Source organism: Amycolatopsis sp. M39 (genome assembly GCF_001651785.1).
GTDB classification, from domain to species: domain Bacteria; phylum Actinomycetota; class Actinomycetes; order Mycobacteriales; family Pseudonocardiaceae; genus Amycolatopsis; species Amycolatopsis rubida.
This window is the reverse complement of sequence record NZ_LWSF01000023.1, coordinates 26,843-83,796: the sequence shown is the minus strand read 5'-3', so window position 1 is coordinate 83,796 and position 56,954 is coordinate 26,843. Positions and strand designations below refer to the sequence as shown.

The 56,954-nt window shown below is 69.1% G+C and carries 56 protein-coding genes and 1 pseudogene (1 of these 57 cut by a window edge); 12 read left to right on the top strand and 45 right to left on the bottom strand.

Translation table 11 applies throughout. The features are described 5' to 3' along the window. Positions 1-897 carry the 3' end of a 2-oxoacid:acceptor oxidoreductase subunit alpha gene (locus tag A4R44_RS34620; protein WP_067590212.1) on the top strand. 1,032 nt of this gene lie to the left of the window's left edge, so 897 of the gene's 1,929 nt are visible here — the last part of the coding sequence; the start codon falls outside the window, past its left edge; the stop codon is at positions 895-897. Beyond that, the gene (locus A4R44_RS34615; RefSeq protein WP_067590209.1) at positions 894-1,958 is read left to right on the top strand and encodes a 2-oxoacid:ferredoxin oxidoreductase subunit beta; all 1,065 of its coding nucleotides are present in this window, start codon (positions 894-896) and stop codon (positions 1,956-1,958) included. The genes A4R44_RS34620 and A4R44_RS34615 overlap by 4 nt, the downstream gene beginning before the upstream one ends. A 347-nt stretch (positions 1,959-2,305) precedes the next feature. Here A4R44_RS34615 and A4R44_RS34610 read toward each other — a convergent pair whose 3' ends face one another. Both A4R44_RS34610 and A4R44_RS34605 read right to left on the bottom strand, forming a co-directional pair. Continuing rightward, positions 2,306-3,772, bottom strand: coding sequence for a hypothetical protein (locus tag A4R44_RS34610; RefSeq protein ID WP_067590207.1), 1,467 nt, complete (start codon positions 3,770-3,772; stop codon positions 2,306-2,308). A 12-nt stretch (positions 3,773-3,784) separates the two neighbouring features. Next, a pseudogene (locus tag A4R44_RS34605) lies at positions 3,785-4,832 on the bottom strand (polyprenyl synthetase family protein). 259 nt (positions 4,833-5,091) lie between these two features. On the opposite strand from A4R44_RS34605, the gene A4R44_RS34600 reads away from it, so the two are divergent. After that, positions 5,092-5,742, top strand: a complete 651-nt coding sequence (locus tag A4R44_RS34600; RefSeq protein ID WP_067590204.1) for a hypothetical protein — start codon at positions 5,092-5,094, stop codon at positions 5,740-5,742. Between the two features lie 454 nt (positions 5,743-6,196). On the opposite strand, the gene nuoN is transcribed toward A4R44_RS34600, so the two are convergent. The 17 genes from nuoN to A4R44_RS34515 form a co-directional block, all read right to left on the bottom strand. Next, positions 6,197-7,768, bottom strand: a complete 1,572-nt coding sequence (gene nuoN, locus A4R44_RS34595) for an NADH-quinone oxidoreductase subunit NuoN (protein ID WP_202507003.1) — start codon at positions 7,766-7,768, stop codon at positions 6,197-6,199. Between the two features lie 12 nt (positions 7,769-7,780). Then, positions 7,781-9,373: a NuoM family protein gene (locus tag A4R44_RS34590; protein WP_067590198.1), complete on the bottom strand. Its 1,593-nt coding sequence runs from the start codon at positions 9,371-9,373 to the stop codon at positions 7,781-7,783. Between the two features lies 1 nt (position 9,374). Further along, the gene (gene nuoL / locus A4R44_RS34585; RefSeq protein WP_067590195.1) at positions 9,375-11,282 is read right to left on the bottom strand and encodes an NADH-quinone oxidoreductase subunit L; all 1,908 of its coding nucleotides are present in this window, start codon (positions 11,280-11,282) and stop codon (positions 9,375-9,377) included. 12 nt (positions 11,283-11,294) lie between these two features. After that, positions 11,295-11,594, bottom strand: coding sequence for an NADH-quinone oxidoreductase subunit NuoK (gene nuoK, locus A4R44_RS34580; RefSeq protein ID WP_033291119.1), 300 nt, complete (start codon positions 11,592-11,594; stop codon positions 11,295-11,297). After that, a complete protein-coding gene (locus A4R44_RS34575) occupies positions 11,591-12,469 on the bottom strand; it encodes an NADH-quinone oxidoreductase subunit J (RefSeq protein WP_067590192.1) in 879 nt (292 codons plus the stop codon). The genes nuoK and A4R44_RS34575 overlap by 4 nt, the downstream gene beginning before the upstream one ends. Further along, the gene (gene nuoI / locus A4R44_RS34570) at positions 12,466-13,011 is read right to left on the bottom strand and encodes an NADH-quinone oxidoreductase subunit NuoI (protein ID WP_067590189.1); all 546 of its coding nucleotides are present in this window, start codon (positions 13,009-13,011) and stop codon (positions 12,466-12,468) included. The genes A4R44_RS34575 and nuoI overlap by 4 nt, the downstream gene beginning before the upstream one ends. Then, positions 12,998-14,344: an NADH-quinone oxidoreductase subunit NuoH gene (gene nuoH / locus A4R44_RS34565; RefSeq protein WP_067590187.1), complete on the bottom strand. Its 1,347-nt coding sequence runs from the start codon at positions 14,342-14,344 to the stop codon at positions 12,998-13,000. Before nuoH ends, nuoI begins: the two co-directional genes overlap by 14 nt. Then, positions 14,341-16,803: an NADH-quinone oxidoreductase subunit G gene (locus tag A4R44_RS34560; protein WP_067590184.1), complete on the bottom strand. Its 2,463-nt coding sequence runs from the start codon at positions 16,801-16,803 to the stop codon at positions 14,341-14,343. Before A4R44_RS34560 ends, nuoH begins: the two co-directional genes overlap by 4 nt. After that, positions 16,800-18,080, bottom strand: coding sequence for an NADH-quinone oxidoreductase subunit NuoF (nuoF, locus tag A4R44_RS34555; RefSeq protein WP_067590181.1), 1,281 nt, complete (start codon positions 18,078-18,080; stop codon positions 16,800-16,802). The genes A4R44_RS34560 and nuoF overlap by 4 nt, the downstream gene beginning before the upstream one ends. Next, a complete protein-coding gene (gene nuoE, locus A4R44_RS34550; protein ID WP_067590178.1) occupies positions 18,080-18,943 on the bottom strand; it encodes an NADH-quinone oxidoreductase subunit NuoE in 864 nt (287 codons plus the stop codon). Before nuoE ends, nuoF begins: the two co-directional genes overlap by 1 nt. After that, the gene (locus tag A4R44_RS34545; RefSeq protein WP_095213804.1) at positions 18,940-20,271 is read right to left on the bottom strand and encodes an NADH-quinone oxidoreductase subunit D; all 1,332 of its coding nucleotides are present in this window, start codon (positions 20,269-20,271) and stop codon (positions 18,940-18,942) included. Before A4R44_RS34545 ends, nuoE begins: the two co-directional genes overlap by 4 nt. Positions 20,272-20,335: 64 nt before the next feature. Next, positions 20,336-21,097: an NADH-quinone oxidoreductase subunit C gene (locus A4R44_RS34540; RefSeq protein WP_067590172.1), complete on the bottom strand. Its 762-nt coding sequence runs from the start codon at positions 21,095-21,097 to the stop codon at positions 20,336-20,338. Positions 21,098-21,103: 6 nt separating this feature from the next. Next, positions 21,104-21,652 carry an NADH-quinone oxidoreductase subunit B family protein gene (locus tag A4R44_RS34535; protein WP_009072052.1) on the bottom strand — a complete coding sequence of 183 codons (549 nt, stop codon included), beginning with the start codon at positions 21,650-21,652 and terminating at the stop codon, positions 21,104-21,106. A gap of 3 nt (positions 21,653-21,655) precedes the next feature. Beyond that, the gene (locus A4R44_RS34530; protein WP_037818926.1) at positions 21,656-22,066 is read right to left on the bottom strand and encodes an NADH-quinone oxidoreductase subunit A; all 411 of its coding nucleotides are present in this window, start codon (positions 22,064-22,066) and stop codon (positions 21,656-21,658) included. A gap of 574 nt (positions 22,067-22,640) precedes the next feature. Further along, on the bottom strand, positions 22,641-23,933 hold the full coding sequence (locus tag A4R44_RS34525; RefSeq protein WP_067590170.1) for a geranylgeranyl reductase family protein: 1,293 nt from the start codon (positions 23,931-23,933) through the stop codon (positions 22,641-22,643). A 65-nt stretch (positions 23,934-23,998) separates the two neighbouring features. Continuing rightward, the gene (locus A4R44_RS34520) at positions 23,999-24,688 is read right to left on the bottom strand and encodes a demethylmenaquinone methyltransferase (RefSeq protein ID WP_067590167.1); all 690 of its coding nucleotides are present in this window, start codon (positions 24,686-24,688) and stop codon (positions 23,999-24,001) included. Between the two features lie 10 nt (positions 24,689-24,698). After that, complete coding sequence (locus A4R44_RS34515; RefSeq protein WP_067590164.1) at positions 24,699-25,355, bottom strand: DUF4386 domain-containing protein; 657 nt, start codon at positions 25,353-25,355, stop codon at positions 24,699-24,701. A gap of 81 nt (positions 25,356-25,436) precedes the next feature. On the opposite strand from A4R44_RS34515, the gene A4R44_RS34510 reads away from it, so the two are divergent. Next, positions 25,437-25,895, top strand: coding sequence for a MarR family winged helix-turn-helix transcriptional regulator (locus A4R44_RS34510; RefSeq protein WP_067590161.1), 459 nt, complete (start codon positions 25,437-25,439; stop codon positions 25,893-25,895). Between the two features lie 11 nt (positions 25,896-25,906). On the opposite strand, the gene A4R44_RS34505 is transcribed toward A4R44_RS34510, so the two are convergent. Both A4R44_RS34505 and A4R44_RS34500 read right to left on the bottom strand, forming a co-directional pair. Further along, entirely contained in the window at positions 25,907-27,010 is a 1,104-nt protein-coding gene (locus A4R44_RS34505; RefSeq protein ID WP_067590158.1) for a glycosyltransferase, read from the bottom strand. 3 nt (positions 27,011-27,013) lie between these two features. Beyond that, positions 27,014-28,132, bottom strand: a complete 1,119-nt coding sequence (locus A4R44_RS34500; protein WP_198545548.1) for a glycosyltransferase family 1 protein — start codon at positions 28,130-28,132, stop codon at positions 27,014-27,016. Positions 28,133-28,308: 176 nt separating this feature from the next. On the opposite strand from A4R44_RS34500, the gene A4R44_RS34495 reads away from it, so the two are divergent. Next, on the top strand, positions 28,309-29,142 hold the full coding sequence (locus A4R44_RS34495) for an inositol monophosphatase (RefSeq protein WP_067590151.1): 834 nt from the start codon (positions 28,309-28,311) through the stop codon (positions 29,140-29,142). 42 nt (positions 29,143-29,184) lie between these two features. Here the strand turns inward: A4R44_RS34495 and A4R44_RS34490 are convergent, their stop codons facing one another. The 5 genes from A4R44_RS34490 to menD all read right to left on the bottom strand — a co-directional run bounded on the left by A4R44_RS34490 (position 29,185) and on the right by menD (position 34,042). Continuing rightward, complete coding sequence (locus A4R44_RS34490) at positions 29,185-29,646, bottom strand: DUF3592 domain-containing protein (RefSeq protein WP_067590148.1); 462 nt, start codon at positions 29,644-29,646, stop codon at positions 29,185-29,187. 9 nt (positions 29,647-29,655) lie between these two features. Beyond that, a complete protein-coding gene (locus A4R44_RS34485) occupies positions 29,656-30,324 on the bottom strand; it encodes a hypothetical protein (protein WP_095213802.1) in 669 nt (222 codons plus the stop codon). Positions 30,325-30,382: 58 nt separating this feature from the next. Beyond that, positions 30,383-31,897 (bottom strand): M1 family metallopeptidase, encoded by a 1,515-nt coding sequence (locus A4R44_RS34480; RefSeq protein WP_067590145.1) that lies wholly within the window; start codon positions 31,895-31,897, stop codon positions 30,383-30,385. 91 nt (positions 31,898-31,988) lie between these two features. After that, entirely contained in the window at positions 31,989-32,333 is a 345-nt protein-coding gene (locus A4R44_RS34475; protein ID WP_067590142.1) for a hypothetical protein, read from the bottom strand. 32 nt (positions 32,334-32,365) lie between these two features. Then, positions 32,366-34,042, bottom strand: a complete 1,677-nt coding sequence (gene menD, locus A4R44_RS34470; RefSeq protein WP_067590139.1) for a 2-succinyl-5-enolpyruvyl-6-hydroxy-3-cyclohexene-1-carboxylic-acid synthase — start codon at positions 34,040-34,042, stop codon at positions 32,366-32,368. Between the two features lie 84 nt (positions 34,043-34,126). Here menD and A4R44_RS34465 point away from each other — a divergent pair, with 84 nt between their 5' ends. From A4R44_RS34465 to A4R44_RS34455, 3 genes are all read left to right on the top strand, one after another. Continuing rightward, positions 34,127-35,050: a 1,4-dihydroxy-2-naphthoyl-CoA synthase gene (locus A4R44_RS34465; protein WP_067590134.1), complete on the top strand. Its 924-nt coding sequence runs from the start codon at positions 34,127-34,129 to the stop codon at positions 35,048-35,050. Between the two features lie 34 nt (positions 35,051-35,084). Next, on the top strand, positions 35,085-36,224 hold the full coding sequence (gene menE / locus A4R44_RS34460) for an o-succinylbenzoate--CoA ligase (RefSeq protein ID WP_095213801.1): 1,140 nt from the start codon (positions 35,085-35,087) through the stop codon (positions 36,222-36,224). 150 nt (positions 36,225-36,374) lie between these two features. Beyond that, entirely contained in the window at positions 36,375-37,244 is an 870-nt protein-coding gene (locus A4R44_RS34455) for a 1,4-dihydroxy-2-naphthoate polyprenyltransferase (protein WP_067590132.1), read from the top strand. Here the strand turns inward: A4R44_RS34455 and A4R44_RS34450 are convergent. Further along, positions 37,241-38,680: an aldehyde dehydrogenase family protein gene (locus tag A4R44_RS34450; protein ID WP_067590129.1), complete on the bottom strand. Its 1,440-nt coding sequence runs from the start codon at positions 38,678-38,680 to the stop codon at positions 37,241-37,243. The genes A4R44_RS34455 and A4R44_RS34450 overlap by 4 nt on opposite strands. A 104-nt stretch (positions 38,681-38,784) precedes the next feature. On the opposite strand from A4R44_RS34450, the gene A4R44_RS34445 reads away from it, so the two are divergent. After that, entirely contained in the window at positions 38,785-39,432 is a 648-nt protein-coding gene (locus tag A4R44_RS34445) for a TetR family transcriptional regulator (protein WP_067590124.1), read from the top strand. Here the strand turns inward: A4R44_RS34445 and A4R44_RS34440 are convergent. Genes A4R44_RS34440 through A4R44_RS34430 form a run of 3 tightly spaced genes read right to left on the bottom strand, consistent with a single transcriptional unit; the run spans position 39,410 to position 41,258 of the window. Beyond that, positions 39,410-40,486 carry a PLP-dependent cysteine synthase family protein gene (locus tag A4R44_RS34440; protein ID WP_067590121.1) on the bottom strand — a complete coding sequence of 359 codons (1,077 nt, stop codon included), beginning with the start codon at positions 40,484-40,486 and terminating at the stop codon, positions 39,410-39,412. The genes A4R44_RS34445 and A4R44_RS34440 overlap by 23 nt on opposite strands. Next, complete coding sequence (locus A4R44_RS34435) at positions 40,483-40,773, bottom strand: DUF4229 domain-containing protein (protein WP_067590118.1); 291 nt, start codon at positions 40,771-40,773, stop codon at positions 40,483-40,485. Before A4R44_RS34435 ends, A4R44_RS34440 begins: the two co-directional genes overlap by 4 nt. An 11-nt stretch (positions 40,774-40,784) precedes the next feature. Then, a complete protein-coding gene (locus A4R44_RS34430; RefSeq protein WP_009072012.1) occupies positions 40,785-41,258 on the bottom strand; it encodes an Lrp/AsnC family transcriptional regulator in 474 nt (157 codons plus the stop codon). A gap of 362 nt (positions 41,259-41,620) precedes the next feature. Between A4R44_RS34430 and A4R44_RS34425 the strand changes: the two genes are divergently transcribed. Further along, complete coding sequence (locus A4R44_RS34425; RefSeq protein WP_009072010.1) at positions 41,621-41,833, top strand: BldC family transcriptional regulator; 213 nt, start codon at positions 41,621-41,623, stop codon at positions 41,831-41,833. Between the two features lie 276 nt (positions 41,834-42,109). Further along, positions 42,110-42,295 carry a hypothetical protein gene (locus A4R44_RS34420; RefSeq protein WP_067590115.1) on the top strand — a complete coding sequence of 62 codons (186 nt, stop codon included), beginning with the start codon at positions 42,110-42,112 and terminating at the stop codon, positions 42,293-42,295. Between the two features lie 118 nt (positions 42,296-42,413). On the opposite strand, the gene A4R44_RS34415 is transcribed toward A4R44_RS34420, so the two are convergent. The 7 genes from A4R44_RS34415 to hemL all read right to left on the bottom strand — a co-directional run bounded on the left by A4R44_RS34415 (position 42,414) and on the right by hemL (position 49,923). Then, entirely contained in the window at positions 42,414-43,718 is a 1,305-nt protein-coding gene (locus A4R44_RS34415) for a MinD/ParA family protein (protein WP_067590113.1), read from the bottom strand. Positions 43,719-43,804: 86 nt separating this feature from the next. After that, positions 43,805-44,797, bottom strand: a complete 993-nt coding sequence (gene ccsB / locus A4R44_RS34410) for a c-type cytochrome biogenesis protein CcsB (protein ID WP_067590110.1) — start codon at positions 44,795-44,797, stop codon at positions 43,805-43,807. A 3-nt stretch (positions 44,798-44,800) separates the two neighbouring features. After that, positions 44,801-46,387: a cytochrome c biogenesis protein ResB gene (locus A4R44_RS34405; RefSeq protein ID WP_067590107.1), complete on the bottom strand. Its 1,587-nt coding sequence runs from the start codon at positions 46,385-46,387 to the stop codon at positions 44,801-44,803. Continuing rightward, entirely contained in the window at positions 46,384-47,157 is a 774-nt protein-coding gene (locus A4R44_RS34400; protein ID WP_067590104.1) for a cytochrome c biogenesis CcdA family protein, read from the bottom strand. Before A4R44_RS34400 ends, A4R44_RS34405 begins: the two co-directional genes overlap by 4 nt. 260 nt (positions 47,158-47,417) lie before the next feature. Further along, a complete protein-coding gene (locus tag A4R44_RS34395; protein ID WP_067590101.1) occupies positions 47,418-47,999 on the bottom strand; it encodes a TlpA disulfide reductase family protein in 582 nt (193 codons plus the stop codon). Beyond that, the gene (locus tag A4R44_RS34390; RefSeq protein ID WP_067590098.1) at positions 47,996-48,622 is read right to left on the bottom strand and encodes a histidine phosphatase family protein; all 627 of its coding nucleotides are present in this window, start codon (positions 48,620-48,622) and stop codon (positions 47,996-47,998) included. Before A4R44_RS34390 ends, A4R44_RS34395 begins: the two co-directional genes overlap by 4 nt. Beyond that, positions 48,619-49,923 (bottom strand): glutamate-1-semialdehyde 2,1-aminomutase, encoded by a 1,305-nt coding sequence (gene hemL / locus A4R44_RS34385; protein ID WP_067590095.1) that lies wholly within the window; start codon positions 49,921-49,923, stop codon positions 48,619-48,621. The genes A4R44_RS34390 and hemL overlap by 4 nt, the downstream gene beginning before the upstream one ends. Before the next feature lie 185 nt (positions 49,924-50,108). Between hemL and A4R44_RS34380 the strand changes: the two genes are divergently transcribed. Then, positions 50,109-50,594 (top strand): TspO/MBR family protein, encoded by a 486-nt coding sequence (locus tag A4R44_RS34380; RefSeq protein WP_095213800.1) that lies wholly within the window; start codon positions 50,109-50,111, stop codon positions 50,592-50,594. Here the strand turns inward: A4R44_RS34380 and A4R44_RS34375 are convergent. The 8 genes from A4R44_RS34375 to hemB all read right to left on the bottom strand — a co-directional run bounded on the left by A4R44_RS34375 (position 50,591) and on the right by hemB (position 56,787). After that, on the bottom strand, positions 50,591-51,142 hold the full coding sequence (locus tag A4R44_RS34375) for a DUF5666 domain-containing protein (protein WP_067590092.1): 552 nt from the start codon (positions 51,140-51,142) through the stop codon (positions 50,591-50,593). The two genes, A4R44_RS34380 and A4R44_RS34375, sit on opposite strands and share 4 nt — an antisense overlap. A gap of 7 nt (positions 51,143-51,149) precedes the next feature. After that, on the bottom strand, positions 51,150-52,352 hold the full coding sequence (locus A4R44_RS34370) for an ABC transporter permease (RefSeq protein ID WP_067590089.1): 1,203 nt from the start codon (positions 52,350-52,352) through the stop codon (positions 51,150-51,152). Continuing rightward, positions 52,349-53,047, bottom strand: a complete 699-nt coding sequence (locus A4R44_RS34365) for an ABC transporter ATP-binding protein (protein WP_067590086.1) — start codon at positions 53,045-53,047, stop codon at positions 52,349-52,351. Before A4R44_RS34365 ends, A4R44_RS34370 begins: the two co-directional genes overlap by 4 nt. Then, a complete protein-coding gene (locus A4R44_RS34360; RefSeq protein WP_067590083.1) occupies positions 53,044-54,285 on the bottom strand; it encodes an efflux RND transporter periplasmic adaptor subunit in 1,242 nt (413 codons plus the stop codon). The genes A4R44_RS34365 and A4R44_RS34360 overlap by 4 nt, the downstream gene beginning before the upstream one ends. 64 nt (positions 54,286-54,349) lie before the next feature. Next, the gene (locus A4R44_RS34355; RefSeq protein ID WP_067590316.1) at positions 54,350-54,688 is read right to left on the bottom strand and encodes a hypothetical protein; all 339 of its coding nucleotides are present in this window, start codon (positions 54,686-54,688) and stop codon (positions 54,350-54,352) included. A 49-nt stretch (positions 54,689-54,737) separates the two neighbouring features. Then, positions 54,738-55,223 carry a hypothetical protein gene (locus A4R44_RS34350; protein WP_067590080.1) on the bottom strand — a complete coding sequence of 162 codons (486 nt, stop codon included), beginning with the start codon at positions 55,221-55,223 and terminating at the stop codon, positions 54,738-54,740. Next, the gene (locus tag A4R44_RS34345) at positions 55,223-55,795 is read right to left on the bottom strand and encodes a hypothetical protein (RefSeq protein ID WP_093571936.1); all 573 of its coding nucleotides are present in this window, start codon (positions 55,793-55,795) and stop codon (positions 55,223-55,225) included. Before A4R44_RS34345 ends, A4R44_RS34350 begins: the two co-directional genes overlap by 1 nt. A 20-nt stretch (positions 55,796-55,815) precedes the next feature. After that, complete coding sequence (gene hemB, locus A4R44_RS34340) at positions 55,816-56,787, bottom strand: porphobilinogen synthase (RefSeq protein ID WP_093572688.1); 972 nt, start codon at positions 56,785-56,787, stop codon at positions 55,816-55,818. Positions 56,788-56,954: the final 167 nt, after the last annotated feature.

The following is a 56,954-nucleotide window of genomic DNA, read 5'->3' as shown; positions in this document are numbered from 1 at the left end:
CTCGGCGTGATGACCGAACTGCCGCTGGTGATCATCGACGTGCAGCGCGGCGGGCCGTCCACCGGCCTTCCGACCAAGACCGAGCAGGCCGACCTGCTGCAGGCGATGTTCGGCCGCAACGGCGAATCGCCGGTGCCGATCATCGCGCCGCTCTCGCCCGCCGACTGTTTCGACGCGGCGATCGAGGCCACCCGGATCGCGCTGAGGTACCGCACGCCGGTGCTGCTGCTGTCCGACGGCGCGATCGCCAACGGTTCCGAACCGTGGCTGGTCCCGAATGTCGCGGACTTGCCGGATCTGCGCGTGGAATTCGCGTCGGAACCCAACTCCGACAACGGATCCGGCGAGTTCTGGCCGTATGTGCGCGACCCGGAGACGCTCGCGCGGGCGTGGGCCATCCCCGGCACTCCCGGGCTGCAGCACCGCATCGGCGGGCTGGAGAAGGCCGACGGCACCGGGCACATCTCCTACGACCCGGACAACCACGACAAGATGGTGCGGCTGCGCCAGGCGAAGATCGACGGCATCGACGTGCCGGACCTGGAGGTCGACGACCCGTCCGGCGAGGCACGCGTGCTGGCGCTGGGCTGGGGTTCGTCCTACGGCCCGATCGGCGCGGCCTGCCGCCGGGTGCGCAAGCTCGGAATGCCGATCGCGCAGGCGCATCTGCGGCATCTCAACCCGTTGCCGCACAACCTCGGCGAGGTGCTCGCCCGCTACGACCGGGTCGTGGTCCCGGAGATGAACCTGGGCCAGCTCGCGCTGCTGCTGCGGGCGAAGTTCCTGGTGGACGTGCACTCCTACACGAAGGTCGCCGGCCTGCCGTTCAAGGCCGAGGAACTGCAGAACGTGTTCGCCGACATCATCGCCAACCTCGTTCCGGAGGGCGTCAAGTGACCGCCATCGATCTCGGGCTGCCGCAGTTGGGCGGCATCGACCTGGTGCCGACCACCGACGAACCGCAGAAGGCCAAGGACTACAAGTCCGACCAGGAAGTGCGCTGGTGTCCCGGCTGCGGCGACTACGTGGTGCTCAACGCCGTGCAGTCGTTCCTGCCGACACTCGGGCTCAAGCGCGAGAACATCGTCTTCATCTCGGGCATCGGCTGCTCGTCGCGGTTCCCGTACTACCTCAACACCTACGGCATGCACTCGATCCACGGCCGCGCGCCGTCGATCGCCACCGGTCTCGCCACCACGCGCCCGGACCTGTCGGTGTGGGTCGTCACCGGAGACGGCGACGCGCTGTCCATCGGCGGCAACCACCTGATCCATGCGTTGCGGCGCAACGTGAACATCAAGATCCTGCTGTTCAACAACCGGGTCTACGGGCTGACCAAGGGCCAGTACTCGCCGACGTCCGGCCAGGGCATGGTCACCAAGTCGACGCCGATGGGTTCGCTGGACACGCCGTTCAACCCGCTGTCGCTGGCGATTGGCGCGGAGGCGTCGTTCGTGGGCCGCGCGATGGACTCCGACCGCAAGGGCCTCACCGAAGTCCTTGAAGCGGCGGCGAAACACCGCGGTTCGGCGCTGGTGGAGATCTACCAGAACTGCCCGATCTTCAACGACGGCGCGTTCGATGTGTTGAAGGACAAGGACGAAGCCGCCTCCCGGTTAATCCCGCTCCGCGCGGGCGAGCCGATCCGCTTCGGCCCGGAGGGCGAGTTCGGCGTCCGCCGCGGCGACTGGGGCGGCCTGGACGTCGGCAAGGTCGCCGAGATCGGCGAGGAAAACCTCGTGGTGCACGATCCGTCGATCGCGGACACGTCCTACGCCTTCGCGCTTTCCCGCCTCGGCGACCAGAACCTGAGCCACGTCCCGACGGGCATCCTGCGCCAGGTCGAACGCCCCACCTACGACGACGCCGCGCGGGCCCAGGTCGAGCAGGCGCGCGAGGCACGAAAGCCGGACCTGCAAGGATTGTTGCGAGGCAAGGACACCTGGACTGTCGCTTAGTCCACATAAGACAGCGGCCGCCATTTCCCGAACCGGGGGTGGCGGCCGCTGTCTTATGTGGACACTGCTGCCAGCAGCCCGCGAACAGTCACCTTGGCGGTGCGGCGCACTACGCCGGTGAAGTCGGCGCGCATCACGGCGGCGGCTGCTACGGGCCTCGCTGGGGATTGACCAGCCCCGCCAAAGCTGCCGCGCCCAGGCCGGGACAAAGCAGTGGCGGCCCGGCTGTGGGCCGAGGCCGAACGGCTCACCGGCATCTCGGTCAAGGACCTTGGGACGGCCAGCTGATTCCAGCTACGACAAAGGCCGCCGTCCCAGCGGGGCAGCGGCCTCGGTCTCAAGTGGACTCAGTGCAGCGGACGGAACCCGACTCGCTCGGCATCGGCGGCACTGCGGAACCAGACCTCAGCCACCATCTTCGGGAACTGCGGCGAATCCTCCCCGCAATACCGCAACGCCGTCACGCTCGCCTTCACCGTGAAACCCTCCGCCGGACGACCGCCGCCCGGCCGCGGCATCGCCGAACCCGGGCCGAACGGTCCCGGCGGCACCACGTCATCCGCGGTCTGCCGCGCAGGCGGTGGCTCCGGAGCGGCCATCGCGGCCTGGTTCGGCTGCACGGACGGCTCGAACAGCGAACCGCTGTGCCCACCGGCGAGGTCCGGTTCGCGGCGCTCCACCGGACGCATCGACGGCTGGATCGGCCGCGGCGGGTCGAAACCGCCACGCGGGGATTCACGGCGCTGTCGCTTCGGCAAGCCCTGGCCGCCTTCCGCGGTGTCCTCTGTGGACTCAGCGGCGGACTCGACGCCCGGGATCAGGTGGTCGGTCGACGAATCCTCTTCGAGGTGGCCGACGGCCGGTTCGGCGGGTTCCTCGAACGGCGACCGCTGCGCCGTGTCCGGCTGGTTGAACCAGTCCGGTTCGGGTTCGGTCGCACGACCCGGGCCCGGACGGAACAGCGAGACCGGCTCGGACTCCGAAGCGGTGCTGTCCACCGGAGCCGGGTCGAGTCGTCGCTCCAAAGAGGACGGACCGTCGGCCGGTTCGGCGAGCTGCCGGCTCGGCTCCTGTTCGGCGAGACTCTCCGGCTCGGCGTGGTCCGCGGCGGGAACGTCGGCCGGTTCGGGAATCCGGTGATAGCCGCTGTCCTGCTCGTCCACCGGTTCCGGAATCCGGTGATAGCCGCTGTCGTGCTCGTCCGCCGGTTCGGGAATCCGGTGATAGCCGCTGTCCTGCTCGTCCGCCGGTTCCGCGACGCGGTGGTAGCCGCTGTCGTGGTCCTCGGCCGGTTCCGCGATGCGGTGCGAACCGGTGTCGACCGGCTGCAGGTACTCGGTGGCCGCGGCGCGGTAGGCAGAACCAGAGTCCTCCGGAACGCTCTCAGCCGGTGCACTGTCGAAAAGCCCGTTCGCCGCTTGGTGTTCGCGAGCCTCGGCCTGCGCGAACGCCTCATCGACGTCGTCCTCAGGAGATTCCGTGGTGTCCACTGCGGAGGCAGCCGCCGGTTCCGGAGCCGTGCGGTACTCGGCGTCGTACTCGGCTTCTGGCTCGAAAGCGCTCGTCGCCTGGATGACTTCCGTCGGAGCGTGCTCGCGGCGGTCTCTGGTCCAGTCCTCCGCGGGCGGCAGCACCGCGGTGCGCGCGGGCGTACTGGCCGCGGCGCGTGCCGTGTCGGCGTGCGCGCTCGCCAGTTCCGTTTCCAGTTCGCGTACCCGCTTGCGCGCCGGACGTGCCAGCACCAGCCAAGCGATGACCGCACCGACGATGAAGGCCAGCAGGCTCCAGAGCCACACCTGCCCGAAAATGGACATTTCTCGCCCCTTTTAGAACGTTCGCGCGACCAGGTAGTCGGCGACCGACTCGCAAGCGTCGCGCGCAGGGGAAGCGGGCAGCGAGGCGAGCTCGGCACGTGCTCGGGAAGCGTAGTCGGAAAGAGTTTCGCGCGCGCGTTCGAGGCCGCTGGAACGGCGCAGCAGGTCGAGCGCCTCGGCGACCAGGTCGTCGTCGGTGATCGGCCCGGCGAGCAGCTCGACGAGCCGCGGGTCAGTGCCCGGATCGGCCAGCGCGTACAGCATCGGCAGCGTGCGAACGCCTTCCCGCAGGTCAGTGCCCTGGGCCTTGCCCAGTTCGACCGAGGGCGACGCGATGTCGATGATGTCGTCGGAGATCTGGAAGGCCGCGCCGATGATGTCGCCAAAGCGGCGCAGCGCCTGGATGTGCTCCTCCGCCGCATCGGACATCATGCCGCCGAAGCGCCCGGACGTCGCGATCAGCGAACCGGTCTTCTGCGCGATGACGGTGAGGTAGTGCTCGACCGGATCGTCGCCGGGGCCAGGACCGACGGTCTCCCGCATTTGCCCGCTGACCAGCTCGCCGAACGTCTCGGCGATGATCCGCGCGGCGTCCGTGCCGAGGTCGGCGACGAGCCGGGAAGCGTGCGCGAAGAGGTAGTCGCCGGTGAGGATCGCGACGGTGTTGTCCCAGCGCGAGTTGACGCTCTCCGCGCCGCGCCGCATGGTCGCCTCGTCCATGACGTCGTCGTGGTACAGCGTCGCCAAGTGCACCAGCTCGACCGCGGCGGCCGCGATCAGCACCTGCTCGCCCTGCTTCGGCCCGAACTGCGCCGACAGCAGCGTGAACAGCGGACGAAAACGTTTGCCCCCCGCTTCGACCAGGTGCAACGCCGCGTCGTGCACAGCGGGCACGTCACTCTTCACGACGTCCCGCAGCATCGTCTCGACCTCCGCCAGCCCGCNCCAGCCCGCCCGCGATGGCGCGCAGCAAGGGCTCGTCCTGGATCTGCAGCCCGACGGTCGCGCGCAGGTCCTCGACAGCGCCATCCCGGGCCGGCCCCGGAGGTGGTGAAGACACAGACACGTCGGCTCCGCTCTCTCGTGGCGCTCGTCGCCAGTCGGTTACCCCCTTCAGGGTAGTGGTTGCCCCGCAACCTGCCTTTACCCGCTGTCCTGCGGAAACGGTGACGAACGCGACACTGCCGCCCCCATGCCCGCCAGCCCACGAACGGGTTGATCCGCGATCCCGGACGGGTGATCGCCGCCCGAGGACGCAACAGGCGATTCGGACCTGCGGATAGTCCTGGGGAGGCAGCATCAGCAGCGAGGAGACGACCATGATCATCAAGCGCACCGCACTGGCCGGCGCAGCCCTGGCCACCGCCGGTTTGCTCGCCGCTGCCGGGACCGCCGCCGCGGACACCCCGGCCGGAGTCGCCGACATCGGCAACGCGAACTTCACGAAGGCCGGAGCCACGATCTCCATCCCGACGCAAGCTCCGTGCGCGGTAGAAGGCCCGACGAGCGCCTCCGCGACCGCGGCATCCCAACCCGGCGTCCGCTTCGGCGGCGGCACGTCGTCCTGCACGACAGAGGTCACCGACCCGGCGAACGACGTCACCACCACGACGTCGACTGCCACCGGCAACAACTTCGAGCTGTCAGCCCTGGTTAGCTCCGGCGGCAAACGCATCCGCATCTCGTCGTACACGGTGACCTGCAAGGCGACCCAGAGCGGCACCAACGCCAACTGGACCCTGAGCGGCCTCAGCGGAATCAGCGGCCTGCCTTCACCGATCCCCGCGAACTACACCAAGCCGCTGACGAAATCGGACGGAACGCTGCTGGCGAATGCGGTCTTCAACAGCCAAACGCTCCCCGGCGACGGCAGCATGACCCTGACGATGCTGCGCATCGACTTCGCCCCCGCGTCGGGCGCTTCGGGTTCGGTCACTGTCGGCCACACCGCCTGCGCCCCAACGCCCTGAAGTACGTGAGGGTTCCCCTCACGACCCGCCACCGTCCGGGAAGGGCCCCTTCACAGCCTTAGATTCCCTCAAGGGCCCTTCCATCTCCCCCGCGGGCCGTCGGCAGGTGGCGAAACCCCTGCGGGCGCAATTGGCGAGGTACGCGCGAAGTCGTTCCTGGCCGATGGCCGCAGTCCGCCCACAGCCCGCGGCCCGGCCGGTGCTACGCATCGCCGCACACAACAGACCTCACAGGGGCGCTAACCCCGACCGCAGCCAATGCACCCATCCCACCCAGTCAGCCACACTCCCCCGTACCCCGATACGAAGCCAAAAACGCGGACGGCGGGTGCTTGTCAAGGCATCTTTCCCGCCTTGACAAGCACCCGCCGTCCGTCGTCACACTCAACTTCGGGGTGCCCCACGCACCCACCGAGGCGCAATGTCGCCGCCAGGCGACGAGCCGCCGCCCCGATCAGGAAGCGAACCCTCCAGCCCCAGCCCAATCCAACGCAAAGGCAGGCAGAACCCCGAGCACCAAAGTCACCACAACACCCAACGTAATAGCCGCAGTGGTAAACCCGCCCGGCACAGTCACGGTAGGACCATCAGCAGCAGGCTCCGAGAAATACATCAACACGATGACCCGCAGATAGAAGAACGCAGCCACCGCACTGAACACCAGCGCGACAACCACCAACGGCGCCATCCCATCCGACAACGCCGCCGAGAACACCACGAACTTCCCGACAAACCCGCTGGTCAACGGAATCCCCGCCAACGCAAGCAAGAGGAATGTAAACACCCCGGCCAGCAACGGCGACCGCTTAGCCAGGCCAGCCCAAGCGGACAGATGCGTAGCCTCCCCGCTGGAGTCGCGAACCAGGGAAACCACGCCAAATGCAGCCAGCGTAGTGAACCCATAAGCCAGCAGATAGAACAGCGTGCTGGACAACCCATCCTCGGTCATCGCAATCGCACCCACGAGCAAGAACCCGGCGTGCGCCACAGACGAGTAAGCAATCATCCGCTTAACATCCGTCTGCGTCAGCCCGAGAATCGCTCCGAGCGCCATCGAAATAATGGCCACGGCCCACATAACCCCGCGCCATTCCCAGCTGGTCGAGGAAAACCCGACGCTGAGCACCCGCAGAATCGCCCCGAACGCGGCGACCTTCGTGCAGGCAGCCATAAACCCGGTAACCGGAGTAGGCGCGCCCTGGTAGACGTCCGGCGTCCAAGTGTGGAACGGCCCCACCGACCCCTTGAACAGCAGACCCACCACGAGCAAGCCGAGACCAGCGAACAGCAACGTGTCCGACCGGTCCGATCCGGCAGCGGCATGCGCGATGTCAGCCAGCTTCACCGAGTCCGCGTACCCGTACAGCAACGCCAGCCCGTAGAGGAAGAACGCCGAAGAGAACGCCCCCAACAGGAAGTACTTCACCGCGGCTTCCTGCGAAATCAGCCGACGCCGCCGAGCCAGCCCGCACATCAGATACAACGGCAGCGAAAGCACTTCCAACGCGATGAACATCGTCAAAAGATCATTCGCCGCGCAGAACGTCATCATCCCGCCGAGCGCGAACAGCGTCAGCGGAAACACCTCGGTCTGCGACGTCGTAGCCGCACCGGCCTGCGCGCGGTCCTGGACCGTGCCCGGCCGGATCGCCGCCTGGGCCACGAACGCGCCGCCCGCCTCGACCTTCCGGTCCGCGATCAAGAACACCGCGCCGAGGCCGAGCAACAGCAATGTGCCCCACAGGAACAGCGACGGCCGGTCCACCGAAATCGAGCCGGAGAAGGTCGTCGTACCGGCCTTCGACGAAGAAGAACCAGTCGCGTACAGGATCAGCGAAACCCCTGCGGCGAGGATCGCGACGAGGGAGATCGTGACCTGGATCCCCCACCGCGTCGCCTTCGGCGCGAACGCTTCCACCAGCACGCCGATGCACGCGACGCCGAAGACGATCAACATCGGCAGCACGGCCGCGTAGTCGACCGAAGGCACTTCCAGCGGTGCTGCCGGCGCTTGCGCCAGGAACATGTCGAGCACGGTTTACTTGCCTCCCTGCACGGCAGACAGCGTCGCCTGCACCGACGGGGTGATCGTGTCGAGCATCGGCTTGGGATAGAAACCCAGTCCGATGATCAGGATGACCATGGGCGCGAGGATCGCGATCTCGCGTTTGCCCAGGTCCGTAATGGCCTTGCGAGCGCCGAGTTCCGGCGCGATCGCGGTGCCCGGTCCCCCTCCACCGCCCTCAACGGAGGCGCGAAGCGCCACTGGTTCACGAAGGCCCACCAGGGCATCACCGCGAACCGGGCCTTGCATGATCCGCTGGTACAGCCACAGCACGTAAGCCGCGGCGAGCACCATGCCCACGGTCGCGATGATCGTGTACACCGGCTGGTCCACAAAGGACCCCAGCAGCACGAGGAACTCGCTGACGAACGAGTTGGTTCCCGGCAGCGACAGTGCGGAAAGCCCGGCCAGCAACAGCATTCCGCCGAGCAGCGGGGTCACCTTCGCCATGCCGCCGTAGTCCGAGATCCGGCTCGACCCGCCGCGCATCACGATCAGGCCGATCACCACGATCAGCATCCCGGTCGAGAGGCTGTGGTTCAGCATGTACGACACCGAGCCGACCATCGCCTGCTCGTTGAAGGTGAAGATGCCCAGCGCGATGAACCCGAAGTGGGCGATCGACACGTAGGCGATGAACCGCTTCATGTCCCGCTGCCCCGCAGCGAGGATCGAGCCGTACAGCACGCCGATCACCGACAGGATCAGCACCAGCGGAGCAAGCGCCTTGCTGCCCTCCGGGAACATCGGCAGGCAGTACCGCAGGAAGCCGAAGGTGCCGACCTTGTCCAGCACGCCGACCAGCAGCACCGCGACCCCGATCGGAGCCTGGCCCGCGGCGTCCGGCAGCCAGGTGTGGAACGGGACCAGCGGAGCCTTGATCGCGAACGCGAGGAAGAAGCCGAGGAACAGCCAGATCTGCGTGCCGGTCGGCGCGTCGCGCACCACCGTCACCAGCGTGGCCCAGTCGAACGTGCCCTTGCCGCCGAGCTTGTCCGAGGCCAGCGAGTACGCCCCGATCGCCGAGGCCAGCATGATCAGGCCGCCGAGGAACGAGTACAGGAAGAACTTCACCGCCGCGTACTGCCGCCTTCGCCCGCCGTAGCCGCCGATCAGGAAGTACATCGGGATCAGCATGATCTCGAACAGCACGTAGAAGAGGAACACGTCGGTCGCCGCGAAGACGCCGATCGTGATCGCCTCCTGCAGCAGGATCAGCGACAGGAACCCGCCCGCGCTGCGGCCCGCGGGCAGTTTGTCGGTGAGCCCGAGCGCGCCGACGACGATCGGCACCAGGAGTGCGATCACCGCGATCATGATGAGCGAGATGCCGTCGGTGCCGAACGAGAGGTGGATGCCGAAGTTCGGGATCCAGTCCATCGTGGTGGCCTGCTGGATGCGCTCGCCCGAGGGCGAGTAGCTCGCCCAGAACGGGATGATCAGCAGGAACTCCACAATGGACACGGCGAGCGCGGTGGCGACCGCGGCCCGGTCGTTCCCCTTGAGGAACGCCAGCACCAGCGAGCCGGCCAGCGGCAGCAGGATGAGCGCCAGAAGCCAAGTCATGTCAGGAGAACCTCACCAGCAGAAGGGCCGCGAGAAGCAGGAACGTGCCGCCGAGCATGGACAGTGCGTAGGACCGCACGAATCCGGTCTGCATCCGGCGCAACCGCCCGGACCCGCCGCCGAGTGCTGCGGCCAGGCCGTTCACCGCGCCGTCGACGCCGCGGTTGTCCACGTACACCAGCGCCCGCGCCAGCCAGGTGCCCGGACGGGCGACCAGGGTTTCGTTGAGCGCGTTGCCGTACAGGTCCTTGCGCGCCGCGCGGACCGGCCAGGCCACCCGCTCTGGGCGTTCGACCGGAACGTCGCGCGAAGGCCGGAACAGCCAGACCGCCAGCAGCACGCCGAGCGCGGCCAGCACCAGCGTCGCCGCCGGGACCGTCCACGACGGAATCGGGGTGTGCTCGGCCTCCGCGTGCTCGCCGACCACCGGGGCCAGCCAGTTCACGAACCGGTTGCCCAGCGCGAAGAACGCACCGGCACCGACCGAGCCGACCGCCAGGATCGCCATCGGGATCCACATGATCGGCTTGGACTCGTGCGGGTGGAAGTCGCGCCCGTCGGTGCTCTTGATGTCCTTCCAGCGCGCCTTGCCGAAGAAGGTCATCATCATCAACCGCGTCATGTAGAACGCGGTGAGCCCGGCGCCGAGCACCGTCGCGAGGCCGAAAGCCCAGCCGCGCCAGCCTTCCTGGCCGAACGCCGCCTCGATGATCGCGTCCTTGGTGTAGTACCCGGTGAGGAACGGGAAGCCGATGATCGCCAGGTAGCCGAGGCCGAAGGTGACGAAGGTGATCGGCATCTTCTTGGCCAGCCCGCCGAACTTGCGCATGTCGACCTCGTCGTTCATGCCGTGCATGACCGAACCGGCCCCGAGGAACAGCCCGGCCTTGAAGAAGCCGTGCGCCACCAGGTGCATGATGCCGAGCGCGTAGATGCCCGGCCCGAGGCCGACCGCCAGCATCATGTAGCCGATCTGGCTGACCGTCGAGTACGCGAGCACCTTCTTGATGTCGTCGTAGGCACAGCCGACGATGCACCCGAGCAGCAGCGTGACCGCGCCGACGAGCGTGACGACCAGCCGTCCGTCCGGCGTCGCGGTGAAGATGACGTTGGAGCGGGCCACCAGGTACACGCCCGCGGTGACCATCGTCGCCGCGTGGATGAGCGCCGACACCGGGGTCGGGCCTTCCATCGCGTCCGGAAGCCACGCCTGCAGCGGGAACTGACCGGACTTACCGCAGGCGCCCAGCAGCAGCAGGATCGCGATGGCGGTGATCGCGCCCGGCGGGATCTTGCCCTGCGCGACGCCCTCGAAGACCTGCGCGTAGCCGGTCGACCCGACGTACTTGAACATCAGGAAGATCGCCAGTGCGAGCCCGACGTCGCCGACGCGGTTCATCAGGAACGCCTTCTTCGCCGCGGTCGCCGCGGACGGGCGGTTCTGATACCAGCCGATCAGCAGGTACGAGGCGAGACCCACGCCCTCCCAGCCGAGGTACAGCGTCACGAAGCTGTTGCCCAGCACCAGGATCAGCATCGAAGCGACGAACAGGTTCAGGTACGCGAAGAAGCGGTACCGGCCCTCGTCGTCTTCCATGTAGCCGATCGAATAGAAGTGGATCAGCATGCCGACGCCGGTGATCAGCAGCACGAACGTCAGCGACAGCGCGTCGATGCGCAGCCCGAAGTCCACTTGCAGCTGGGTCACGGGGATCCAGGAGTAGACCTTGGTGTCGGTGACCGAGTGGCTGTCGGTGGAGAAGAACAGGATCACGGCGTACACGAAGGCGAGCGTGACGGTGGCACTGCCGAGCAGGTGCCCCCACGCTTTCGCGCGTTTTCCGGATAGCAGCAGAACCAGGGCGCCGAGGGCGGGAAGGGCCACCAGCAGCCACGATGATGCGGTCACTCGGTCGTCTCCCTAGTACTTCAGCAGGTTCGTGTCGTCGACCGAAGCCGAGCGGCGAGTCCGGAAGATGGCCATGATGATCGCCAGCCCCACCACGACTTCGGCGGCCGCGACCACCATCACGAAGAACGCCATCACCTGCCCGTGCAGCCCGCCGTTGATGCGGGCGAAGGTGACCAGGGTCAGGTTCACCGCGTTCAGCATCAGCTCGATGCACATGAACACGACGATCGCGTTGCGGCGGACCAGCACGCCCACCGCGCCGATGCAGAACAGCAGCGCGGACAGCAGCAGGTAGTAGCTCGGGGTCACTTTCCTTCCCCTTCTTCTTCCTCGGCGGGCTCGGCCTTTTCCGTGCCGCCGACCAGTGCGTGCGCGTCGGGCTTGGGGCCCTCGCCGGAGATGAGCTTGCGCTCGCGCATGAGCCGGATCGCCGAGGTGGATTCGATGATCTCCGACAGCGACTCCGGCGCGACCGAACCGTCCGGCAGCAGCGCCGGGGTCGACACCGAGCTGGCGGTGGCGAACACGCCGGGGCCGGGCAGCGGCGACGGGCGGTCGTGCTCGCCGCGGAAGCGCAGCTTGACCAGTTCGCGCTGGGAGAGCTTGGTCTTGCCGCTGCGGCCGGTGAAGGCCAGCACCATCGCGCCGAGCGCGGCGGTGATCAGCAGCGCCGAGGTCAGCTCGAACGGGAACAGGTACTGGGTGAAGATCAGCCTGCCGAGACCGCCGGGGCCGCCGCCGGTCTGCTGGTACGGGTCGAGCGGCTGGGCCGGGGTCACGTTCACCATCGCGCGGAACACGCCCGCGGCGATCAGCGCGGCGAGCCCGATGCCGAGCACCCCCGCGGCGAGCCGCTGCCCGCGCAGCACCTCGACCACCGAGTCCGAGCTGTCCCGGCCGACCAGCATCAGCACGAACAGGAACAGCATCATGATCGCGCCGGTGTAGACGATGATCTGGGTGAACCCGAGGAACGGCGCGGACTGCGTCATGTACAGCGCGCCGAGCGTCAGCATCGTGAGCACCAGCCACAGCGCCGAGTGCACGGCGTTGCGGGAGAAGATCATCCCGAGCGCGCCCAGCAGCGAGAGCGGGCCGAGGATCCAGAACGCGATGGCCTCGCCGGTCGTCACGGACGCTTCGACGCCGGACGCCGGGGCCTGCGCGAGAAGGGCGGCGATCACTTCTTCGCCTCCTGCTGCTGCGCGTTCGCGGCCAGCTCAGGACCGTTCACGTAGTAGTCCTGCTCGTTGTCGCCGAGCCGCATCGGGTGCGGCGGCTGCTCCATGCCCGGCAGCAGCGGGGCGAGCAGGTCTTCCTTGGTGTAGATGAGCCGCTGCCGGTCGTCGTCGGCCATCTCGTAGAAGTTGGTCATGGTGAGCGACCGGGTCGGGCACGCCTCGATGCACAGGCCGCAGCCGATGCAGCGCAGGTAGTTGATCTGGTAGTCCGCGCCGTAGCGCTCGCCGGGCGAGTACCGCGCCTCTTCGGTGTTGTCGCCGCCCTCGACGAAGATCGCGTCCGCCGGGCACGCCCACGCGCACAGCTCGCAGCCGACGCACTTCTCCAGCCCGTCCGGATGCCGGTTGAGCTGGTGGCGGCCGTGGTAGCGCGGTGCGGCCGGAGCGCCCGCCTCGGGGTACTCCTCGGTCGCGACCTTCTTGAACATCATCCCGAAGGTGACGCCGAATCCCTTGATGGGATTGAGGAAGTCAGTTGCCGCCATCTTCCGTTCCTTCCTGTGCGGCCGCCGCGGTGACGCCGGCCGGCTTGCGCCGCGCGGCCTTCGCCTCCGCCTTGGCCAGCGCCTTCTGCCGCGGCGTCGCGTCCGGGACCCGCAGGTCGAGCGGCGGCAGCGGAGAGCCGCTTCCGGCCAGGTCCACGTAGTCCGATTCGGGCAGCTTCTTGTCCGGCAGCGCGAGGCTCAGCAGCACGAGCACCACCAGCACGACGCCGACGCCGATGAGGATCTGCGGCCAGCTCCACTGGACCGTCTTGATCGCGACCACGACCACGATCCACACCAGGTTGACCGGGACCAGGACCTTCCAGCCCAGCCGCATGAACTGGTCATAGCGCAGCCGCGGCAGCGTGCCGCGCAGCCAGATGAAGCCGAACAGCAGGATGAACGTCTTGGCGAAGAACCAGAGGATCGGCCACCAGTTCTGGTTCAGCGCGGAATCGTCGCCGACGAACGGGAACCGCCAGCCGCCGAGGAACAGCGTGGTGCAGAACGCGGATACGATCACCATGTTGACGTACTCGGCGAGGAAGAACATCGCGAACTTCATCGAGCTGTACTCGGTGTGGAACCCGCCGACCAGCTCGGATTCGGCCTCCGGGAGGTCGAACGGCGCGCGGTTCGTCTCGCCGACCATCGAGATCACATAGATCACGAAGCTCGGGATGAGCATGTAGAAGTACCAGCCGTGCGCCTGCGCCTGCACGATCTCCGACGTCTGCAGCGAACCGGAGTACAGGATCACCGCGACGATCGACAGGCCCATCGCGATCTCGTAGGAGATCACCTGTGCCGCCGAGCGCATGCCGCCGAAGAGCGGGTACGGCGAACCGGAAGCCCAGCCCGCCAGCACGATGCCGTACACACCGACCGACGAGCAGGCGAGGATCACCAGTACGCCGACCGGGAGGTCCATCAGCTGCAGCACTGTGCGGTGCCCGAAGATCGACACGACCGGACCGAACGGGATGGCCGACAGCGCGATCAGCGCGGGGACCGCGGACAGCACCGGCGCGAGGAAGTACACCTTGCGGTCGGCGGTGTCCGGGATGATCTGCTCCTTGAACGGGAGCTTGATCGCGTCGGCGAGCGACTGCAGGTAGCCGCCGGGGCCGACCCGGTTGGGGCCGGGCCGGTTCTGCATCCGGCCGATCGCCTTGCGCTCCCACACGATCAGGAAGATCGTCAGGACCGGCCCGATCAGCAGGACCACGACCGCCTTGATCAGGACGAGCCACCAGGGGTCCTCGGCGATCAGCCGGGCCCGTTCGGCGGCGTCCGGATATTCGGCGAGGAACTGCGTGAGCTGCGGGCTCACTGGTCACCTCCGGAGATCTGCACGAGCGCGCCGTGTCCGGCGGCGAGTGCGGCGCGGACGGCCGAGCCGTCGGAGTTGCCGGGCAGCCACACGACGCCGTCCGGCAGGTCGGCGACCTCGACCGGCAGGGTGATCGACCCGCGCTCGTTCGACACCCGGACCGTCCCGCCGAGTCCTTCGGCGGTCTTCGCCGAAAGCCGCGCGACCGGCGGCCGCTGGGTGCCCTTGAGGTGCGGTTCGTCGTCCTGCAGCGAGCCGTTGTCGATCAGCTGCCGCCAGGTGGCGAGCACTGCCTTGCCGTTCGGGACCGGGGCCGCGGCGGCGGCCACCGACGGCGCGGCGGCCGTGGGGGCGACCGGCGCGAGCTTCGCGAAGTCGCCCGCGGCGGCGGCCGGGGTCTGGGTGAACAGGTCGGCGTCCATTTCGACGGCCAGGGTGTCGAGCACCCGGCCGTCGGAAAGGGAGCCGGTGCCCTCCAACGTCGCGGCGAAGTCGCGGCGGCGGCCCTCCCAGTTGAGGTAGCTGCCGGACTTCTCGACCGCCGGGGCGATCGGCAGGACCACGTCGGCCCGTTCGGTGACCTCGCTGGCGCGCAGTTCCAGGCTGACCACGAACCCGGCGTTGTCCAGCGCGCGGCGGGCCAGGTCCGGGTCGGGCAGGTCGTTCGGGTCCACGCCGCCGACCACCAGCGCGTCCAGCTGTCCGCCGGAAGCGGCCTGGAGGATGCCGGTGACGTCGCGGCCCGGTTCGGCCGGAAGCTCGGCGCCCCACTGCTTGCCGACCTCGGCGCGGGCCGCCTCGTCGGCGGTCGAGCGGCCGCCGGGAAGAAGCGTGGGCACACAACCGGTTTCGAGCGCACCCCGGTCGCCCGCGCGGCGCGGGATCCATGCCAGCCGGGCTCCGGTGCGAGCGGTCAGCCGCAGCAGCGCGGAGAACAGGCCGGGGACTTCCGCGGCCCGCTCGCCGACCAGGATCACCGCGCCCTCGCCGCTGAGTGCCGCGTCGACGTCGGCCGCGTGCTGCGCGATGCCGTCCACCGCGGCCGCTTCGCCGCCGGGAACGCAGGCCAGCAGTTCGCCGAAGGTCTTGCGCACCGAGGAGGTCGTCCACTGTCCCAAGTGGACGACGCGAGTGCGGTTCTTGCGGGCCGCCTTGCGCAGCCGCAGGAACACGATCGGCGCTTCGTCCTCGGGCTCGAACGCCACGCACAGCACCGTTTTGGCCCGCTCGATCTCGCCGAACGTCACACCGGTTTCCGGCGTGCTGCCCACGACCGTCGAACCGAGGAACGCCAGTTCCTCGTCCGAGTGCGCGCGGGTGCGGAAGTCGATGTCGTTGGTGCGCAGGGCGATCCGGGCGAACTTCGAGTACGCGTAGGCGTCCTCGACAGTCAACCGGCCGCCGGTGAGCACCGCGGCGCCCTTGCCCTCGCGGGCCTTCAGCAGCCCGGCCGAGGCAGTCCGGAGCGCGTCGGTCCAGGACGCTTCTTCCAGTTCGCCGTTCTCGTTGCGGACGAGCGGCCGGCGGATCCGGTCACCGGCCTGCACGTAGCGGAACGCGAACCGGCCCTTGTCGCACAGCCACTCCTCGTTCACCTCCGGGTCGTCGCCGGCCAGCTTGCGCTGGACCTTGCCGCGCCGGAAGTCGGTGCGCTCGGCGCAACCGGACGAGCAGTGCTCGCACACGCTCGGCGAAGACACGAGGTCGAACGGCCGCGACCGGAACCGGTACGCCGCGCTGGTGAGCGCGCCGACCGGGCAGATCTGGATCACGTTGCCGGAGAAGTAGCTCTGGAACGGTTCGCCACCGGTGGTGCGCGAGGCGAGGTCCAGCACGTCGGCGGTTTCCGCGGTGCCGATCTGCTGGTGCGCGCCGCGTTCGAGCAGCGCGATGAACGGGTCGCCGGCGACCTGGTCGGAGAACCGGGTGCAGCGCTGGCACAGCACGCAGCGTTCCCGGTCGAGCAGCACCTGCGACGAGATCGGCAGCGGCTTCGGGAACGTGCGCTTGGTGTCCACGAACCGCGATTCCGCGCGGCCGTGCGCGAGCGCCTGGTTCTGCAGCGGGCATTCGCCGCCCTTGTCGCAGATCGGGCAGTCCAGCGGATGGTTGATCAGCAGCAGCTCCATCACGCCCTGCTGCGCCTTGTCCGCGACCGGCGAGGTGAGCTGCGTCTTGACCACCATGCCGTCGGCAACGGTCATCGTGCACGAGGCCTGCGGCTTCGGCATCGGACGGCCGCCCATTTCGACCTCGACCAGGCACTGGCGGCAGGCGCCTGCCGGGTCGAGCAGCGGATGGTCGCAGAACCGCGGGATGCTCGTGCCGAGCCGCTCGGCGGTGCGGATCAGCAGCTCGCCCTTGGGCGCGATGACCTCTTCGCCGTCGATGGTCAGCTTGACGTGCCCTTCGGGGACCGGAGTCTCCGTGGTTTCGGGCTTGTCGGGGGCGATCGTCATGCCTGCGCTCCCACCAATTCGCGCTTGTTGCTCTCACACAGAGCCAGGAACTCGTCCCGGAAGTACTTGATGCCGCTCTGGATCGGCGACACCGCGCCGTCGCCGAGCGCGCAGAACGAGCGGCCGAAGATGTTGTCGCACACGTCGAGGAGGGTGTCGATGTCCTCCTCGGTGCCGTGGCCGGAGACCATCCGCTCCAGGATCTGCGCCAGCCAGTACGTGCCCTCGCGGCACGGCGTGCACTTGCCGCAGGACTCGTGCTCGTAGAACTGCGTCCACTTCATGACCGCCCACGGCACGGACACGGTCTCGTTGAAGACCTGCACCGCGGTGGTGCCGAGCATCGAACCGGCCTCGGCCGCGCCCTCGAAGTCGAGCGGGACGTCGAGGTGCTCGGCGGTGAACATCGGCGTCGACGAACCGCCCGGCGTCCAGAACTTGAGCGGGATGCCGTCCTTCATGCCGCCGGCCAGCTCCAGCAGCTCGCGCAGCGTGGTGCCGAGCGGGCATTCGTACTGGCCGGGCTTCTCGACGTGACCGGAGATCGAGTAGATCTTCGGGCCGGGCGACTTCTCGCGGCCCATCTCGCGGAACCACGCCGAACCGGCGTTGATGATGTACGACGCGGACGCGATGGTCTCGACGTTGTTCACCGTCGTCGGCGCGGCATACAGGCCGGCGGCCGCGGGGAACGGCGGCTTGAGCCGGGGCTGCCCGCGACGGCCTTCGAGCGAGTCCAGCAGCGCGGTCTCCTCGCCGCAGATGTACGCGCCGGCCCCGGCGTGCACAGTCAGCTCAAGGTCCCAGCCGGTGCCGAAGATGTTCTTGCCGAGGTAGCCCTTCGCGTACGCCTCGCGCGCGGCCGCGTTGAGCCGGCGGATGCAGTGCAGCGCCTCGCCCCGGACGTAGATGAAGCAGTGGTGCGACCGCATCGCGTACGAGGCGATGATGCAACCCTCGATCAGCGAATGCGGGTCCGCCATCATCAGCGGAATGTCCTTGCAGGTACCCGGTTCGCCCTCGTCGGCGTTGATCACCAGGTAGTGCGGCTTGTCCTCGTTCGGCGGCATGAACGACCACTTCACGCCCGCCGGGAACCCGGCGCCGCCGCGGCCGCGCAGGCCGGAGTCCTTGACCACCTGTACGAGCTGCTCGGGCGTGGCGGCCAGCGCCTTGCGAGCGGCGGTGTAGCCCTCAAGCGCCTCGTAGGTTTCGATGCGCCAGGATTCCGGGGACAGCCAGCGCTTCGTGAGGACCGGAGTGATGGGATCGGCCATTACTTCTTCTCCACTTCTGGAAGCGGAACGTCCTGCGCGCCCGGTGCGGTCCAGCCGCGGTCGGCGGCGAGCTGCGCGCCGCGCAAAGTCTCGACCGCTTGCGACGGACCGTCCACGGCACTGCGGTAAGCCGCCTCGTCCTCAGGCCAGAACCCGGCGAGCTGCCGCTCCGCGCCCTTGAAGTCGGTCAGCGCCGCACCGCGCGTCGGAGCGGGCTTCTTGCCTGCCTGCAACGCGTCCACGAGTGCGACCGCCTGCTCCGGCGTCTGGTTGTCGAAGTACTCGTAGTTCACCTGGATGACCGGACCGAGGTCGCAGGCCGCGAGACATTCCGCGTGCTCCAGGGTGACCGAGCCGGCCTCGCCCGGCGTGCCCGCGGTTTCCTCGTGCCCCAGCGGCTTTTCCTCGGAACCGAGATGCGTCTGGAGCTTCTGGTAGATGTCGTCGCCACCCAGCGCCGCGCACAGCGTGTTGGTGCAGACGCTCACCAGATGCTCGCCGCACGGACGGCGCTTGTACATGGTGTAGAACGTCGCGACCGCGCTGACCTCGGTGTCGGTCAGGTCGAGATGCCGCGCGCAGAAGGCGATGCCTTCCTGGCTCACGTAGCCCTGCACCGACTGCACCAGGTGCAGCATCGGCAGCAGCGCCGAACGCGACATCGGGTACCGGGCGATGATTTCCTTCGCCTCGCGGTGCGTGTCGGCGTCGAACACGTCCACCGCCGGTGTGTCGGCGAGAAGGTCCTCGGCCAGCGACGGGTCGGGCGCGATCGCGGCGACATCGGTGTCGGCTCCCGCGGCCGCGTACGTCTTCGTCGCGTCGCGCGGCCCCGGCTCCGGGACTGCGGTCGGGTTCGTCATCGGTCAACTCCCCCCAGAACCGGGTCGATCGAGGCGATCACGACGACCAGGTCGGCGACCAGGCCGCCTTCGGCCATCGCGGGCATCGCCTGCATGTTCACGAAACTCGGCTCCCGCAGGTGCACCCGCAGCGGACGGGTGCCGCCGTCGGACACCAGGTGCGCGCCGAGTTCGCCGCGCGGCGATTCGACCGGCGCGTAGACCTGGCCCGGCGGCACGTGGAAGCCCTCGGTGACGAGCTTGAAGTGGTGGATCAGGGATTCCATCGACTGGCCCATGATCTTCTTGACGTGGCCGAGCGAGTTGCCCATGCCGTCGCTGCCGATGGACAGCTGCGCGGGCCAGGCGATCTTCTTGTCCTCCACCATGACCGGGCCCGGCTCGGCCATCTTCGCGACCTGCTTCATGATCCGCAGGCTCTGGTGGATTTCCTCCAGCCGCAGCAGGTACCGCGCCCAGCTGTCCGCGTCGGTCGAGGTCGGCACGTCGAACTCGAGTTCGTCGTAGCGCGAGTAGGGCTCGGTCTTGCGCAGGTCCCACGGCAGGCCCGCGGCGCGCAGCACCGGGCCGGTGATGCCGAGTTCGAGGCACGCGTCCAGCGGCAGCACGCCGACGTCCTTAAGCCGGTTCCGCCAGATCGGCTGACCGGTGAACATCTTGTCGTACAGCGGAAGCCGCTTGTCCATGAGCTTGCAGAAGTCGAGGACCTTTTCCGTCCAGTCCCCGGGGAAGTCCTGGGCGAGCCCGCCGGGCCGGATGAACGCGTGGTTCATCCGCAGGCCGGTCAGGTACTCCAGCAGGTGCATGGCTTCTTCGCGCTCGCGGAAGCCCAGCGTCATCGCGGTGGTGGCGCCGAGGTCCATGCCGCCGGTCGCGATGAACACCAGGTGCGAGGTGATCCGGTTCAGTTCGAGAAGAAGCACGCGCAGCAGTTCCGCACGCGGCGGGGCCTTGATGCCCAGCAGTTTCTCGACGCCGAGGCAGTAGCACATCTCGTTCGACAGCGGGGCGAGGTAGTCCGCGCGGGTCACGAAGGTGACGCCCTGGGTCCAGTTGCGGAACTCCGCGCTCTTCTCGATGCCGGTGTGCAGGTAACCGACGACCGCGCGCAGCTGCGTGACCGTTTCGCCTTCCATCTCCAGCACGAGCCGGAGCACGCCGTGCGTGGACGGGTGCTGCGGGCCCATGTTGATGACCATGCGGTCGTCGTGCTGGGCGTCGCCGAGAACTTCGTCCCAGTCCCCGCCGGAGACGTGGTAGACGGGGCCTTCGGTGGTGTCCCGGACTTCCGCGTACTCGGCTTCCGTCGTTTCTTCGTTGATGGTCACGAGTGCGACCTCCGCTGGTGTCGACAGGGTCGGGATTTCCGCGCCCGACGTGGCAGATCACGGCTCATGAGTAGGACCTTCGCTGGTCCGGCGGCGGGATTTCCGCGCCCTTGTATTCGACCGGGATCCCGCCGAGCGGGTAGTCCTTGCGCTGGGGGTGGCCGTCCCAGTCGTCCGGCATGAAGATGCGGGTCAGCCCGGGGTGGCCGTCGAAGATGATGCCGAACATGTCGTAGGCCTCGCGCTCGTGCCAGTCCGCGGTCGGGTAGACCGGGACCAGCGACGGGACGTGCAGGTCGTCCATGTCCATGGTGACTTCGAGCCGGATCCGGCGGCGGTAGGTCATCGACAGGAAGTCATAGACCGTGTGCATTCGCTGCGGGACGTCCACGCCGTAGTCGACGCCGGTGACCGCCACCAGCATTTCGAAGCGCAGGCCTGGGTCGTTGCGCAGCACTGTGGCGATGGCGGCGAGGTGCTCGCGGCTGACGTAGAAGGTGATCTCGCCGCGGTCCACGGTGGTCTGGAGGACCGCCGACGCCGGGATCTTGTTGTCCGCCAAGGCGGCCATGAACTCGTCGGCGAACTCGTCGAACCAGCCGCCGTACGGGCGCTCCGCGGGCGGCGGGCTGTAGGCGGGCAGCCGCAGGCCGCCGTAACCGGAGGTGTCCCCGCTGCCGCGGACACCGAACATGCCCTTGCGCTCGCGGCCGGCGACGACCGGTTCGGCCGCGCCGGGGCCGTGCGCTTCGAGTCCTGCTTCGGGCCGCTCCGCGCTGGACTGCGGGCCGCCGGTCTCGGGAGTCTCTTCGGGGTTCTCAGGCACCGGTGCTCACTTCTTCGCGTACTTGATCGAGGACGGGATCAGCTCGGTACGGGCCCCGCTGGCCGCGCGGATCGCGGCGCGGCGGGCGTTGATCGGCTCGTCCTGGATCTTGGCGTGCAGCTTGAGGATCGCGTCGAGCAGCATTTCCGGCCGCGGCGGGCAGCCCGGCAGGTACATGTCGACCGGGACGATGTGGTCGACGCCCTGCACCACGGCGTAGTTGTTGAACATGCCGCCGGACGAGGCGCAGACGCCCATCGAGAGGACCCACTTGGGCTCGGCCATCTGGTCGTAGATCTGGCGCAGGACCGGGGCCATCTTCTGGGTCACCCGGCCGGCCACGATCATCAGGTCGGCCTGCCGCGGCGTCGCGGAGAACCGCTCCATGCCGAAGCGTGCGATGTCGTAGCGCGAACCGCCGACCGACATCATCTCGAACGCGCAGCAGGCGAGCCCGAAGGTGGCGGGCCACAGCGAGTTCTTGCGTGCCCAGTTGACCAGCCCCTCAAGGCTGGCCAGCAGGATGCCGTTGGGGAGTTTTTCTTCGAGGCCCATGGGTCAGTTCCAATCCAGGCCGCCGCGCCGCCACACGTAGGCGTACGCGAACCCGACCGTCACGATGAACAGCACGATCTCCACCAGGCCGAAGACACCGAGAGCGTTGGCGTTCACCGCGAACGGGTAGAGGAACACCATCTCGATGTCGAACAGGATGAAGAGCATGGCCGTGATGTAGTAGGCCACCGGCATCCGGCCGCCGCCGACCAGCGGCTGCGGCGACGGTTCGATACCGCACTCGTAGGCAGCGGTCTTCGCGCGGTTGTACCGCTTCGGCCCGACGAGCGGACCCAGCAGCACGGAGAACACGGCGAACCCCGCCGCGAGCACGAAGAGCAGAACGAGCGGCAGATACACGTTGAGTCCGGGCGCCGCCGGTCCGGGATCGGCCTGCGCCAGCACGGGCACCATCAGCACGGGGTCTTCGCCATCCTTTCCGCGCCGCTGCGGGTTGTTCTCGGGTGGTGGTCCGAGTTCTCGGTTGCGCACCCTAAGGGAGCTGGGTCACACCGCCGAGGGTCAGGGCGCCCTTACGGCCCGTGGCCGGACCACGGCCTGCTTGTGAAATAGTTCACAAGCCACTCCTCGCGGTTGTGAAGCGATTCACAAAGCATGGGGGGAGTGTAGGACGTGAGTCACACTCTTGTCCCGAGGGGTTGCGGACTAAGGCGGACCTAACTCGACCGGACGGTGCCCGGAGCCCACCCCTGCCCGCGATGGCGAGACCAGCGGTAAAGGTCAATTCAAGAACCGCGCCGAGCACGAGGTCCGACTCGATCTTGTGACGTATCACACTGACCGGCCGGACAACCGATTGCTCCACCCGGGTAACCACACCGGCCTCCCGCGGCCGATGCACCCGGCGATCGAGGCGCCCAGTCCCTCCCCCGCATCCCGATCCGAAGCCTCCCGTCAGCCCAATCAACCTTCGGGGTGCCCACGCCAAGACCGGGCCAATGTCACCCCCAGGCGACGAGCCCCCGACTCAGCGCGGACTGGGCGTAACCCGGGCCAAAGCCGCGATCAACCGATCCACCCCGTCGCCGCCGCGGGCGTCGTAACACCCGGAAAGCCCCTTGTACACCAAGGGAAGGATCTTGTTGACCCGCAACCCGTACTTGGTCGCCGCGTGCATGATCTTCGGCTTGCCGATCAGCTTCGCGAACACGTTCCCCAGCCGGTAGTACCCGCCCATCAGCTCGCCGACCGCGCGCGGATACCCCTCCAGCGCACGTTCCCGCGACGGGCCTTCCGGCCGAGCCAGCGCCTGCACCACAGCCTCGGCCGCGAGCTGCGCCGACTCCATCGCCGCGGAAATGCCCTCGCCGTTGAACGGGCTCACCATCCCGCCCGCGTCACCGAGCAGCAGCAGGCCGTCGCGGTAGTGCGGCGTCCGGTTGAACCCCATCGGCAGCCCGGCCCCGCCGACCTTGCCGATCGCGTTTTCCTCGCGGTAGCCCCATTCCTCGGGCGTGCCGTCGAGCCACTGGCGCAGCAGCGCGCGGTAGTCGGTGTTGCGGAAGGAGGCAGACGTCGACAGCATCCCCAGCCCGACGTTGACCGTCCCGTCGCCGAGCGGGAACGCCCAGCCATAGCCAGGCAGCAGCTTCGGGTCCCGCGGATCGGACCGGTCCCACAGCTCAAGATGACCCTCGATGAACGGATCATCGTGCTTGGGGCTCTTGTAGTACCGCCGAACCGCGACCCCCATCGGCCGCTTCTCGTTCTTGTCGATGCCGACGCTCAACGCGAGCCGAGCCGACACCCCGTCGCAGGCCAGCACCAGCGGCGCCCGGTAGTTGACCGGCGTCTTCTCCGGACCGACCTTCGCTTCCACCCCGACGACCCGGCCGGACGCATTCGTGATCGCCCCGGTGACCGTGGTCCGCTCGTACAACCGGGCCCCAGCCTTCACCGCGGTCTTCGCCAGCAGGTCATCGAAGTCCTGCCGAGTACGAGACACCCCGTACGGCGGGTAGTCAGTGAGATCCGGCCAATCGAACTCAAGCGTCAGATCACCGGTGAGAATCCGCAGCCCCCGGCTACGCACCCAGCCCGCTTCCTCGCTGGTGTCGAGACCAAGATCGATCAACTGCTTCACACCGCGGGGCGTGAGCCCGTCCCCGCACACCTTCTCGCGCGGAAAGACGGTCTTCTCCAGCAGCAGCACGTCCACCCCGGCCCGGGCGAGGTAGGTGGCCACCGTCGAACCAGCCGGTCCCGCCCCGACCACGATCACTTCGGCGTCGTGGTCCGGGTTGCGGCGCGAGGTCGTCATACACCCGAAAATACAGCGTGGCGCGGCCACACCCGTTGAGGGCGGGGAAGGGCAGGAGGGCGGGGTCAGGCGGGCTTGCGCGCGCGGTGGATCGCGACGACGCCGAAGGTGAGGTTCAGCCACTCCACCTCGGTCCATCCGGCACTCGCGATGATCTCGCCGAGCCCGCGCTGATCGGGCCAGGCGAGCATCGATTCGGCCAGGTAGGAGTAGGCCTCGGGGTTGGTCGAGGACCGGCTGCCGACCCAGGTCAGCAGCTTGAGGATGAACCGCCGGTAGACGAACCGGATCGGGGCGAAGGTGGGCGTCGACACCTCGCAGATCACCAGCCGGCCGCCCGGTTTGACCACCCGCAGGATCTCGGCGAGCGCGCCCTTGGTGTCGACGAAGTTCCGCAGCGCGAGGGAGATGGTGACGGCGTCGAAGCTGTTGTCGGCGAACGGCAGGCGCATCGCGTCCGCGGCGATCATCGGCACCTTCCGGTGCAGCCCCGCCTTGAGCATCCCGACCGAGAAGTCGGCGGCGAGGCACCAGGCTCCGCCGCGCGCGTACTCGACGGTGGACACCCCGGTGCCCGCCGCCAGGTCGAGCACCTTCTCCCCCGGTTTGGCGTCCAGCACGCGCGCGGTGGCGGTGCGCCAGCGCCGGTCGAACCCGAACGTCATGAACGAGTTCGCCCGGTCGTAACCGGACGCGACGCCGTCGAACATCGCGGCGACATCGCGGGGATCCTTGTCCAGGCTGGCTCGGGGCATAGGTCCGAGATTAGTCCGTCCGTGCCGCGCGGTCGCGCGGGAGCAGGACGCTGGCGGCGACCAGCCAGGCGAGCCCGCCGAACCGGCCGACCGGGATCAGCGGGTACAGCGCGGGGGTCAGCAGCGACAGCGAGGCGAGCACCGCGGCCGCGGCGACCACCAGCCCGGCGACCGACATCCAGCGCGGCAGCAGGTTCAGAAACAGCGCGGGCACCGCGATCCCGGCGATCAGCAACGCCAGCGGCACCACGAAGCCGGGCCCGCCGGCAGCGAACGCGAGGCTGGTCAACGCCCGCGCCACCGCGGGTGTCTCGCTGGACTGCGCGGCGGTCCAGGTGATCAGACCGCTCATCGCGAGCGCGGCCGCGGACAGCACGCCGCCGGTCAGCCCGATCACCGCACCCGGTGCCGCGACCCCGATCCGCCGCTGTCTGCGGTAGGCCGTCGCCGCCCAGACCGCCAACGGAACCGAGGCGCCGAACACCGCGAACGCGAGCAACTGCACGACGCCGTGGTTGCCGCCGAGATACGCGGCGACCTCAGCCGCGCTGGAATCCGGACGCGTCCCCGCCGCCCCGAGCACCGCCGAGGCGACGGTCAGCACCCCGAACGCCAAGGCCGGTGCCAGCAACGGCGGGCCACCCTGCTGTCGAGTCCTGGTCGTCATGGCAAACCTCCAGGTCGATTAGTTTCACTAATAGAACGATTACACTGGTGTAATCGATTGTCAAGCGATACGGTTCAGGGCATGCAAGGACCTCCGCAGTTCGGCAGCGCCTTCCTGCTGGCCCAGCTGGGCGCACACGCGACCCAGCGCTTCGCCGAACGCGTCGCGGACCTGGGCCTGACCCCGCCCCAGACCGGCCTGCTCCGGGCGATCGCGCGGCGGCCCGGCGAGAGCCAGCAGGTGCTGGCCGCGGAACTGGGCACGCCGCCGACCCGGCTGGTCGCCCTCGTCGACGGCCTGGAACAGCAGGGGCTGATCGAGCGCCGCCGCAATCCGCAGGACCGCCGCCTCTACGCGGTTTTCCTGAGCGACAAAGGCCAGGAAACGATGGCCGAACTAACCAAGGCCGCGACAGCACACGAAAACGAGCTGATGTCCGCACTGTCCACAGAGGAACGCGCCGTGCTGCGCGACCTGCTGGCCCGCGTCGCCGCCGGCCACGACCTCAGGCCCGGCGTCCACCCCGGCTACCGCACCTGACCCTCCCGCAGTCAGCCGAGGGCGGCGAGCATTCCCCGCACCGAGGCCGGCCAGGCGAACTCCTCGGCCCGCGCCCGAGCAGCCGCCCGCCGGATCTCCTCGGGACTGTCCAGCAATCCGGTCACCGCGCTGGCGAACGCGGGCGCGTGATCATCGACCGCCGCCCCGCACCCGGGTCGCACGATCTCCCGCAACGCCGACGACGCCGAAACCACCACCGGCGTCCCGGAAGCGAGCGCCTCCAACGCCGCCAGCCCGAACGTCTCGTGCGGTCCCGGAGCGAGCGAAACATCCGCGCTGGCCAGCAATCGAGCCACCTCGCCTCGCCCGGCCAAGAAGCCGAGGAACGTCACCGGCAACCCCCGGGCCCGCCGTTCCAGCGCCCGCCGCCGAGGCCCGTCGCCCGCGATCACCAACCGCACGCGAGCCCCGGACTCCGTCAGCTCAGCGACCGTATCCACGCTCCGCTCAACGTGTTTCTCCGGCGACAACCGCCCACAATGGACAATCAACGCGTCAGCGCCACCAGCCAACGCCGAGCGCCACCCGGAATCCCGCATCGACGGCGCGAACGTCGCCAGATCCACTCCCAACGGCACTCGCCGGACGTTAGGCGCGGCAATCCGCTCGAACTCCGCGTGCGCGAACGCCGTAGTGCACACCACCGTGTCGTACGACGCCGCCATCCGCCGGTTGGCGGCGTCCGCGACGTGCCGGGCCATCGCCGCGGGCAGCAAAAACTGCTCCAGCAACCGGTCCAGCCGCTCGTGCGAAATGACCATGCTGGGCACGCCATTCCGCCGCGCCCAAACACCCATCCCCCGCAAGGTCAGCCGGTCGGACACCTCCAGCCGGTCCGGCTCCAGCCGCCGCAACACCGCACGGACCCGCTGCGGATCGACCGCGCGATACCCGCCGGTGCCGGGAATTCGCAAGGCGGGCAACGAATACCGGCACACACCCGTGGGCAGGCTTTCCACCGCGTACCGCCGCCCCGGTACGACCAGCGTCACCCGATGCCCGCTGGCGACGTACCCCGCGCCAAGGTGGTTCAGCGCGGTCCGCAGTCCGCCGGACCGCGGTCCGTAGAAGTTCGCCAGCTGGACGATGTGCATGGCTCAAGCCGCACGCGCGACTCGGCCCTGTACCGCTTCGTAGTGCCCGACCAGCTCCCGGCACACCGCGGGCCACGTCCGGCCCAGGACCACTTTCCGCGCCTTTTCGCCAAGCCGGGCCCGCAACGCCGCCTCCCGCAGGTCGTCGACCTTGGTGACCAGCGCCGGGCCGAACGACTCCCGGTCGGCAGGCAGCAGATAACCAGTCCGGCCAGGCAGCACGAGATCCTTCGGACCGCCAGCGTCGGGCGCGAGCACCGGCAGCCCGGACGCCATCGCCTCCTGCACCGCCTGGCAGAACGTCTCGTGCGGCCCGGTGTGCACGAACACGTCGAGGCTCGCGTACGCCACCGACAGCTCGTCGCCGTACTTCGCACCCAGGAACGCCGCTCCGGGCAACCGTTCCCGCAACGACGGCAGCTCCGGTCCGTCGCCGACGACGACCACGCGCACTCCCGGCATTCCGGCCAGCACGGTCAGCCGGTCGACCTCTTTCTCCGGCGCGAGCCGTCCGACGAACCCGACCAGCAGCTCGCCGTTCGGCGCGAGTTCCGCGCGCAGCGCCGGATCCGCGTGCGCCGGGGAAAACCGGCTGATGTCCACGCCGCGCGCCCAGCGGTGCACGCGCGGGACGCCGTGCAGCTTCAGCTGTTCGATCGAGTCCGACGACGGCGCGAGCGTCCGGTCGGCCCGCGAGTGCAGGCGGCGCACCCAGCGCCAGGCCGCCCGCGCGCCGATGCCGAAGCCGTACGACGTGGCGAAGCCGGCGATGTCGGTCTGGTAGACGGCGATCGAGGGCACGCGCAGCCGTCTGGCCGCGGCGAGCCCGCGCGCGCCGACCACGAACGGCGAGGCCAGGTGCACGACGTCCGGGCCGAATTCGGCCAGCGCGGTCAGCACGGTGCGCGTCGGCAGGCCGATCGGCAGCGAGTTCACGCCGGGGAAGTCCAGCGCCGGAATGCGCACGACCGGCGCGCCGCGGTAACTCGCCGGGCCCGGCCCCGGCGCGACGACCAGCACGTCGTGCGCGGATTCGACCAGGTGCTCGACGACCCGCAGCACGGAATTCGTCACGCCGTTCACCTGGGGCAGGAAACTTTCGGTGACTATGGCGACTCGCACCGCGTCACTGTCGCAAAACCGCAGGCAGGGCGGGCCAATCCCGCGTAACCGAGCGGCCAACGGTGGCGAAACACTCCGCAGCGTCCGCGCTCGGGCGCCGACCGTCGAAGAATTCGCCACGACATGTCATCTGCCGGTCGCGTCCCGGACACCAGCAACGCCCAGACTAAGCAGGCATGACCCTCTTGTCCTCCAGGCCGTCGCGGCCCGTGGAACCCGGGCTGCTCTCCCGAGCGCTCGAGGTCGCGGGGCGGCTGGCGAACGACGCCACCGACGTGATCACCGCGACCGCCGGCCGCGGCGCGCACCCGGCGACGCTGGATTCGCCGTTCGACTGGGTCACCGGCACCGATCGGATCCTGGAACGGCACACCCGCCGTGTGCTGACCGCGGAGTTCCCCGGGATCCCGGTGGTAGGCCACGAATTCGGCGCCGACCACGGCGCGGACGTCGCGGAGTACCGCTGGGTGGTCGATTCCGTGGACGGCACCGCGAACTACGTCGCCGGAGTGCCTTGGTGCGCCTACAGCCTCGCCCTGGTCGACGCGAGCGGCCCCGTGGTGGGTGTGGTCGCAGACCCGTACCGGGCGCAGATCTACGCCGCTGCCCGCGGACGGGGAGCCCGCGCGAACGGGAAACCGCTGAAGCTGGTCGACCGCGCGGGTACCGCCGGGTCGATCGTCTGCACCGAACTGGCGCGCAAGGGACCGTGGCCGGGAATGGGCGAGTTCATCGAACGAGCGGCGGCCGCGCACGCGGGAGTGCGGGTGCTGGGGTCAGCCGCGCTGTCGATCGCCCAGGTCGCGCTCGGGCACGCGGCCGCGGCGGTGTTGCACAGCTACCACGAATGGGACGTCGCGGGGTCGGTCGCGATGGCGATCGAAGCAGGTGCGGTGGTGCTGGACAAGCACGGCGAGGACGCCGCTTTGCCTACGGACGGACTGCTGGTCGCCGCGCCGGGGGTCGCGGACGAGGTGCTTGGCTGGTGGCAGGAAACCGTCGGCACGTAGGGGGCCGTGAGTGCTGATGCCGATTCTGACCGGGACAAACGCTCACGAGCGTCCCGCCTTCGCAGGCTCCGCCGCGGACCGGTCCCGCTTGATCAGCCTGCGCAGCCACCACAGCAGCGGGCCCGCGACCAGCCACGTGATCAGCACCGTCATGCCCACCGGCAGCAGCGTCAACGTCGCGGTCCGGCCGGCGACCCGGGTCAGGTCCGGGTTGGTCGCGTCGTACTCGATCGCCACCAGCTGACCGGCGGCGAGGCCCGACGGGTACAGCACCCCGGTCGCCGGGCTGTGCACGATGCCGTCCGGCGTCTGGTACTGGATGATCGTGCGGTCGAAGGCCACCGACTCGACCGTCGCGTTCGCCGTGCCCAGGTGCGATTCGATCGCGCTGTCGTTGCGGAACGCGGCGAAAACCAGGCTCACGCACATCACGGTGAGCAGCACAGCTACGCCCAACACGGCGAACCACGCGATCCGCCGTGCCTTCACGCTCCTGGCTGCCACACCGAGAGTTTAGTCGGGTGCGCCGACCGGCTCGGCACTCGGCAGCCAGTGCGCCCGGTACAGCATGTGCAGGTTGTCCGCGTTCACCAGCACTCCGCACGTCAGATCGACCTCGGCGCACGCGTGGTGCGGTGATTCCTCTCCAGGAGCCGAACCCGGCGCGCGGAACGCGAGGTCGAAGAAATACTCGGCCGCGTGCCGGAAAACCGGTGCACTGCCGGTCAGGAACATCGTGTCGGCGTGAATCCGGTCGTACAGCCGGTCCCGGGTTCGCCAGTACGGCCGCTCCACCGGACGTCGCTCAGCCGGGATCCGCACCGTATGCGGCCGGGCGGGGCCGAGCGCGGCCCTGATCCGCGGCCACCGCGAAACGCGCAACTGCGCGGTGTGGTGGCTCAGCACCAGATCCAGCGGACGACCGGTGCGCTCCGGTTCGGCCGGGATCCGGCCAGCGCGCAGCGGGAGGTGGATGATCGTGTGCCGCGATCGCGCGGCCAGCAGCGACAGCACTCCGATCTGGTACGCCGCCCGGCGATCGACGTACATCTCCGTGTGCCACTCGCATTCGAACAACAGCGCGGTGTCCAGAACAGGATCAGGGCGCAGCACCCGCCATTCCCGGCCGTCGAGCCGAGCATGGCGGAGCTGCGCCCGCACCTTCATCGCTTGCCGGGCCACCGGATCCTCCTTAGCAAGAGCGGAACTCTCCAGGATCCCGCGGCCCGGCAAGCGAATTTCAGTGCTGGCCTGCCTCCGCCAGCGCGCGATGGTTCGCCTGGATCTGGTCCCACGCCTTCGGCTTCGCGTGCGCGGCGAACGTCCTCGCCGCCGCGACCGTCCCGTTAGGACCGACGGCGGGCTTCCCCTTGGTGTACAGCCAGGTCTGGAACAGCTCCTGCAACGGCTTGCCCGACACCTTCTCCGCGAGCGCGATGAAGTCCGGGATCACCGCCGCCTTGCCTGCCTTCGCGACCTGCCACTGCCGCAGGATCGAGAAGAACGCGTCATCACCGACCGTCTTGCGCAACGCCTGCACGGCCATCGCGCCCCGGTCGTACACCGCGCGGTCGAACTGCTTCGGCTCGCCCGGGTCGCCCGGCAGGACCTGCCAGAACGGGTCGTCGGCGGCGTAGGAGTCGTACGCGTACTGCGCGAGTTCCGCGGTCGTGCCCTCGCCCTGGTGCTCGGACCACAGGTACTCGGCGTAGGAGGCGAAGCCCTCGTTCAGCCAGATGTCGCTCCACTTGCCGAGCGAAACGTTGTCGCCGAACCACTGGTGCGCGTTCTCATGCGCGATCAGCGTGGTGTTGGAGCCGGCGGCGAAGTTGCGCGCGCCGTAGGTCGGCCGGGTCTGGTTTTCCAGTGAGAAGGTGATCCCGCTGGTCACGACGCCGCCCTCGGCCTCGAACGGATACGGCCCGAACTGCGACGCCAGGAACTCGTCGACCTCCGGCGTCCGCTCCACGCTCGCCTTGGCCGCGTCGAGCGAATCGCCGAGATCGGCACCGTAGGCGGTGATGAACGGCTTGCCGTCCGGGGTGGTGGACTGGACCACGTCGTACTTGCCGACGATGAACGACGTCAGGTAGGTCGCCTGCGGTTTGGTGCTGCGCCAGTTCCACCGCGTCCAGCCGGCCCGCTGTTTGGTCTTCTTCACGAGCGTGCCGTTCGTGATCGCGGAGAGACCGTCCGGGGCCTCGATCGACACGTCGTAGGTCGCTTTGTCGGTGGGGTGGTCGTTGGAGGGGAACCACCACTGCGCGCTCTGCGGCTCGTCGACGCCGAGCGCCCCGAAAGCGCCCTTCTTCCAGGTGTTCAGTCCGCCGGCCTTCTCCGTCGACGGGCTGTCGGAGTAGCTCACGACGACCGTCGCGGACTGGCCCTTGAGCAGCGGCTGCGCCGGGGTGATCACCAGCTCGCCGTCGCCGTTCTGGTTGGTGAACTGCGCGGGCCGGTTGTTCACCAGCACCTTCGACGCCTTGAGCGCGAAGTCAAGGTCGAAGCGCGACAGGTCCTGGGTCGCGGTGAGCAGCAGCGTCGTGGTGCCCGACAGGACGTCGGTTTCCGGCTGGTAGCTCACGCGGATGTCGTAGTGCTGCACGTCGGTGCCGCCGTTGCCGGCGTTCGGGTAGTACGGGTCGCCGACGCCGGGCGCGCCCGGTGCCGGCACTGCCGAAGCGGTGCCTGCCAGCAGCACCGTCGCGACTCCAGCCGCAACCGCCCCGATTCCGGCCCGAGTTCTCGATCGCATGGTTCCTCCAAGGTGGCCAATGCGACCGAACGTATCCACGTGCGCACCCCACAGGTACGTCCGAACGACGGGTTCTTACCCACTGGGAAGATCACCCGGATTCGGCGATCCACCACGCGATGGCGATCGGGATGCCGTACAGGATCGGGCCCGCGTACAGCCCCGGCCACGGTCCCCAGCCGCGCCGCACGGCCAGTCCGGCCATCGCGAACGACCCGGCGATCGCCGCGAACCAGCCGACCCACGGCAGCGAAGCGACCGCCTGTTGCCCGGCCGCGCTGCAGATCGCCCGGCTGTCCCCGGCGAAGCAGGTGTCGCTGGCCATCACCAGAAACGACGAGAAGTACGAGCACACCAGCCCGATCAGCGCCAGCGCCGCCACTGCCGCGCTGAACCAGGCCCACCGGCCTCGCGGGCGCAGGTCCGGCTCGTTCACGAAATCCCCCGTTTTTCACCGGCCCCCGCCGGTTAAACCGTCCCCACCGCTTCGGCGACCGCGGACTTCAGCCGCGCGTGGAGATTCCGGTGCTGTGCCCGGTCGACCCGGACCTCGACGACCCGCAGGCCCGGCGCGGGCTGCAACGCGGCACGGAACTCTTCGACCGTCTCGGCCACCACGTGCGGTACCCGGTAGCCCGCGCAAAGCGCACCCAAATCCGCGCCGTGCGGGGTGCCGAAGACGCGCTCGAAGCTCGCCGAGTGTTCCGGCGCGCCCTGCTCCAGCAGCGAGAAAATGCCGCCGCCATCGTCGTTCAGCACCACGATCGTCAGGTCCGGCAACTGCTCCGCGGGCCCGGTGAGCAGGCCGGACGCGTCGTGCAGGAACGTCAGGTCGCCGAGCAGCGCGTACGACGGCGCGCGGTGCACGGTGGCCGCGCCGATGGCCGTCGAGACCGTGCCGTCGATCCCGGCGACGCCGCGGTTGCGGTGCACCAGGACGTCCGGACGCAGCCGTCCGGCCAGCGCGACGTCACGCGTCGGGTTCGAGGAACCGACCACCAGCAGCGCGCCGTCCGGCAACGCGTCGACCAGCTCTGTCGCCACCCGGACGCCGCTCGGCCACGGCTCGGCGGCCAGCGCCGTCGCGACCGCTTGGCTGGCCGCAGCGTCCGCGCGCTGCCAGCTCGCCAGCCACTCCGGGTCCGCGGGCTTCGTCGGTTCGGCAAACCACTGCCCGACCTGACGGACGTTGTGCGCCGGCGCGGGCCAGTCCGAGTCCGGACGCACCAGCAGCACCTCGACCTCCGGGTCCGACAGCACCTTCTGGACCTGCCGGAACACCGTCGGACGGCCGAGACACAGCACCTGCTCGGGACGGTGCCGCGAGATGAATTCCTCAACGCCCAGCAGCCAGGCACCGGACGACATCGCGGTCGCGCCGGACAAGCCGAGCCCGCCGGTCTCCGAAACCACCGGCCAGCCGTGCTGTTCGGCCCATTCGCTGGCCGCCTGCGCGCCGGTGTCGCACGCGATCACCAGGCCGTGCCGCGCCGAGGGCACCACGAACGAGGGCAGCGCGCCGAAGTCCGGCAGCTCGGTCCAGCGTTCACCGTCCGGGCGGCCTTCGAGCGATTCGTACCACTCGCCGTGATCGTCGAGATCCGGCACCAGCGGTTCGCGGAACGGGATGTTCAGGTGCACCGGCCCGCAGCGCCATTCGCCGTACGCGGCGTTCCACGCGCGGCAGATCTGGCTGCGCCAGTAGGAGTTCTGCCCGGCCCGGCGCTCGGCGACAGCCAGCTCGTCGAAGTAGCGGACCGCGTCGCCGTACAGCTCGTACTGGTTGATCACCTGGCTCGCGCCGGCCGAACGCAGCTCCGGCGGACGGTCGGCGGTGAGCACGATCAGCGGCACGCCCGCCCGGTCGGCCTCCAGCACGGCCGGGTGGAAGTTCGCCGCCGCGGTGCCGGAGGTGCAGACCACCGCCGCCGGACGGCCGGTGCGCGCCGCGATGCCGAGCGCGAGGAACGCCGCGCCGCGCTCGTCGATGCGGACGTGCAGCTTCAGCCGTCCCGACGCGGCGGCGTCGTAGAGCGCGATGGACAGCGGCGCGTTGCGAGATCCTGGACACAACACCACGTGCGACACGGTGTTGCGGACGAGTTCGTCGACGATGACCCTGGCCTGCGCGGTGGAGGGGTTCACCGGCAGACCCCCGCTTGAGCGCGCTCTCGTCCAGAGGCGGCATCAGGCACAGCGATCATGTCCACAGGTCCTATTCTCCCAAACGTGGATGACGCCCGAGTTTCCGAGCTGTTCGACCCCGCCGCCTGGTCCGAGGTCGAAGGGTTCTCCTTCACCGACATCACCTACCACCGTTCGCGAGATGCCCGCTCCGGCAAACGGGTGGTCCGGATCGCTTTCAACCGTCCGGAGGTCCGCAACGCCTTCCGCCCGCACACCGTCGACGAGCTCTACCGGGCGCTCGACCACGCCCGGATGAGCTCGGACGTCGGGTGCGTCCTGCTCACCGGCAACGGCCCGTCGGCCAAGGACGGCGGCTGGGCGTTCTGCTCCGGCGGTGACCAGCGTATTCGCGGACGCTCCGGGTATCAGTACGCGAGCGGGGAGACCTCGGACACGGTCGACCCGGCGCGGGCGGGCCGGCTGCACATCCTCGAAGTCCAGCGGTTGATCCGTTTCATGCCGAAACCCGTGGTCGCCGTGGTGCCCGGCTGGGCGGCGGGCGGCGGGCATTCGCTGCACGTCGTGTGCGATCTCACCCTCGCCTCGGCCGAGCACGCGCGGTTCAAGCAGACCGACGCCGACGTCGGCTCGTTCGACGCCGGCTACGGTTCGGCGGGCCTCGCCCGGCAGGTCGGGCAGAAATTCGCACGCGAGATCTTCTTCCTCGGCCGCGACTACACCGCCGAGCAAATGCACCGGATGGGCGCGGTCAACGAGGTCGTGCCGCACGCCGATCTGGAGCGGGTCGCGCTCGACTGGGGCTGGACGATCATCGGCAAGTCGCCGACCGCGCAGCGGATGCTGAAGTACGCCTTCAACGCGATCGACGACGGGATGGTCGGGCAGCAGCTGTTCGCCGGTGAGACGACCCGGCTGGCGTATATGCAGGACGAGGCGGTCGAAGGCCGCGACGCGTTCCTGGAGAAGCGCGACCCGGACTGGTCCGGCTACCCGTACTACTACTGACCCCGTGAGCGACAACCCCCGCTGAGGCTCCCTAGTGCACCCCTCCTGGCTAGACGGCACCCCCGCCGCCCTCACCGCCTTGGACACGGCCCTCGCCGCCGCCCTCGATGGCGGCCCCGCGATCCTCCCCCTGAACTCCGCCGACCCGTCGGCCCCCGCGCTGCTCGAAGCGATGGCCCCGGAGCAGCCGGTCGAGCCGGACACCGCCGTGGTGATCGCCACCTCCGGGTCCACCGGAGCGCCGAAGGGAGTGCTGCTGTCGCCGCGCGCACTCGTCGCGTCCGCGACGGCCACGCACGCCCGGCTCGGTGGCCCCGGACACTGGCTGCTCGCCACGCCCGCGCACTATATCGGCGGCCTGCAAGTCCTGATCCGAGCACGGCTGGCAGGCACGAAACCTGCGTTCCTGACCGGCACCGGCTTCCGCCCGGACGAGTTCGCCGCCGCGGCCGCGCCCGTGCTGGCGGAGAACGGCCCGCGCTACACCGCGCTCGTGCCGACCCAGCTAGTCCGGCTCCTCGACGACGGCGGCACGGGCCTGGCTGCCGCGAGGGCCTTCGACGGCATCATCCTGGGCGCCGCTGCTACGTCGCCGAAGCTGCGCGCGCAAGCGGCCGAGGAAGGCGTGCGGATCGTCCCCTCGTACGGCATGAGCGAGACCGCCAGCGGCTGCGTCTACGACGGCGTCCCGCTCGACGGCGTCCGCGTGGAGCCCGACGCCGATGAACGGCTGTGGATCTCCGGCCCGGTGCTGTCGCACGGCTACCGCCTCTCCCCGGAACTGACCGCGGAGTCGTTCCGAAACGGCTCTTTTCGCACCTCCGACCGCGGCCGCCTGCTGCCCGACGGCCGGGTCGAGGTGCTCGGACGGGCGGACGACGTCATCAACACCGGCGGGGTCAAGGTGTCGGCTGCCGCGATCGAACGCCTGCTCGGCGCGCAGCCCGGGGTGCGGGACGCCTGTGTCGTCGGCATTCCCGATCCGCAGTGGGGCGAGGCGGTGGTCGCGATGGTGGTGGCTTCGACGGACGAGGCCGTGCTGCGGGCCGCGGTCCGGGCTGAGCTGGGTGCTGCCGCGACGCCGAAACGCATCGAGTTCGCCGACGCGCTCCCGTTGCGCGGCCCGGGAAAGACCGACCGGCAGGCAGTGGCCGCCGCTCTCCGGGCACGCTGACCGCCACGCCCCGCACCTGGGCCCCGGATCGACCGCCTTGCAGCGCAACCCCGGTTCGTCCGTGCGGGGCACCCGGACGGAATCAGGTCCCCGCACGGCTTGTGGCCGGGCACCGAACGGGTGAAGATCGCATGGCGTTGAATGGACCCCATGGCGACAGTCAGTGAGTGGATCGAAGGCGCTCGGCCGAGGACGCTGCCGAACGCGATCGCGCCGGTCGTGGCGGGCGTCGGAGCGGCGATCGCGCTCGACGCGTTCTCCTGGTGGCGTTCGCTGCTCGCCTTGCTGGTCGCGCTGTCGCTGATCATCGGCGTGAACTTCGCCAACGACTACTCCGACGGTATCCGCGGCACCGACGAACACCGCGTCGGCCCGCTGCGTCTCGTCGGCTCCGGCGCGGCGAACCCGAAGGCCGTGCTGCGTGCCGCTTTGACGTCCCTGGGCCTCGCCGGAGTGCTGGGCCTGGCGCTCGTCGCGTTGAGCGGACACTGGTGGCTGCTCGCGATGGGCGCGCTGTGCATCCTCGGCGCGTGGTTCTACACCGGCGGCAAAAAGCCTTACGGCTACTACGGTCTGGGCGAGATCGCGGTCTTCGTGTTCTTCGGCCTGGCCGGCGTCCTCGGCACGGTTTACGTCCAGGCCGGCCGGGTCAGCTGGGACGCACTGGGCTGCGCGGTGGCGGTCGGCTCGTTCTCGATGGCGGTGCTGGTCGCGAACAACCTGCGTGACATCCCCACCGACATCGAGTCCGGCAAGCACACCCTCGCGACCCGCATGGGCGACGGCGGCACCCGAAAGCTCTACCTGACGCTGGTGACAGTTCCCTACGCGCTCACCGTGCTGATGGGGATCTGGCACCCGCTGCTGTTCATCACCTTCGTGACCGCGCCGCTGCTGCTGAAGCCGATCATGGCCGTCGGCGGTGGCGGCAAGGGCCGGGAGTTGATCCCGGCCCTGCGCGACACCGGCATGGCGATGCTGGCCTGGGCGGTGCTGAGCGCGGTCGCTCTGGCGCTCTAGCGACCCGCCGCGATCGCCTGCCACTCCACGAACTCCGCCAGCCCGTGCGAGCCGTACTCACGGCCGACTCCGCTCGCCTTGAACCCGCCGAACGGAGCGTTCCCGTGCCGCGGCGCGCCGTTGACGTGGAACGTGCCTGTCCGCACGGCGCGCGCGATCTCGACGCCGTGCTCCGCGTCGGCCGTCCACACGCCGCCGCTCAAGCCGTAGCCGGAGTCGTTCGCGAGCCGGATCGCCTCGTCCTCGGTGTCGAACGGGATGACCACGAGCACCGGCCCGAAGATCTCCTCACGCGCGATCCGCATGTCGTTCGCGACGTCGGCGAATACCGTCGGACGCACGTAAAACCCGTCCGCCAGCTCAGGATTCGCGAGCGGCGCGGTACCGCCCGCCGCGATCCGCGCACCCTCTTCGACGCCTAGCCGCAGGTACGACAACACCCGCTCGTACTGGTCGCGGCGCACGATCGGCCCGACGAACGTGTCCGGCTTCGCCGGGTCGCCGACCACGAGCCCGTCGGCCATTTCCGCCAGCGCGGCCACGACCTCGGCGTACCGCTCGCGTGCCGCGAAGATCCGCGTGTGGGCCACGCACATCTCGCCGTTGTTGGCGAACGTCGCGCTCTGGATCCCCTCGGCCACGGTCTTCGGGTCCGCGTCCGCGAGCACGATCGCCGCGGACTTTCCGCCGAGTTCCAGCCCGACGCGCTTGAACTGCTCTGCCGCGAGCGACGCGATCCGCCGTCCGGCCGCCGTCGAGCCGGTGAACGAGATCTTGTCGACGCCGGGGTGCGTCACCAGGTACTCGCTCACGTCGCGGTCGGCCGCGAACACGCTCACCACACCCTCGGGGAATCCGGCCTCCGCGAAGATCTCCGCCAGCACCATCGCGTCGAGCGGGGTTTCCGGCGCCGCCTTCAGCAGCACCGGGTTACCCGCCAGCAGAGCCGGAATCAGCTTCACCAGCGCGGCCGAGTGCGGCGAGTTCCACGGGATCACCGCCGCCACCACGCCGACCGGCGCGGCGCGCACGATCGTCCGGTTGCCTGCCTCGTCGATCAGCGTCTCCTCCCAGGCGAACTCGCGCGCGGTCTTGAGCCACGCGGCCGTGCGCTCCGGGAGGTTGTGCTGAGTCCAGCCGGTGAACCAGCTCGGCGACCCGTTCTCCGCGGTGATCAGCTCGGCGATCTCGTCGGCCCGAGCGGCGTGCAGGTCGTTGAACCGCTCGACCAGGCGCAGACGCTCGGCTAACGGCGTTCTCCCCCACGGTTCGAGTGCCCGGCGAGCCGCCGCCACCGCACGGTCGACGTCGGCCTTCGAAGCTTTCGGCGCGGTTCCCACCAGCGCACGGTCGTGCGGCGAACGGATTTCGAAGGTGTCGGTCGTCGCCGGCCCGGTCCAGCGGCCGCCGAGGAAGAGCTGGTCGTAAGTGCGCATCGGGATCTCCTGCCGAGGTTAACGGAACACTGCTCTCTTGTTCTTGAAGTTAACAGGACACCGTTCTTTTATCAAGAGAGCAGTGTCCTGTTACACTTCGAAGCGTGCCCGAGTTCCAGCGCGCCCGCAGCCCCGAGCAGGTGGAAGCCCGCCGCGAGGCGATCCTCGACGCGGCCGAAGAGCTGATGACAGAGTCGTCCGTCGGCGAAGTCAGCATGCGCGAGCTGGCCCGCCGGGTAGGCCTGTCGGCGTCGAACGTCGCGCGCTACTTCCCCACGCGGGAGGCCGTCTACCTGGAGGTGCTCGACCGCGCTCGCGGCGCGTGGCTCGACTCGCTCACCCTCGACGGCGACCTGTCGGAGGTCGCCGCGACCCTCGCCCGTTCACTCGCGACGCGACCGGTGCTGTGCGAACTGATCAGCGTGCTGGCGAACGTGCTGGAGCGCAACGTCTCGACGGAGATCGCGCGGGATTACAAGCTGCGGTCGGCGAAGCACAACGCCCGCACCGCCGACCTGCTGCACGCCGCGCTGCCAGCGCTTTCCGCGGAGACCGCGCAAGAACTGTCGTCCGCGATCTTCATGCTCACCGCGGGAATGTGGCCGCTGGCGCACCCGAACGAAGCCGTCCAAGAAGCCGTCAAGGACCCCCGCCTGGCCGGCTCCCGCCTCGACTTCGAGGACCGGTTGCGCCGGTTGATCGTCGTGCTGACGCTGGGCTACCAGGACGTCAGGCGTCGAATCGGCCAGTGAGCAGGAACTCGTCGAACCGCGCCCGATACGGTGCCAGGTCGATCCCGTGCTCGCCGAGCCATTCATCCGAGTAGTACGTGTTCGCGTACCGCTCGCCGCCGTCGCACAGCAGCGTCACCACCGAACCCGCCTGGCCTTCCGCCAGCATCCGCGAGATCAGCTGGAACGCGCCGTACAGGTTGGTTCCGGTCGAGCCGCCCGCCCAGTGCCCGGTGCGCTCCCGCAGCAAGCGGATCGCCGCCAGGGAACCGGCGTCGGGCACCTGGAACATCTCGTCGATCACGCCGGGCACGAAGGACGGTTCGCAGCGCGGTCGTCCGATGCCTTCGATCCGCGACGGCATCCCGGTCGCGTAGTCCGGCGCACCGGTTTCCCACGCGCCGTAGAACGACGAGTTTTCCGGGTCCACCACGCAGATCTTCGTGGTGTGCCGCTTGTACCGGACGTAGCGGCCGAACGTCGCGCTCGTCCCGCCGGTGCCCGCGCCGACGACGATCCACGACGGCACCGGGTGGCGTTCGGCGCGCATCTGCGCGAACACCGATTCGGCGATGTTGTTGTTGCCGCGCCAGTCCGTCGCGCGCTCGGCGTAGGTGAACTGGTCGAGGTAATGCCCGTTGCACTCGGCGGCCAGCCGCTCGGCCTCGGGGTACATCGCCGGCGCCGCGTCGACGTAATGACATTCGCCGCCGTAGAACTCGATGAGCGCGATCTTTTCCTTGCTCGTCCGCCGCGGCACCACGGTCACGAACCGCAGGCCGAGCATTCGCGCGAAGTACGCCTCGGACACCGCGGTCGAGCCGCTGGACGCCTCGACCAGCACGGTGTCCGGGCCGATGTGCCCGTTGACCAGGCCGTACAGGATCAGCGAGCGTGCGAGCCGATGCTTGAGCGAGCCGGTCGGATGCACCGACTCGTCCTTCAGGTAAAGGTCGATGCCCCATTCCGGGGGCAGCGGGAAAACGTGCAGGTGGGTGTCGGCGCTGCGGTTCGCGTCGGCCTCGATGATCCGGACTGCTTCGCGAACCCAGGCGCGGGCGTGTGGTTTGTTCATGCTGCGGAGTCGTCGGCCGGGGTCTCGCCGCGCAGCTGCGAACGCAGCTGGGCACGTGCACGCGCGCGGGATTCGTTGCGCTTGGCCAGGCCGGCCGTCACGCGCTGGTTCAGGCCGCGCAGGAGCAGCAGGCCAAGCGGAAGGCCGACGACGAGCCCGATCAGCGAAGAGACCAGCAGCGGCACGCCGACCAGCGAAAGCACGACCGCGACCACCGCGACGAGCGCGAACCGCGCGATCAAGTACACCGTCAGGTCACGGGGAAGGTGGTCCGGTGTCTCGCTCACACCGAAACAGGCTACGCCCCGCTCGCCGGGTCCTCGTCCAGGCCCGCGTTGTTGGGGCGGCCCTCGAACCGGGTGGAGAGCACCACCGTCGTATTGGTGCGGCCGACGCCGGGGATGCGGCGCAACCTGCCGAGGGTGAGCTCCAGCTCGTCGACCGTCGAAACCCGCACCTTCACGACGAAGGCCTCGTCGCCCGCGACCGCGTAACAGCTCTCCACCTCGGGCAGTTCGCCGAGCGAAGCGGCGACGTCCTCGTCGGTGGCGGTGTCGGTGGGATGGATGCCGACCAGCGCGGTGACGCCGAGTCCGACCGTGTTCGGGTCGACCATCGCGTGGTAGCCGGTGATCACGCCCGCCGCCTCAAGCTTCCCGACGCGTTCGTGCACCGACGACGCGGAGAGCCCCACCGTCCGGCCGAGGTCGGCGTAGGTAGCCCGGCCGTTGGCCCGCAGCTCGGCGATGATCTTCCGGTCCAGCTGATCCACTGGCTCATTATGCGGCGCGCCCGTGCGGGAGGCGCATCGCGGTAGGCCCCGGATTGTCTCCTGCGTCACAGCAACCTCGGCGCCGGCCGCCGCCCAGCCTCGGCCTTTGCTCAGTCTTTACCCGGATCTCGGCACAACCTGTTGGAAAATGCCTGGTCAGCGGGCCGTGAACGGGCACTGGGCGATCCTGAGAATCTGCTGAGTTATGTCCCTTTTGCACTTTAAGGGCTCTTTACCCAAGGACAACCGTTCGAGTACCCGACGGGTGAAGTGCCACGATTGCCGCGTTGGCCACCCGGGCGCGACGGGCGAAACCGCCCGATGCCCCCGGTATAGCAAGTTGGGCGTTAAGGAGGCGGAAAATGACCGCAACCATGGGCGGACGGTTGCTCACCCCGGGTGAGGTGGCCGCTCTGTTCCGGGTGGACCCGAAGACCGTGACCCGCTGGGCCACCGCGGGCCGGATCGGCTCGATCCGGACGCCGGGCGGACACCGCAGGTTCCGCGAGTCCGAGGTGAACGACCTTCTGGCCGAGCTCACCACGGACGCGAGCGAGCCGACCCGCAAGATCTGACCCGCGGGTCTCGAACACGCCGAAGGGTCGTGACTGGCAAGGGGTGCCTCCCGCATCGCTTGCCGGTCACGACCCTTCGCCGCGTTCCGGCAGTTTCTCCGCGACCCACCACCCCCGAGATCGCGCCGGTTTCCGGACTGAGCGATTCGCCCGGCCCCCAGGCCGGGCGAATCGGGAGGGAAGAAACCGGCTCCCCGGCGATCTCGGCGCCTCGGCGGAGCCGAGGCCATCAAACAGAGCTAACCTGGGGGGCCAGCACGACGGAAGGACCCGGGCATGATTCCTTTGCTCGCAGCGGTGGGCGCGATCACCATCGCCGTTCTGTTGTGGCGGGCACTCGGCGCACAGCGGATCAGCGTCCCGCAGCGCCGCCCGGCCGTCGCTCCCGACGACGATCCCGAATTCCTGCGCAAGCTCTCCGAGGAGCAGCGCAACCGCCGCCCGGACGACACCGACTCCTGACCCTCTCTCACCGGCGGGCCCTGCCGGGCGCAGCAGAGGTACGTGAGGGGAACCCTGAGGGAATCTGATTCCCTCAGGGTTCCCCTCACGTACAGCTAGCTCGTGCGGCGGGCGAGGCTCAGCGGTACCCCTGCCCGCCGAACCCGTCAGCCACGGTCGCCGCCAGTTCCAGCAGCGCCAACCGGGTGTCCCCGCCGAGGCGCTCCAACTCGATCTCCGCGCCCTCTTCCAAGTGCGCGTCGAACGGGATCCGGCACACCGAACGCACCTTCGCGCCGAAGTGCGCGGCCAGCTTGTCCAGGTCGACCGAACTGCCCTTCGGGCGCACCGAGTTGATCACCACGACCGAGCGTTTCACCAGGTCGCCGTAGCCGTGCGCCTCCAGCCAGTCCAGCGTCGCCGAGGCGCTGCGGGCCCCGTCGACCGAACCCGAGGACACCACCACCAGCGAGTCCGCGACGTCGAGGACGCCCTTCATCGCCGAGTGCATCAAACCGGTGCCGCAGTCGGTGAGCACGATGTTGTAGAAGTGCTCAAGCAGGTTCACCGTGCGCCGGTAGTCGTTCTCGGAGAACGCCTCCGACACCGCCGGATCCTGTTCGCTGGCCAGGATTTCCAGTCGGCTCGACCCCTGCGACGTGTACGACCGGACGTCGCTGTAGCGCGTGATCTTGTCCGCGTCGCGCAGCAGATGCCGCACGGTCGCGGTGGTCTCGATGGCGATCTTCTGCGACAGCGTCCCGCGGTCCGGGTTCGCGTCCACCGCCACCACGCGGTCGCCGCGCAGGGACGCGAAGGTCGCGCCGAGCGTGGTCGTGGTCGTGGTCTTGCCGACGCCCCCCTTGAGGCTCAGCATCGCGATCTTGTAGCACCCGCGCAGCGGCTGGTTGACCCGCGCGATCAACTCGCGTCGACGCGTGTCCGCCGGGCTCTCCCCCGGGTTGACCAGCTTGCCGCTGCCCAGGTACACCGCCTTGCGCCAGCCGGACTGGGGCGTGCGCTTCTGCTGTTTCACCAGGTGCGCGGTGGCCAGCTCGTCCGCGCTGGACGCCGGCTGCGGGAGTCCGCCGGCAGGAGCGCCCGGCACAGGAACCGCACCTGGGGCGGGAACCGGCGTGCCGGCCGGAGCGGCGGGCGGCTGCTGGTATCCAGGCGGGGCGGCGTGCTGCGGCTGATGCTGCTGCGCGGGCGGCTGCAACGGCGGCAGGTTCTGGTCGTAATGCGGCTGGTAGCCGCCCGGCTGCGGCAGTGGCTGGTACGCGCCCTGCGGCGGCGGGTCGACGACCTGCGTCGGCTGCGCGTCGTACGGCCCGGTGCCGGGGTGCGGCGTCGAGTCGGTGCGTTCCTCGGAGAACATGGCAGCCGGTTCCTGGGCCTGCTCGGACTGCTGTTCCCCGGCAGTCTCTTCACTGGGTCCGGTCACCGTTGCCAACCTCCCGGGTACGTCGAAGGGCCCCTGGCGACGACGGTAGTCGCCCGAGGCCCGGTCCGGGCGGTGGACCCCCCGGCTCAGCTCACTCCGGCATAGGAATGCAGTCCGGCGGTAACCAGGTTGACGAAGAACAAGTTGAAGATCGTCACCGAGAATCCGACGATGTTGATCACCGCGGCACGGGTGCCGCGCCAGCCCGCGGTGGCGCGGGAGTGCAGGTATGCCGCGTAAACGACCCACGCGATGAACGCGACGGTCTCCTTCGGGTCCCAGCCCCAGAACCGGCCCCACGCGGCCTCGGCCCACACCGCGCCGCACAGCACGCCGAAAGTGAAGATCGGGAACGCCACGATGGTGGCCCGGTAGGCGATCCGGTCGAGCACGTCGGCGGCGGGCAGCTTCGGGCCGAAACCGGCGAACTTGGCCGGGTTGCGGTCGTGCGCGGTGCGGAAGAGGTACAGCACGCTCGCCACGCCGGGCACCAGGAACACGCCGGAGCCGATGATCGCGGCGGACACGTGGATCACGAGCCAGTACGACTGCAGCGCGGGCACGACCGGCGCGGCCACGGTGTACAGCATCGTGCCGTTGATGAACATCAGGATCACGACGGGCAGCAGCAGGAAGCCGGTGAGGTGGCGGACCGGGAACTTCTTGATCACCACGAGCCAGGCGACGACGGTGATGAAGGTGACCGCCATGCCGTACTCGTACATGTTGCCCCACGGCGCGCGGTGCACCGCGAGTCCGCGCAGCACGATCGCCGACAGCTGCAGCAGCGCGCCGAGCACCAGCAGCGCCGCGCCCATCCGGCCGATCCGCTCGGCGCGGCCGATCGCGCGCGGGGCCTCGGGCTCGGCCGGGACGTCGCCGTCTTCGATCCCGGCGTCGTCGGAGTCCGGTCCGCCCGCGCCGACCAGCACACGCTGGCGGCTGCGCTCGGCGGCGAGCCGGCCCTTGGCTCCGAAAGCCTGCTCGAAGAGCGTGAACAGCAGCGCCAGCACGTAAATCGCCACTGTCGTCGTGTACAGCAGGTCGCTGTACTGCGAGAGAGTCTCGTTGATTTCCATGCCTCAGCTGCCCTTCCGGCCCGTGACCAGCCGTTCGCTGATCCGCTGGAATTCCTCGCCGTATCCGGCTTGATCCGTGCGCGCGAGCCCCGCGACTTCGATCACGGTACTCGCGCCATCGTCGCGGCCCGGCCGCACCCGCACCCACACGCGACGCCGCTTGACCAGCAACGACGCCCCGAGCCCGGCGAACATCACGATCGCGAAGCCGAGCACGTAGCCCTGCGTCGGATCATGCGAGATCTGCAGGTTGACCCAGTTGTTGACGCCGTCGAAGCGGACCTTGGTGCCGTCGTCGAGCGTCAGTTCCTGGCCGACCGCGAGGTTCTTGCGGGCGACCCGCTTGAGCCTGCCGTCCTGGACGCGGGACTGGTCGACCGAGAACACCGACTGGCCGCGGCCCGCGTCGAGGCCGAGGTCGCCGCGCAGCACGTCGACGGCGACCATCGGGTTGTTCAGCTGCGGGGCGGTCGAGGTGAGCACGCCGCCGTGGATGAACGAGGACGGCGCGAAGAGGCCGGTGATCGCGAGCTGCTTGGTGCGCCGCTGGACCTCGTCGGCGATGCCGGGCTGGTCGAACTTCGTCGCGCCCTCGGACAGCATCGTCGCCGGGTTGCTGAACATCCACTGGGTGTTCTGGGTGCGCTTCTCGCCGTTCGGGAAGGTCACCGTGAACTGCGGCGAATAACCGTTGCCCAGCAGGTAAACCCGGTCGCCGACGGTGCGCAGCGGCTCGTTGACCTCCAGGTCGTACGGCTTCCACGTGCCGGCCCGCAGGTCCTCGCCGGACTGGTACTCGATGTGCGAGTGGTAGTAGTCAGCCTGGTTCGTGGCGGTGTAGCGGGCGGTGAAGTCGTTGACCTTCACGCAGAACGGGTCGAGGTCGGTGCCGTCGACGCGCAGGCCCGCTTCGAACGAGTCGTAGTTGTAGATGCCCGAGTTGCAGAACTGGCCGCCATTGGCCTGCACGATGACCTGGCCCTCGTAGCTGTAGAGCTTGCCGAGGGCGAAGAAGATGATCAGGCCGAGCATGCCGAAGTGGAAGAGCAGGTTGCCGGTCTCGCGNNNNCTGAACCCGCCGCCGTCCTCCTCGCGCTCGACGCGCCGCCAGCCGGACAGCTGCTTGCGCACGTCCTCGCGGATCGTCTCCGGCGTGCGCGCGGTGCGGGCGATCCGGTGGTGCGGCATGCGCGCGAGATTGCGCGGCGTCAGCACCGGCTTCGCCCGCATTTGCTTGAAATACTCGAAGCTGCGCGGCGTGAGACAGCCGATCAGCGAGATCATCAGCAGGATGTAGATCGCGGAGAACCAGACGCTGGAGTAGACGTCGTAGAACTCCAGCTTGTCGAGCAGCGAACCCCACCAGCCGTGCGCGCTGATGTACTCGTCGACCTTCGGCGCGTTCAGCCGCCGCTGCGGCAGCAACGCGCCGGGAAGCGCGGCGAGCGCCAGCAGGAACAGCAGCACCAGCGCGGTGCGCATGGACGTCAGGCCGCGCCAGGTGTTGCGCAGGAAAGCCAGGACCTGCTTGGCCGCGGACGGCCGGTACGACGGGTTCGGGTTCTTCGGGGGCGCTTCGGTAGTGGTCACAACGGCAGCTCGAGATCGGAGGCGACGGAGTTGCGGAGCCAGCCCATGACGTCTCCCCACAGCCCGGTGACCAGCAGAATGCCCACCACCATCAGCAGCGCCCCGCCGAAAATCTGCACGCGGCGGCCGTTGCGGCGAAGCCAGTCGGTGGCCCGCACGGCCCAGCGGGCGCCGAGCGCGATCAGCAGGAACGGGACGCCGAGGCCGAGACAGTAAACAAGCACCAGCACGTACCCGCGAACCGCGGCCCCGCCGGTCGCGCTGGCGAGACTGGTGACGGCCGAGAGCGTCGGCCCGATGCACGGCGTCCAGCCGAGCCCGAACACCGCCCCGAGCACCGGCGCGCCCCACAGCCCGCCGCCGGGCACGTGGTGCGAGCGGACCTCGCGCTGCAGTCCCGGGATCCAGCCGATGAAGACCAGCGCCATCAGGATGGTGAGGACGCCGCCGATGCGCTGCAGCAGTTCCTCGTTGACCAGCAAGGTGTTCGCGAGCCAGACCAGCGTGCCCATGGTCGCGACGAACACCACGGTGAACCCGAGCACGAACAGCCCCGCCGCACCGAGCACGGCGTAGCGGCCCTTCTTGCGCTCCTCGCCGTCGCGCACCGCCGGGGCGTCCGCACCGACGAGAGCCGCGAGGTAGGCGAGGTACCCGGGCACGAGCGGCACCACGCACGGCGACGCGAACGAGATGGCCCCGGCCACCAGCGCGACACCCGCGGCGAGCAGCAGCGGCCCGGAAAGCGCCAGCTCGGACACGGAGTTCACGCACTTGAGAGTAGGCAGTGAGCTGGACGTGAGGCGGGCGGGGCCCGCTCACAGGACCTACGCCACAGCGGGGCCGGGACCTTGGTCCTGGGTCGTGAGCGTTGGCACCGGTGAGAACCGGGGCTGGCACTCACGACGAGCCCGGGCCGGAACGTGCGCGCCTGCGCCCTCGCTTGGCAAGGGGCTCCCGCGAGGCAAGGGCGGTGGTCGGGTCTCGTGAGTGTTGATCGCGGTTCTCACCGCGATCAACACCCACGACGCTATTTCTCCGCGCTGAGCCGCTGCACCACCGGAACCAGGTCCGAAGCCAGCACCTGCCGCAGGAACACCGCCGCCACCCGGTGCTGTTTGTCCAGCACCAGGGTCGACGGGATGATGTTGCGCGGGTACCCGGACAGCTGAAGCAGCACGCGTCCGGACGGGTCCCAGATCGACGGGTACGTCAGGCCGCGGTCGCGGACGAAGTCCTGGGCCACGTCGCGGGCCGGGTCGCGGACGTCGAGGCCGATCACCTGGGCGCCGACCGGGGCGATCTGCTTGCTCGCGGTCTCCAGTTCGGGCGCTTCGGCGCGGCACGGGCCGCACCATTGGCCCCACAGGTTGATCACCAGCGCCTTGCCGGGGAAGTCCTCGATCGAGAGCTGTTTGCCCTCGTGCATCAGGTCGTCGCCGGCCAGCGTCGGGGCTTTCTGGCGTTCGTTCTCCGGGTAGCTGATGTCGACCTTGCCGCCAGGCGAGACGAAGGTGAAGGTGCCACCCGAGACGACCGCGTCCTTGCCGGTCGAGCAGCCCGTCACGACCAGCGCGGCGGCCATCAGGACCCCGAGCAGCCGCCGTTTCATGCGCCGGTCACCTTGGGGTCGGTGGTGCCCGCGGGCTCGCTGTAGACGATCTCCAGCAGCTCTTCGCCGTCGAACACCAAGCTGGTGAGCGACGCCAGCGAGCACTGCCGCTGCCGCGGGTCGTGCCACAGCCGCTTCGCTTCGAGGAACCGGCGAAGCGTCCAGATCGGCAGTTGGTGCGACACACACAGCGCTTCGCGCCCTTCGGCCTTTACGCGGGCACGGTGCACCGCGCCAAGCATCCGGTGTGCGATCTCGACGTACGGCTCGCCCCACGACGGCTTGAACGGGTTCACCAGGTGCGGCCACGCTTTCGGCTGCCGCAGCGCGCCGTCGCCCACGGCCACGCGCTGGCCTTCGAAGACGTTCGCCGCTTCGATGAGACCTTCGTCAGTGGCGATGTCGAGACGGTGCGCGCCCGCGATGGGTGCCGCGGTCTCCTGCGCGCGCTGAAGCGGCGAAGCGACGACATACGCGAGGTCGTGCCCAGACACTGCCTCGGCGACAGTGAGCGCCTGACGTTGCCCGCGCTCTGACAGCCGGAAGTTCGGCAGCCGCCCGTAGAGGATCTTCTCCGGGTTGTGGACTTCACCGTGCCGCAGCATGTGGACGACGGTGGTCATGGGCGAACCGCCTCAGCCGCCGCGCGCGCCGCCGTGGGCAACGCGGCCTCGATGACGGCGAATGCTTCGTCGTCCATCGCGGCGTTCACGAACCACGCCTCGTACGCGCTCGGCGGCGGGTACACGCCCGCTTCGAGCAGCGCATGGAAGAACGCCGGGAAGCGCCACGTCTCGGTGGCCTGCGCGTCCGCGTAGTTGCGTACGGGCTTGTCGGTGAAGAAGACGCTCACCAGGTTGCCCGCGAACTGCACCGTGTGCGTGACGCCCGCTTCGCTGAGCGCCTTGTCGAAAAGCCCGCCGAGACGCTTCGCGTTGGCGTCGAGCTTCGCGTACACAGCGTCGTCGGCTTCGCGCAGCGCGGTAAGACCGGCGGCGACCGCCACCGGGTTCCCGGACAGCGTGCCCGCCTGATAGACGGGACCGCCGGGAGCGAGCTTCGCCATGATGTCCGCGCGGCCGCCGAACGCCGCGGCAGGCAGCCCGCCGGACATCACCTTGCCGAACGTGTACAGGTCACCGGCCACACCTTCGAGGCCGAACCAGCCCGCACGCGAAACGCGGAAGCCGGTCATCACCTCGTCCATGATCAGCAGCGCGCCGTTTTCGTGCGCGAGGTCACGCAGCGCGGCGTTGAAGCCGGCGTCCGGCGGCACCGCGCCCATGTTGCCCGCGGCCGCCTCGGTGATCACTGCGGCGATCTGGCCCTCATTCTCCGCAAAGGATTTCCGCAGTGCGTCAAGATCGTTGTACGGCAAGACAATCGTGTCCGCGGCCTGCGCGCCGGTGACGCCCGGCGAAGTCGGCAGGCCGAGTGTCGCTACGCCGGAACCCGCTTCGGCGAGCAGCGCGTCAACGTGCCCGTGGTAGCAGCCGGCGAACTTGATGATCTTGGCGCGGCCGGTGAAACCGCGAGCCAGCCGGATGGCGCTCATCGTGGCTTCGGTGCCGGAGTTGACCAGCCGGACCTGCTCGACCGGACCGACCCGGCCGATGATCTCCTCGGCGAGTTCGACCTCGCCGATCGTCGGCGTGCCGAAGGAAAGCCCGTGCTCCGCGGCCGCGCGGGCGGCGGCCACCACCTTCGGGTGCGCGTGCCCGAGGATCATCGGGCCCCACGAGGAGACGAGGTCGACGTAGCGGTTGCCGTCTGCGTCCCACAGATACGGGCCCTCGCCCCGGACCATGAACCGCGGCGTGCCGCCGACCGAGTTGAAGGCGCGCACCGGCGAGTTCACCCCGCCCGGAACGGCCGCCTTGGCGCGTGCGAACCATGCTTTGGACTGCTCGGTGCCAGTGCTCACCGCTCCAGTCTTGCAAATCCTCCGTTCGGGTGTCGGTGGCGCCCAAGCTGCCACCCGACTGCCATCCGGCATTTCGGCCGGACCGCTCCTGACTTCACCCTCCTCCCCGCCGCCGCCCTCATGCGAGTAGCCGCGCTACGCAGTAACATTCCCAAGCGCATGGACGGGCGAGCCATGGAGGAGACGTGACGGCGCCCACACACCGCCGGAACCCGTGGCTGATGCTCGCGGTGTTCTTCGGGCTGGTCGGCGTCATCGCACTGGTCGGCGCGCTGGCCGCGACGACCGCGCCGGACGCCTACAACCGGTACGTGCTGCCGGAGTGGGCCCCGCCCTCGTCCCTGTTCAGTCCGGTGTGGACGGTTCTGTACATCGTGCTCGCCGTCGCGGGCTGGACTTATTGGCGCACCGACGGCGAGAACCAGGGCTTCGCCGCGTACGGCATCGGCCTGTTGTTCAACCTGATGTGGATCTCGCTGTTCTTCGCGGGCGGCTCCACACAGGTCGCGTGCGTGGACATCGTGCTGCTCGATTTCACCGTGATCGTGACGATCGCATTGTTCTACCGCCGGTCCCGCACCGCCGCGCTGCTGCTCGTGCCGTATCTGGCGTGGCTGCTCTACACGACGGCGCTGAACGTCGCGATCATCGCGCTCAACGACGTTCCCTAACGCCCCGGTTGCGCCACGATCGCCTGCGCGGTCACCGAGCCGTCCGCTCCGGTGCGGCCCTGGACGGTCACCGGCTGTCCCGGTTTGAGGTCGCTGAGCTTGCCCGGCTGAGTCACGCCGACCGTCGTGCTGTCCGAAGTGGACACTGTGACTTCGCTGCCCTGCATGGTCTTCACCGTGATCGTGCTCCCGTCGACCTTCTCCACGGTGCCGACCGTCCCGCGACCGCCTGCCGCACGTCCGCCGGAGCCGCCCTGCTGCCCAGCACCGGGGCCGGAACCAGTACCGGCGAAGGCCGTTCGGGCCCCGCCGGAAGAGCCGCTCGACGGACCGAACGCCGCGTGCGTCCACGCGCCGCCGGCGAACGCCAGCGCCAGCACGAGCAGCCCGGCGAGCACGAGCGTCGGCTTGCCGAACGGCCGCGCGACCTGCTTCAGCTCGGCGGTGAGATCGCCCTGGACGGCAGGCTCGGCAATGAGGTCTTCCGGACGCGGCGCGGCGGGTTCCTCCGGCGGGGTCGGAATGGGCTGGGTGGTCGACGCGGACATGACGCTCCTACTCGTGCCGGAGGGCGTCGATCGGCCGCAGCCGCGAAGCCCGGTTCGCCGGGAAACTGCCGAAGAAAAGCCCGATCAGCGCGGACACCGCGAACGCGAGCGCGATCGACGAAGGCACCACCACCGGCTGGATGCCCGCGATGCTGAACCGGCTGCCGACCACGCCGATCAGCACGCCGAGCAACCCGCCGAACAGGCTCAGCATGGTCGCCTCGGCGAGGAACTGGCCGAGGATCGCCGAGCGCGGCGCGCCGATCGCCTTGCGGATGCCGATCTCGCGGATCCGCTCGGTGACCGTGACGAGCATGATGTTCGTGACCCCGATCCCGCCGACCAGCAGTGAGATCGCCGCGACCGCGCCGAGCAGCACGGTGAACGTGTCGATCGCCGACGTGCGGGTCTGCAGCAGCTGCGCGGAGTTCTGGATCTGGAAGTCCGGAGTGGCCGAGGCTTGAATGCCGTGCCGGGCGTCGAGGATCGCAGTGACCTCGGCTTGCGCGAGCCCGATCGCATCGGCGGTGGTCGCCTGCACGGCGATCTGGTTCAGGCCGCCGTAGCCGGCGAGCGAGTTCTGCACCGCGCTGATCGGGGCGATCGCGACGTCATCGGCGTTCTGCAGCCCGGTGCTGCCCTTCGTCTGCAGCACGCCGATCACGGTGAACTGGATGCTGTTGACCAGTACGTTCTTGCCGACCGGTTCGCCTGCACCGAAGATCGACTGCGCGGTCGTCGGCCCGAGCACGACGACCTTGCGCGCTTGCGTCACGTCCTCGGCGCTGAACAGCTGACCGTCGGCGATCTGGCGATTCGTGGTGGTGAAGTAGCTGGGTTCGGTGCCGACGACGCTCGACACGTCGTAGGAGGTCTGCCCGTACGTCGCGGTCGCGCTGGTGTTCACCACCGGAGCCGCCGCCTTGACGTCCGGCGCGCCCACCGGATCGATCAGCGCGTGCGCGTCCTGCACGGTGAGCGGACGCACCTGGCTGGTCTGCCCGCCGCCGCGGACCGGCGTCACGTTGACCACGTCGGTGCCGAGCCCCTGGATGCTCGCGGTAATCGCCGCCGACGCGCCGTTTCCCACTGCCACCAACAAGATCACCGACGCGACGCCGATGGTGATGCCGAGCGTGGTGAGCACCGAACGCAGTTTGTTCGAGGCGAGTCCGCGCACCGCGAACCGCATGATCTCGACGAAGTTCACGCGACCACCCCGGTGCGCACCTCGTCCGACACGATCCGCCCGTCGCTGACCCGCACGACGCGGTGCGCGTGCCGGGCGACCTCGTCCTCGTGCGTGATCACAACGACCGTGCGGCCGAGCGCGTTGAGCCGGTCGAAGACGCCGAGGACGTCGACAGTGCTTGCGTGGTCGAGGTTTCCCGTCGGTTCGTCGGCGAGCAGCAGCGCCGGTCCGCCGACCAGCGCCCGTGCCACCGCGACGCGCTGCTGCTGTCCGCCGGACAGTTCATTCGGCAGATGCTTGGCCCGATCGGTCAGCCCGACCATCTCCAGCGCGGCGAGCGCGCGGCGCCGCCGCTCCCCTCGCTTGAGTCCACTGTAGACCGTCGGCAATTCCACATTGGACAGCGCACTGGTACGCGGCACGAGATTGAAGGACTGGAAGATGAAGCCGATCTTTCGGTTGCGCAGCAGGGCAAGCTGACGTTCGTTGAGATCGGCGACGGAGAATCCGTCCAGCAGATACCGGCCCGAGGTAGGCGTGTCGAGACAGCCGAGCATGTTCAGCAGCGTCGACTTCCCGGATCCGGACGCGCCCATGATCGCGACGTACTCGCCCGGCCACACCCGCAGATCGACCCCGCGCAGCGCGTGCACCGCGGTTTCCCCGCTGCCGTAGGTCTTGCGCAGTCCGGAGACCGCGATCACCGGCTTCATCCCCGGCCCCCGCCGCCGACGCCGCCCTGGCGTCCGCCGCCGAATCCGCCCTGCTGGCCACCGCCGAACCCGCCGAGACCGCCCCGTTGCTGGCCGTTGGACCCACTCGAGGTCGTCGGCGACGCAGCCGTGAGCACCACGCTGTCGCCTTCGTTGAGCCCGGACTTGATCTCCACAGTGGACTCTCCGCGCACGCCGACCTCGACCTGCCGCGAAACCGGCTGCCCGTTCTGCTCCACCGTGACCACGTTCGTCGTCCCGCTGCTCCGCACCGCCGCGGCCGGAACGCTCAGTACGCCATCGGCTTCCGCGACCGTGATCACGACGCTCGCCGACTGTCCGGGCCGCAGCCCCGACGGCGGGTTCGACAACGCCAGCTTCGCGCCGTAACTGACGACGTTGCTGCTCGTGGTCGGGGTGAGGTCAATGCTGGAAACGGTCGCCTGCAATGGTTGATCCGGCGTCGCGTTCAGCGTGACCGTGGCTTTCTGGCCGGTTTTCACCTTGCTCACGTCAATTTCCGCCACCGAAGTATTGACGACAAGAGTGCCCATATCGGTAATATCGATAAAACCAGTGCTGCTACTGCTGCTTGAGGACGACTGTTGCCCGGATTGTCCACCGGAGCCGGAACTCGACGTGGACGCACTTGCGGAACTGCTGCTGGAATTGGACCCGCTGCCCGCTTGCTGCCCGACCGTCCCGTTGATCGCGGTAACCGTTCCCGCGCCCGGCGCGGTCAATGTCGTGGCGGCGAGTGCTGATTCCGCGTTGTCCACGTCCAGCTGCGCTTGATCCACTTTGGCCTGCAACGAGGCGGTGCTGCTCTGCGCCTGGGCCGAGGTCTGGTTCGCGGGCGGGTTGTCCTCCGCCGTCGTCAGGTTGTCCTCGGCGACCGCGAGATTGGCCTTGGCGACCTGAAGTTGTTTGCTTGCCTGGGAAGAGTCGATGGTGGCGAGCTTCTGCCCGGCGCTCACGACGTCGCCGACCTGCACGTCGATGCTGGTGACCTTGCCGGATGTCGTGAAATTCGCGGCCCCGGTGTAGGTGCTCGCGATCGTGCCCGCCGCCGCAACGGTCTGGGCGACATTCGCGCGCCGGACCGGCGTCGTCCGGGTTTGCGCCTGCGCGGTCGAACCAGCAGGCGAAAAGGCTTGGTAAATCCCGAAAGCCGCGCCGCCGAGCAGCACGACAAGGACTCCGTTGACCACCCAGGTTCGTGTGCGCAGCCGCGTCATGGCCGCAAGATTGCGGGGCTTGCTTAGCAGTCAGCTGTTGGTTCCCTGTGGGGCAGCTGTGTAATCAGTCCTTCTTCTTTTTGTGCCGCGCCCGCACCGCGAGCAGCAATTGCCGGACCGCGTCCACCACTAATACCGCAGACAGCGTGCCGAGCCCGAGCGCCCCGGCGATATGTCCGCCGAAGTACCGTTCGGAGGCCAATTTCGTGCCGTCGCCCGCCGTGGTGACGACCGTGCCGACCCCGGCGTGCCACAGCGCGAACGCCGCCCACAGCACCAATCCGGCCACCACGACCTCGCCGAGCGCGACGAACGCGCGCCACGGCTGGTTGAGCTTCGTCCGCGGCTGCGTTTCCTCCGGCGGCCAAAGCCCGGCTCCGGTCGGCTGGGGTAGGTCGATCACGGGATCCAGCCTTTCAGGTTCGCCGTCGTCGCGCGTCCCTCGTGCGGGTTCAGTTCCGGAAGTCATCGGCTTGTTCCTCGGTGTTCTCGTCCTCCGGATGGTTCTTCGCGGCCAGCTCCGCGAGCGCGGTCTTCAGCGCTTCGACGTCGCGGGCCCAGGCGAGCACCACCGTGCCGTCGTCCAGCTCGACCGGCAACTCGTCGTACTTCCGCGGCACCGACCAGCCGCCGCCGAGCACGCGCGTCCCGACCGGCGCACCGACGTCGGTCACCGAGGCGATCCGCTCCGCGGCCACCGTCTCGCGTCCTTGCCGCACCTGCTCGGTGGTGACCTCAAGCGAAAGGAACCGGCGCCGCGCGTACACCCACGGCAGCGTCAGCCCGCACAGCGCGGCGCCGATCAGCACCCAGCCGACGACGTGCGTCGGCCCACCGGTGGCCAGTTCGGCGAGCGCGCCCAGCAGTGCGAACAGCGGGCCCCAGATCAGCGCCGACCAGCCGACGCCAGGCTCGGAGTACAGCGTCCTGGCCGCCATTACAGCTTCTTGCCGACCTTCGGGAAGTAGTCCGCGACCTTCGGCAGGTACAGCAGGATCAGCATGACGACCAGCGCCAGCGACGACGCGAGCGCGAAGATGCTGCGGATCACCCCGAGTTCGAACACGATGCCGAGCACCGCCAGCAGGGTCGCGATGCTGCGTGCCGAACGCGTGCCCTCGCGGGCCTTCCAGGCGAACAGCACGAGCAGCGCGCCGAAGCACAGCGAGCCGATCAGCATGGCCCACACCAGCGTGTTGGCGTTGGCCTGCACCTGAGCGACGTCGACCTTCTGGCCGCTCTGCCGCACCTGCTCGATCGCCCGGTCGACCAGCTGCTGCTTGAGCAAGACGGTGACGACCTGCCCGGCCACCACGATCACCGCGGCCACGATGGCGAGCACGAACGCGCCGTGCACCGGCGTCGGCGGCTTGGCCTTCGGCGCGGTCTGCCCCGGCAGCACCGGATCCGGCGCGCGCCCGCGTTTGCGGCGCTCGTCGTCGGTGAGCCCGGAAAGATCGTCCGAGGTCACGCTGGCTGGCTTCGGGGTGTTCTCGTCCTTCTCGGCCACCCGAAAGACCCTACCCGGGCTCAGTCCAGCCAGGCCGCGGCCTCGGCCGCCCAGTAGGTCAGGATCAGGTCCGCCCCCGCGCGGCGGATGGACGTGAGCACCTCAAGCACCGTGCGCTCGCGCTCGATCCAGCCGTTCGCCGCGGCCGCCTCGACCATCGCGTACTCGCCGGAGATGTTGTACGCCGCGACCGGAACCGGCGAAATGTCGGCCGCCGCCTTGATGATGTCCAAATAGGACAGTGCAGGCTTGACCATGACCATGTCCGCGCCCTCGGCCAAGTCGAGTTCGAGCTCGCGCATCGCCTCGCGCGCGTTGCCGAGGTCCTGCTGGTAGGTCTTGCGGTCGCCCTTGAGCTGGGAGTCGACGGCCTCGCGGAAGGGACCGTAGAACGCGCTGGCGTACTTGATCGAGTAGGCGAGAATGGCGGTCTCGCTGTGCCCGACCTCGTCGAGCGCCCGGCGGATCACGCCGACCTGCCCGTCCATCATCCCGCTCGGCCCGAGCACATGCGCTCCCGCTTCCGCCTGCGCGACACCCATGTCGGCGTACAACCGGAGCGTGGCGTCGTTGTCGACCACGCCGTCCGCGTCGAGCACGCCGCAGTGCCCGTGGTCGGTGAACTCGTCCAGGCAGGTGTCGGCCATCAGCACGGTGGAGTCGCCGAGTTCGCTGCGCAGATCCCGCAACGCGACGTTGAGGATGCCGTTCTCGTCGACCGCGCCGGACCCTTGCGCGTCCCGCTTCTCCGGAACGCCGAAGAGCATGAGCCCGCCGACCCCGGCGTTGACCGCCTCGACCGCGGCCTTGCGAAGAGTGTCGCGAGTGTGCTGAACGACGCCCGGCATGCTGGCGATCGGCCGCGGCGCGTCCAGACCCTCGGCCACGAACATCGGCAGAATCAGCTGCCGTGGCCGCACCGTGGTCTCACTGACCATCCTGCGCATTGCCGGAGTAGTACGAAGCCTGCGGGGTCGCTGCTCGGGGAACACACCTCCAAGGTACTCCGGAGCCTCGTGAGTGTTCACGCCGGTGAGCACCGGCGTCGCCACTCACGACCCCAGAAACGGCGAGGGCCCCCTCAAGCCTCAAGGGAGCCCTCGTCACACCTCAGCTGCGCCGAGTCCGCTTGGCCTTCCGCGGCGGAGGCAACGCCCCC

Bases quoted from the DNA above. Each gene is read 5' to 3' on its own strand.
- A4R44_RS34610 (WP_067590207.1), bottom strand. From the start codon at position 3,772: ATGTCCATTTTCGGGCAGGTGTGGCTCTGGAGCCTGCTGGCCTTCATC.
- A4R44_RS34600 (WP_067590204.1), top strand. From the start codon at position 5,092: ATGATCATCAAGCGCACCGCACTGGCCGGCGCAGCCCTGGCCACCGCC.
- nuoN (WP_202507003.1), bottom strand. From the start codon at position 7,768: ATGTTCCTGGCGCAAGCGCCGGCAGCACCGCTGGAAGTGCCTTCGGTC.
- A4R44_RS34590 (WP_067590198.1), bottom strand. From the start codon at position 9,373: ATGACTTGGCTTCTGGCGCTCATCCTGCTGCCGCTGGCCGGCTCGCTG.
- nuoI (WP_067590189.1), bottom strand. From the start codon at position 13,011: ATGGCGGCAACTGACTTCCTCAATCCCATCAAGGGATTCGGCGTCACC.
- A4R44_RS34560 (WP_067590184.1), bottom strand. From the start codon at position 16,803: ATGACGATCGCCCCCGACAAGCCCGAAACCACGGAGACTCCGGTCCCC.
- nuoF (WP_067590181.1), bottom strand. From the start codon at position 18,080: ATGGCCGATCCCATCACTCCGGTCCTCACGAAGCGCTGGCTGTCCCCG.
- nuoE (WP_067590178.1), bottom strand. From the start codon at position 18,943: ATGACGAACCCGACCGCAGTCCCGGAGCCGGGGCCGCGCGACGCGACG.
- A4R44_RS34535 (WP_009072052.1), bottom strand. From the start codon at position 21,652: ATGGGCCTCGAAGAAAAACTCCCCAACGGCATCCTGCTGGCCAGCCTT.
- A4R44_RS34530 (WP_037818926.1), bottom strand. From the start codon at position 22,066: ATGGTGCCCGTGCTGGCGCAGGCCGATCCCGGACCGGCGGCGCCCGGA.
- A4R44_RS34525 (WP_067590170.1), bottom strand. From the start codon at position 23,933: ATGACGACCTCGCGCCGCAACCCGGACCACGACGCCGAAGTGATCGTG.
- A4R44_RS34520 (WP_067590167.1), bottom strand. From the start codon at position 24,688: ATGCCCCGAGCCAGCCTGGACAAGGATCCCCGCGATGTCGCCGCGATG.
- A4R44_RS34515 (WP_067590164.1), bottom strand. From the start codon at position 25,355: ATGACGACCAGGACTCGACAGCAGGGTGGCCCGCCGTTGCTGGCACCG.
- A4R44_RS34510 (WP_067590161.1), top strand. From the start codon at position 25,437: ATGCAAGGACCTCCGCAGTTCGGCAGCGCCTTCCTGCTGGCCCAGCTG.
- A4R44_RS34505 (WP_067590158.1), bottom strand. From the start codon at position 27,010: ATGCACATCGTCCAGCTGGCGAACTTCTACGGACCGCGGTCCGGCGGA.
- A4R44_RS34495 (WP_067590151.1), top strand. From the start codon at position 28,309: ATGACCCTCTTGTCCTCCAGGCCGTCGCGGCCCGTGGAACCCGGGCTG.
- A4R44_RS34480 (WP_067590145.1), bottom strand. From the start codon at position 31,897: ATGCGATCGAGAACTCGGGCCGGAATCGGGGCGGTTGCGGCTGGAGTC.
- A4R44_RS34455 (WP_067590132.1), top strand. From the start codon at position 36,375: ATGGCGACAGTCAGTGAGTGGATCGAAGGCGCTCGGCCGAGGACGCTG.
- A4R44_RS34450 (WP_067590129.1), bottom strand. From the start codon at position 38,680: ATGCGCACTTACGACCAGCTCTTCCTCGGCGGCCGCTGGACCGGGCCG.
- A4R44_RS34440 (WP_067590121.1), bottom strand. From the start codon at position 40,486: ATGAACAAACCACACGCCCGCGCCTGGGTTCGCGAAGCAGTCCGGATC.
- A4R44_RS34425 (WP_009072010.1), top strand. From the start codon at position 41,621: ATGACCGCAACCATGGGCGGACGGTTGCTCACCCCGGGTGAGGTGGCC.
- A4R44_RS34420 (WP_067590115.1), top strand. From the start codon at position 42,110: ATGATTCCTTTGCTCGCAGCGGTGGGCGCGATCACCATCGCCGTTCTG.
- ccsB (WP_067590110.1), bottom strand. From the start codon at position 44,797: ATGGAAATCAACGAGACTCTCTCGCAGTACAGCGACCTGCTGTACACG.
- A4R44_RS34395 (WP_067590101.1), bottom strand. From the start codon at position 47,999: ATGAAACGGCGGCTGCTCGGGGTCCTGATGGCCGCCGCGCTGGTCGTG.
- A4R44_RS34390 (WP_067590098.1), bottom strand. From the start codon at position 48,622: ATGACCACCGTCGTCCACATGCTGCGGCACGGTGAAGTCCACAACCCG.
- A4R44_RS34375 (WP_067590092.1), bottom strand. From the start codon at position 51,142: ATGTCCGCGTCGACCACCCAGCCCATTCCGACCCCGCCGGAGGAACCC.
- A4R44_RS34365 (WP_067590086.1), bottom strand. From the start codon at position 53,047: ATGAAGCCGGTGATCGCGGTCTCCGGACTGCGCAAGACCTACGGCAGC.
- A4R44_RS34360 (WP_067590083.1), bottom strand. From the start codon at position 54,285: ATGACGCGGCTGCGCACACGAACCTGGGTGGTCAACGGAGTCCTTGTC.
- A4R44_RS34350 (WP_067590080.1), bottom strand. From the start codon at position 55,223: ATGGCGGCCAGGACGCTGTACTCCGAGCCTGGCGTCGGCTGGTCGGCG.